General features: G+C 68.7%; 59 protein-coding genes (2 of these 59 running past the window's edge). 26 read left to right on the top strand and 33 right to left on the bottom strand.

Going from position 1 to position 56,436, the window contains the following annotated elements; genetic code table 11:
- On the top strand, window positions 1–195 hold the 3' end of the coding sequence (locus tag OG205_RS45975; protein WP_330274008.1) for an ATP-binding protein. The gene continues 1,320 nt to the left of window position 1, outside the view; the window shows 195 of its 1,515 coding nt (coding positions 1,321–1,515); its start codon lies beyond the left edge, outside the window; it ends in the stop codon at window positions 193–195.
- On the opposite strand, the gene OG205_RS45970 is transcribed toward OG205_RS45975, so the two are convergent.
- Entirely contained in the window at window positions 176–877 is a 702-nt protein-coding gene (locus OG205_RS45970) for a hypothetical protein (RefSeq protein WP_330274007.1), read from the bottom strand. The genes OG205_RS45975 and OG205_RS45970 overlap by 20 nt on opposite strands.
- 144 nt (window positions 878–1,021) lie before the next feature.
- Here OG205_RS45970 and OG205_RS45965 point away from each other — a divergent pair, with 144 nt between their 5' ends.
- Genes OG205_RS45965 through fxsT form a run of 5 tightly spaced genes read left to right on the top strand, consistent with a single transcriptional unit; the run spans window position 1,022 to window position 8,127 of the window.
- Complete coding sequence (locus tag OG205_RS45965) at window positions 1,022–2,530, top strand: NCS1 family nucleobase:cation symporter-1 (protein WP_330274006.1); 1,509 nt, start codon at window positions 1,022–1,024, stop codon at window positions 2,528–2,530.
- Window positions 2,527–3,369, top strand: a complete 843-nt coding sequence (locus tag OG205_RS45960; protein ID WP_319979120.1) for a nitrilase-related carbon-nitrogen hydrolase — start codon at window positions 2,527–2,529, stop codon at window positions 3,367–3,369. Before OG205_RS45965 ends, OG205_RS45960 begins: the two co-directional genes overlap by 4 nt.
- A complete protein-coding gene (hydA, locus tag OG205_RS45955; protein ID WP_330274005.1) occupies window positions 3,366–4,751 on the top strand; it encodes a dihydropyrimidinase in 1,386 nt (461 codons plus the stop codon). Before OG205_RS45960 ends, hydA begins: the two co-directional genes overlap by 4 nt.
- 15 nt (window positions 4,752–4,766) lie before the next feature.
- Window positions 4,767–5,759, top strand: a complete 993-nt coding sequence (locus tag OG205_RS45950) for a TIGR03842 family LLM class F420-dependent oxidoreductase (protein ID WP_330274004.1) — start codon at window positions 4,767–4,769, stop codon at window positions 5,757–5,759.
- 16 nt (window positions 5,760–5,775) lie between these two features.
- Window positions 5,776–8,127 (top strand): FxSxx-COOH system tetratricopeptide repeat protein, encoded by a 2,352-nt coding sequence (fxsT, locus tag OG205_RS45945; RefSeq protein WP_330274003.1) that lies wholly within the window; start codon window positions 5,776–5,778, stop codon window positions 8,125–8,127.
- 3 nt (window positions 8,128–8,130) lie between these two features.
- Here fxsT and OG205_RS45940 read toward each other — a convergent pair whose 3' ends face one another.
- The 9 genes from OG205_RS45940 to OG205_RS45900 form a co-directional block, all read right to left on the bottom strand.
- On the bottom strand, window positions 8,131–9,078 hold the full coding sequence (locus OG205_RS45940; RefSeq protein WP_330274002.1) for an NUDIX hydrolase: 948 nt from the start codon (window positions 9,076–9,078) through the stop codon (window positions 8,131–8,133).
- A 49-nt stretch (window positions 9,079–9,127) separates the two neighbouring features.
- On the bottom strand, window positions 9,128–10,240 hold the full coding sequence (locus OG205_RS45935) for a glycosyltransferase family 4 protein (protein ID WP_330274001.1): 1,113 nt from the start codon (window positions 10,238–10,240) through the stop codon (window positions 9,128–9,130).
- Window positions 10,237–11,139 (bottom strand): phosphatidylinositol mannoside acyltransferase, encoded by a 903-nt coding sequence (locus OG205_RS45930; RefSeq protein ID WP_330274000.1) that lies wholly within the window; start codon window positions 11,137–11,139, stop codon window positions 10,237–10,239. The genes OG205_RS45935 and OG205_RS45930 overlap by 4 nt, the downstream gene beginning before the upstream one ends.
- Entirely contained in the window at window positions 11,136–11,738 is a 603-nt protein-coding gene (gene pgsA / locus OG205_RS45925; RefSeq protein WP_093601142.1) for a phosphatidylinositol phosphate synthase, read from the bottom strand. The genes OG205_RS45930 and pgsA overlap by 4 nt, the downstream gene beginning before the upstream one ends.
- 85 nt (window positions 11,739–11,823) lie before the next feature.
- Complete coding sequence (locus OG205_RS45920; protein ID WP_330273999.1) at window positions 11,824–12,663, bottom strand: helix-turn-helix domain-containing protein; 840 nt, start codon at window positions 12,661–12,663, stop codon at window positions 11,824–11,826.
- Window positions 12,664–12,940: 277 nt separating this feature from the next.
- Window positions 12,941–13,120, bottom strand: a complete 180-nt coding sequence (locus OG205_RS45915; protein WP_330273998.1) for a hypothetical protein — start codon at window positions 13,118–13,120, stop codon at window positions 12,941–12,943.
- 56 nt (window positions 13,121–13,176) lie between these two features.
- The gene (locus tag OG205_RS45910) at window positions 13,177–13,725 is read right to left on the bottom strand and encodes an HIT family protein (RefSeq protein WP_330273997.1); all 549 of its coding nucleotides are present in this window, start codon (window positions 13,723–13,725) and stop codon (window positions 13,177–13,179) included.
- The gene (thrS, locus tag OG205_RS45905) at window positions 13,722–15,728 is read right to left on the bottom strand and encodes a threonine--tRNA ligase (RefSeq protein WP_330278378.1); all 2,007 of its coding nucleotides are present in this window, start codon (window positions 15,726–15,728) and stop codon (window positions 13,722–13,724) included. The genes OG205_RS45910 and thrS overlap by 4 nt, the downstream gene beginning before the upstream one ends.
- A gap of 76 nt (window positions 15,729–15,804) precedes the next feature.
- Window positions 15,805–16,293 (bottom strand): GNAT family N-acetyltransferase, encoded by a 489-nt coding sequence (locus tag OG205_RS45900; RefSeq protein ID WP_330273996.1) that lies wholly within the window; start codon window positions 16,291–16,293, stop codon window positions 15,805–15,807.
- Window positions 16,294–16,433: 140 nt separating this feature from the next.
- On the opposite strand from OG205_RS45900, the gene OG205_RS45895 reads away from it, so the two are divergent.
- Together OG205_RS45895 and OG205_RS45890 are read left to right on the top strand one after the other, a co-directional pair.
- On the top strand, window positions 16,434–16,748 hold the full coding sequence (locus OG205_RS45895) for a hypothetical protein (RefSeq protein ID WP_330273995.1): 315 nt from the start codon (window positions 16,434–16,436) through the stop codon (window positions 16,746–16,748).
- The gene (locus OG205_RS45890) at window positions 16,745–17,332 is read left to right on the top strand and encodes a hypothetical protein (protein ID WP_330273994.1); all 588 of its coding nucleotides are present in this window, start codon (window positions 16,745–16,747) and stop codon (window positions 17,330–17,332) included. Before OG205_RS45895 ends, OG205_RS45890 begins: the two co-directional genes overlap by 4 nt.
- A 135-nt stretch (window positions 17,333–17,467) precedes the next feature.
- Here OG205_RS45890 and OG205_RS45885 read toward each other — a convergent pair whose 3' ends face one another.
- From OG205_RS45885 to OG205_RS45860, 6 genes are all read right to left on the bottom strand, one after another.
- Window positions 17,468–19,111: an AMP-binding protein gene (locus OG205_RS45885; RefSeq protein ID WP_330273993.1), complete on the bottom strand. Its 1,644-nt coding sequence runs from the start codon at window positions 19,109–19,111 to the stop codon at window positions 17,468–17,470.
- A gap of 185 nt (window positions 19,112–19,296) precedes the next feature.
- On the bottom strand, window positions 19,297–19,995 hold the full coding sequence (locus tag OG205_RS45880) for a FadR/GntR family transcriptional regulator (protein WP_402912995.1): 699 nt from the start codon (window positions 19,993–19,995) through the stop codon (window positions 19,297–19,299).
- A gap of 2 nt (window positions 19,996–19,997) precedes the next feature.
- Window positions 19,998–20,765, bottom strand: a complete 768-nt coding sequence (locus OG205_RS45875) for a 3-oxoacyl-ACP reductase (RefSeq protein ID WP_319979105.1) — start codon at window positions 20,763–20,765, stop codon at window positions 19,998–20,000.
- Between the two features lie 28 nt (window positions 20,766–20,793).
- A complete protein-coding gene (locus OG205_RS45870; protein ID WP_330273992.1) occupies window positions 20,794–22,146 on the bottom strand; it encodes an aldehyde dehydrogenase family protein in 1,353 nt (450 codons plus the stop codon).
- Window positions 22,143–22,838 (bottom strand): gamma-glutamyl-gamma-aminobutyrate hydrolase family protein, encoded by a 696-nt coding sequence (locus OG205_RS45865; protein WP_330273991.1) that lies wholly within the window; start codon window positions 22,836–22,838, stop codon window positions 22,143–22,145. Before OG205_RS45865 ends, OG205_RS45870 begins: the two co-directional genes overlap by 4 nt.
- Window positions 22,825–24,165, bottom strand: a complete 1,341-nt coding sequence (locus tag OG205_RS45860) for a glutamine synthetase family protein (RefSeq protein WP_330273990.1) — start codon at window positions 24,163–24,165, stop codon at window positions 22,825–22,827. Before OG205_RS45860 ends, OG205_RS45865 begins: the two co-directional genes overlap by 14 nt.
- 111 nt (window positions 24,166–24,276) lie before the next feature.
- Here OG205_RS45860 and eat point away from each other — a divergent pair, with 111 nt between their 5' ends.
- The 5 genes from eat (at window position 24,277) to OG205_RS45835 (ending at window position 28,701) form a co-directional block, all read left to right on the top strand.
- The gene (gene eat, locus OG205_RS45855; RefSeq protein ID WP_330273989.1) at window positions 24,277–25,701 is read left to right on the top strand and encodes an ethanolamine permease; all 1,425 of its coding nucleotides are present in this window, start codon (window positions 24,277–24,279) and stop codon (window positions 25,699–25,701) included.
- 222 nt (window positions 25,702–25,923) lie between these two features.
- Window positions 25,924–26,751, top strand: coding sequence for an IniB N-terminal domain-containing protein (locus tag OG205_RS45850; protein ID WP_330273988.1), 828 nt, complete (start codon window positions 25,924–25,926; stop codon window positions 26,749–26,751).
- A 12-nt stretch (window positions 26,752–26,763) separates the two neighbouring features.
- A complete protein-coding gene (locus OG205_RS45845; protein WP_330273987.1) occupies window positions 26,764–27,657 on the top strand; it encodes an NAD-dependent epimerase/dehydratase family protein in 894 nt (297 codons plus the stop codon).
- Entirely contained in the window at window positions 27,650–28,513 is an 864-nt protein-coding gene (locus tag OG205_RS45840; RefSeq protein WP_319979098.1) for a 3-hydroxybutyryl-CoA dehydrogenase, read from the top strand. The genes OG205_RS45845 and OG205_RS45840 overlap by 8 nt, the downstream gene beginning before the upstream one ends.
- The gene (locus OG205_RS45835; protein ID WP_330273986.1) at window positions 28,513–28,701 is read left to right on the top strand and encodes a hypothetical protein; all 189 of its coding nucleotides are present in this window, start codon (window positions 28,513–28,515) and stop codon (window positions 28,699–28,701) included. The genes OG205_RS45840 and OG205_RS45835 overlap by 1 nt, the downstream gene beginning before the upstream one ends.
- Before the next feature lie 54 nt (window positions 28,702–28,755).
- On the opposite strand, the gene OG205_RS45830 is transcribed toward OG205_RS45835, so the two are convergent.
- The 11 genes from OG205_RS45830 to OG205_RS45780 all read right to left on the bottom strand — a co-directional run bounded on the left by OG205_RS45830 (window position 28,756) and on the right by OG205_RS45780 (window position 38,956).
- Entirely contained in the window at window positions 28,756–29,337 is a 582-nt protein-coding gene (locus tag OG205_RS45830; protein WP_330273985.1) for a GTP-binding protein, read from the bottom strand.
- The gene (locus tag OG205_RS45825; RefSeq protein WP_319979095.1) at window positions 29,318–29,683 is read right to left on the bottom strand and encodes a DUF742 domain-containing protein; all 366 of its coding nucleotides are present in this window, start codon (window positions 29,681–29,683) and stop codon (window positions 29,318–29,320) included. The genes OG205_RS45830 and OG205_RS45825 overlap by 20 nt, the downstream gene beginning before the upstream one ends.
- Entirely contained in the window at window positions 29,683–30,117 is a 435-nt protein-coding gene (locus tag OG205_RS45820) for a roadblock/LC7 domain-containing protein (RefSeq protein WP_093601109.1), read from the bottom strand. Before OG205_RS45820 ends, OG205_RS45825 begins: the two co-directional genes overlap by 1 nt.
- On the bottom strand, window positions 30,114–32,483 hold the full coding sequence (locus tag OG205_RS45815; RefSeq protein ID WP_330273984.1) for a sensor histidine kinase: 2,370 nt from the start codon (window positions 32,481–32,483) through the stop codon (window positions 30,114–30,116). Before OG205_RS45815 ends, OG205_RS45820 begins: the two co-directional genes overlap by 4 nt.
- A gap of 222 nt (window positions 32,484–32,705) precedes the next feature.
- Window positions 32,706–33,605, bottom strand: a complete 900-nt coding sequence (locus OG205_RS45810) for a superoxide dismutase (protein WP_330273983.1) — start codon at window positions 33,603–33,605, stop codon at window positions 32,706–32,708.
- 85 nt (window positions 33,606–33,690) lie between these two features.
- On the bottom strand, window positions 33,691–34,533 hold the full coding sequence (locus tag OG205_RS45805; RefSeq protein ID WP_330273982.1) for a helix-turn-helix domain-containing protein: 843 nt from the start codon (window positions 34,531–34,533) through the stop codon (window positions 33,691–33,693).
- 119 nt (window positions 34,534–34,652) lie between these two features.
- Entirely contained in the window at window positions 34,653–35,390 is a 738-nt protein-coding gene (locus OG205_RS45800; protein WP_330273981.1) for an ATP-binding protein, read from the bottom strand.
- Between the two features lie 51 nt (window positions 35,391–35,441).
- Window positions 35,442–35,765, bottom strand: a complete 324-nt coding sequence (locus tag OG205_RS45795; protein WP_330273980.1) for a hypothetical protein — start codon at window positions 35,763–35,765, stop codon at window positions 35,442–35,444.
- Between the two features lie 127 nt (window positions 35,766–35,892).
- Window positions 35,893–37,224 (bottom strand): IS607 family element RNA-guided endonuclease TnpB, encoded by a 1,332-nt coding sequence (gene tnpB / locus OG205_RS45790; RefSeq protein ID WP_330273979.1) that lies wholly within the window; start codon window positions 37,222–37,224, stop codon window positions 35,893–35,895.
- 28 nt (window positions 37,225–37,252) lie between these two features.
- Window positions 37,253–37,450, bottom strand: coding sequence for a hypothetical protein (locus OG205_RS45785; protein WP_442916704.1), 198 nt, complete (start codon window positions 37,448–37,450; stop codon window positions 37,253–37,255).
- A 66-nt stretch (window positions 37,451–37,516) separates the two neighbouring features.
- Window positions 37,517–38,956, bottom strand: a complete 1,440-nt coding sequence (locus tag OG205_RS45780) for a PucR family transcriptional regulator (protein ID WP_330273978.1) — start codon at window positions 38,954–38,956, stop codon at window positions 37,517–37,519.
- Between the two features lie 127 nt (window positions 38,957–39,083).
- Here OG205_RS45780 and uraH point away from each other — a divergent pair, with 127 nt between their 5' ends.
- The 9 genes from uraH to OG205_RS45735 all read left to right on the top strand — a co-directional run bounded on the left by uraH (window position 39,084) and on the right by OG205_RS45735 (window position 47,601).
- A complete protein-coding gene (gene uraH / locus OG205_RS45775) occupies window positions 39,084–39,398 on the top strand; it encodes a hydroxyisourate hydrolase (RefSeq protein ID WP_330273977.1) in 315 nt (104 codons plus the stop codon).
- A gap of 2 nt (window positions 39,399–39,400) precedes the next feature.
- A complete protein-coding gene (locus OG205_RS45770; RefSeq protein ID WP_330273976.1) occupies window positions 39,401–40,261 on the top strand; it encodes an FAD binding domain-containing protein in 861 nt (286 codons plus the stop codon).
- Window positions 40,252–40,713 (top strand): (2Fe-2S)-binding protein, encoded by a 462-nt coding sequence (locus OG205_RS45765; protein ID WP_093601091.1) that lies wholly within the window; start codon window positions 40,252–40,254, stop codon window positions 40,711–40,713. Before OG205_RS45770 ends, OG205_RS45765 begins: the two co-directional genes overlap by 10 nt.
- Entirely contained in the window at window positions 40,710–42,062 is a 1,353-nt protein-coding gene (locus tag OG205_RS45760; protein ID WP_330273975.1) for an 8-oxoguanine deaminase, read from the top strand. The genes OG205_RS45765 and OG205_RS45760 overlap by 4 nt, the downstream gene beginning before the upstream one ends.
- Window positions 42,059–44,245 carry a molybdopterin cofactor-binding domain-containing protein gene (locus tag OG205_RS45755; RefSeq protein ID WP_330273974.1) on the top strand — a complete coding sequence of 729 codons (2,187 nt, stop codon included), beginning with the start codon at window positions 42,059–42,061 and terminating at the stop codon, window positions 44,243–44,245. The genes OG205_RS45760 and OG205_RS45755 overlap by 4 nt, the downstream gene beginning before the upstream one ends.
- A 17-nt stretch (window positions 44,246–44,262) precedes the next feature.
- Entirely contained in the window at window positions 44,263–44,742 is a 480-nt protein-coding gene (locus tag OG205_RS45750; protein WP_442916870.1) for a nucleoside deaminase, read from the top strand.
- Between the two features lie 94 nt (window positions 44,743–44,836).
- Window positions 44,837–46,243 (top strand): NCS2 family permease, encoded by a 1,407-nt coding sequence (locus OG205_RS45745; RefSeq protein WP_330273973.1) that lies wholly within the window; start codon window positions 44,837–44,839, stop codon window positions 46,241–46,243.
- Between the two features lie 61 nt (window positions 46,244–46,304).
- Window positions 46,305–47,387, top strand: a complete 1,083-nt coding sequence (locus tag OG205_RS45740; protein ID WP_330273972.1) for an XdhC family protein — start codon at window positions 46,305–46,307, stop codon at window positions 47,385–47,387.
- Entirely contained in the window at window positions 47,272–47,601 is a 330-nt protein-coding gene (locus OG205_RS45735; protein ID WP_442916869.1) for an allophanate hydrolase-related protein, read from the top strand. The genes OG205_RS45740 and OG205_RS45735 overlap by 116 nt, the downstream gene beginning before the upstream one ends.
- Before the next feature lie 364 nt (window positions 47,602–47,965).
- Here OG205_RS45735 and OG205_RS45730 read toward each other — a convergent pair whose 3' ends face one another.
- The 5 genes from OG205_RS45730 to OG205_RS45710 all read right to left on the bottom strand — a co-directional run bounded on the left by OG205_RS45730 (window position 47,966) and on the right by OG205_RS45710 (window position 52,342).
- Window positions 47,966–48,592 (bottom strand): response regulator transcription factor, encoded by a 627-nt coding sequence (locus OG205_RS45730; protein WP_330273970.1) that lies wholly within the window; start codon window positions 48,590–48,592, stop codon window positions 47,966–47,968.
- Window positions 48,589–49,743: a sensor histidine kinase gene (locus tag OG205_RS45725; RefSeq protein WP_330273969.1), complete on the bottom strand. Its 1,155-nt coding sequence runs from the start codon at window positions 49,741–49,743 to the stop codon at window positions 48,589–48,591. The genes OG205_RS45730 and OG205_RS45725 overlap by 4 nt, the downstream gene beginning before the upstream one ends.
- A gap of 9 nt (window positions 49,744–49,752) precedes the next feature.
- On the bottom strand, window positions 49,753–50,478 hold the full coding sequence (locus OG205_RS45720) for an ABC transporter permease (protein ID WP_330273968.1): 726 nt from the start codon (window positions 50,476–50,478) through the stop codon (window positions 49,753–49,755).
- Window positions 50,462–51,355, bottom strand: a complete 894-nt coding sequence (locus OG205_RS45715; RefSeq protein WP_330273967.1) for an ABC transporter ATP-binding protein — start codon at window positions 51,353–51,355, stop codon at window positions 50,462–50,464. The genes OG205_RS45720 and OG205_RS45715 overlap by 17 nt, the downstream gene beginning before the upstream one ends.
- 78 nt (window positions 51,356–51,433) lie before the next feature.
- Window positions 51,434–52,342, bottom strand: a complete 909-nt coding sequence (locus OG205_RS45710; RefSeq protein ID WP_330273966.1) for a LysR family transcriptional regulator — start codon at window positions 52,340–52,342, stop codon at window positions 51,434–51,436.
- 71 nt (window positions 52,343–52,413) lie between these two features.
- Here OG205_RS45710 and OG205_RS45705 point away from each other — a divergent pair, with 71 nt between their 5' ends.
- Window positions 52,414–53,322 (top strand): SDR family NAD(P)-dependent oxidoreductase, encoded by a 909-nt coding sequence (locus tag OG205_RS45705; RefSeq protein WP_330273965.1) that lies wholly within the window; start codon window positions 52,414–52,416, stop codon window positions 53,320–53,322.
- Between the two features lie 3 nt (window positions 53,323–53,325).
- Complete coding sequence (locus OG205_RS45700) at window positions 53,326–54,150, top strand: SDR family NAD(P)-dependent oxidoreductase (protein ID WP_330273964.1); 825 nt, start codon at window positions 53,326–53,328, stop codon at window positions 54,148–54,150.
- Here the strand turns inward: OG205_RS45700 and OG205_RS45695 are convergent.
- Window positions 54,143–54,733, bottom strand: coding sequence for a TetR/AcrR family transcriptional regulator (locus OG205_RS45695; protein ID WP_319979071.1), 591 nt, complete (start codon window positions 54,731–54,733; stop codon window positions 54,143–54,145). The two genes, OG205_RS45700 and OG205_RS45695, sit on opposite strands and share 8 nt — an antisense overlap.
- A gap of 80 nt (window positions 54,734–54,813) precedes the next feature.
- Here OG205_RS45695 and OG205_RS45690 point away from each other — a divergent pair, with 80 nt between their 5' ends.
- Entirely contained in the window at window positions 54,814–55,140 is a 327-nt protein-coding gene (locus OG205_RS45690) for an antibiotic biosynthesis monooxygenase family protein (RefSeq protein WP_330273963.1), read from the top strand.
- A 16-nt stretch (window positions 55,141–55,156) separates the two neighbouring features.
- Window positions 55,157–56,436: the 5' portion of an ATP-binding protein gene (locus OG205_RS45685; protein WP_330273962.1), read on the top strand. Its footprint extends 1,096 nt past the window's final position; 1,280 of the gene's 2,376 nt are visible here — the first part of the coding sequence; its start codon is at window positions 55,157–55,159; its stop codon lies off the right edge, out of view.

Raw genomic sequence — 56,436 nt, 5'->3', positions numbered from 1 at the left:
GACGACGAGCGGGCGTTGGGCAACCTCTACGAGGCCTGGAAGATCGTGCGGCACAGCAACGACCCGCCGCTGATGCACGAGGCGCTGGAAGGCCTGGTGCTCGCCTTCGAGCGCAACGGCAGGCACGAGGACGCGCGGCTGGCGGCGGTGGACCGGGACGCGTTGGCACGCATGCTCACAGCCGATCCCCGATGAACCGCAACGCATCTGGCAGCACTCGGCGCCAGTAGCCGGCGTCGTGCTCGCCGTGTTCGAACGAACTCCGCGCACCGACCGCCTCCGCGAGCTCCCGCGCGGGATCGTGGAACGGATCCTCCTGCCCGCACCACATGCCGACCGGTGACTTGATCCTCTCCTTGTGCCGCAACGGTTCGTGCGCCTCCCACACCTCGCGCGACGCGAACCCGTCGATCCGCTGGGCGTCCTCCCACGACGGGAAGAGGGCCGGACTGATGGCCGCCACGGCTTTCAGCGGCTGCCGGGACGCGATGTCCAGCACCCCGAACCCTCCCATCGACACGCCCAGCGCGGCGTCGAACGGCACGGGCGGCGTCAGCGAAACCCAGTAGTCCTCGCCGCCGTTGACCACGGCGCATCGGAACGCGCACCCGTTGAGGAACTTCGGCAGCCCCAGGTCCTGCCACCACCCGACGCTACCGCCGCGGCCGTGCAGCACGAGCACCACCGGGCCGGACGCGCCCATCCACGCGCCCCACGGCGTGGGCTGAACGGGTACAGGTGCGACGTCGGGGACCACTCCGTCCGGGCCCGTCCAGCCGAGCAGACGGCGGCCGCGCGGGGTCAGCGCTCCGTACGTCCCGGCCGCTCCGACCAGGCCCGCACCACCGAGAAGGACAACTCGCCGCGAGATCCCCATGAGATCCAGTGGAACACAATGTGCGCCGATCATGACAAGCGTGGACACTCTGACACTGCCACACCTGCGGCGCCGGACCCAGGATTCCGGGATGGAATCCGCCAGGATTGAGGTTGTTTCAGCAGCGTAACAGGGGGTTGAACGATGGCAGTCGAGTCCTCACCGCCCCAGGTCACACCTGACGGCCGCGTCGAACTGAGCGACGCAGGTCCCATCAAGGACAGCAGGTTCTTCAACCCCGAGCTCGCACCCGTGCCCGTCGAGCAGCGGACATGGACGACGTACAACTTCTTCGCGCTGTGGATGGGCATGGCCCACAACATCCCCAGCTACACGCTCGCGGCGTCGTTGATCGCGATCGGCATGGACTGGGTGCAGGCGTTCCTCACGATCACCCTGGGCAACCTGATCGTGCTCGTTCCCATGCTGCTCAACAGCCACGCGGGCACGAAGTACGGCATCCCGTTCCCCGTGTTCGCCCGCGCCTTCTACGGCATCCGCGGCGCGAACCTGGTGGCGTTGCTGCGCGCGTTCATCGCCTGCGCCTGGTTCGGCATCCAGACGTGGGTCGGCGGCAAGGCGCTGCACGTGATCATCGGGCGGCTGACCGGCGACGGGTGGACCAAGGCGTCGCAGATCGGCGGCCAGCCGTGGACGTTGTGGCTGTGCTTCTTCGGGTTCTGGGTCGTGCAGATGCTGGTGATCTGGCGCGGCATGGACGCGATCCGGCGGTTCGAGAACTGGACGGCGCCGCTGGTCAGCGTCGGGTTCCTGATCCTGCTGGGCTACGTGCTGGTGAAGGCCGGCGGGTTCGGGCCGATCCTCGACGCGCCCAGCAAGCTCGGCTGGGGACCGGAGTTCTGGAAGCTCTTCTTCCCCGCGTTGATGGGCATGATCGCGTTCTGGTCGACGCTGTCGCTGAACATGCCGGACTTCACGCGGTTCGGTGGTTCGCAGAAGAAGCAGGCGATCGGGCAGCTGCTCGGCCTGCCGACCACGATGTCGTTCATCGCGATCGTCGCGATCCTGACCACGTCCGGCGCGCAGGCGCTGTACGGCGAGGCGATCTGGGACCCGGCGGATCTCGCGTCCCGCTTCGACAACACGTTCCTGGTGGTCATCGCGCTGATCTCGCTGGTGCTGGCCACGATCTCGGCGAACCTCGCGGCCAACGTCGTCAGCCCGTCCTACGACTTCTCGAACGCCTTCCCGCGGAAGATCACGTTCGCGATCGGCGGCCTGATCACCGGCGTCATCGGCATCGTGATCCAGCCGTGGCGGCTGATCTCCGATCCGAGCATCTACATCTTCGCGTGGCTCGGGTTCTACGGCGGTCTGCTGGCCTCGGTGGCCGGTGTGTTCGTCTGCGGGTACTGGGTGATCAAGAAGACGCATCTGGAGCTCACCGACCTCTACCTGGACGGCAGGGGCGCGTACTGGTTCAACGGCGGCTGGAACTGGCGGGCCGTGCTGGCGACGCTCGTGGGCTCGGTGCTCGCGGTCGGCGGCGCCCACGGCGGGCCGTTCCCGGTGGACGGGCTGATCCCGTTCCTCAAGCCGCTCTACGACTACAACTGGGTCGTCGGCTTCGCGGCCGGCTTCCTGGTCTTCCTCGCTCTGAAGGACAACACGGCAAAGGAGACGACCAGGTGAGCAACATCATCCGGGCGGCGCTCGTCCAGCAGAAGTGGACGGGCGACAAGGAGTCGATGATCGCGAACGCGGTCGAGCACATCCGCGCCGCCGCATCCCAAGGCGCACAGGTGTTGTGTCTCCAGGAGCTCTTCTACGGCCCGTACTTCTGCCAGGTGCAGGACGCGGACTTCTACTCCTACACCGAGTCCATTCCGGACGGTCCGACCACCCAGCTCATGCAGGAAGTGGCCGCGCAGAACAACATCGTGCTGATCGTGCCGATGTACGAGGTCGAGCAGCCGGGCGTCTACTACAACACCGCCGCTGTGATCGACGCGGACGGCACGTACCTCGGCAAGTACCGCAAGAACCACATCCCGCAGGTGAAGGGCTTCTGGGAGAAGTTCTACTTCAAGCCAGGCAACCTCGGGTACCCGGTGTTCGACACCGCGGTCGGCCGGATCGGCGTCTACATCTGCTACGAACGCCACTTCCCCGAGGGCTGGCGCGCTCTGGGGCTCGCGGGCGCGAAGATCGTGTTCAACCCGTCGGCGACCTCGCGTTCGCTGAGCGAGTACCTGTGGAAGCTGGAGCAGCCCGCCGCGGCCGTGGCGAACGAGTACTTCGTCGGCGCCATCAACCGCGTGGGCGTGGAACCGTTGGGTGACAACGAGTTCTACGGCCAGACATACTTCGTGTCACCGCGTGGCCAGCTCATCGGCGAGGCCGCGTCCGACACCGAGGAGGAGCTCGTCGTGCGAGACCTCGACCTGGACCTGCTGACCGAGGTCCGTGACACGTGGGCGTTCTACCGCGACCGCCGCCCCGACACCTACGAGGGCCTGGTGAACCCGTGAGCACTCTCATCCGCAACGGCCTGGTCATCAACGCGACCGGTTCGCACGCCGCCGACGTGCTGATCAGCGGCGAGCACATCGCCGCCCTGGTCACGCCGGGGTTCGAGGTGCAGGCCGACGAGGTGATCGACGCGGCCGGGAAGTACGTCATCCCCGGTGGCATCGACGCCCACACGCACATGGAGATGCCGTTCGGCGGTACCCAGTCCGCCGACACCTTCGAGACCGGCACGACCGCGGCGGCGTGGGGCGGCACCACCACGATCGTCGACTTCGCCGTGCAACCCAAGGGTTCGTCGCTGCTGTCCACTCTGGACAAGTGGCACAGCAAGGCCGATGGCAACTGCGCTGTCGACTACGGCTTCCACATGATCATCTCCGACGTGAACGATGAGTCGCTCAAGGAGATGGACTCGTGCATCGCGGCCGGCGTGAACAGCTTCAAGATGTTCATGGCCTACCCCGGCGTCTTCTACGCCACCGACGGCGAGATCCTGCGCGCCATGCAGAAGGCGCGCGAGACCGGTGCCACGGTCATGATGCACGCCGAGAACGGCATCGCGATCGACGAGCTCGTCGCGCAGGCGCTGGCCTCGGGGTTGGGCGACCCCGTTCAGCACGGCCTGACCCGGCCGCCGGAACTGGAGGGCGAGGCCACCTCGCGCGCGATCCAGCTCGCGAAGGTGACCGGTTCGCCGCTGTACATCGTGCACTTGTCGGCGTCGCAAGCGCTTGACGCCGTGACGGCCGCCCGTGACACGGGTCAGAACGTGTTCGCCGAGACGTGCCCGCAGTACCTGTACCTGTCGTTGGAGGACCTGGCGCGGCCGGGCTTCGAGGGCGCGAAGTTCGTCGCCTCGCCTCCGTTGCGGCCCAAGGAACACCAGTCGTCGTTGTGGCGCGGCCTGCGGACCAACGACCTCTCGGTGGTGAGCACCGACCACTGCCCGTTCTGCTTCAAGGACCAGAAGCAGCTCGGCGTCGGCGACTTCTCCAAGATCCCCAACGGCATGCCCGGCGTCGAGCACCGCGTCGACCTGCTGCACCAGGGCGTCGTGAAGGGCGAGATCACCCGCGAACGCTGGGTCGAGATCGTCTCGACGACTCCCGCGCGCATGTTCGGCATGTACCCGCGCAAGGGCGTGATCGCACCGGGAGCCGACGCGGACGTCGTGATCTACGACCCAACGGCTTCACAGACGATCTCCGCAGAGACGCACCACATGGCCGTGGACTACTCGGCCTACGAGGGCTTCGAGGTCACCGGCCGGGTGGAGACGGTGTTCTCCCGCGGCCGCAAGGTGATCGCGGACGGCGCGTACCACGGCTCGACGGGCCACGGCCGTTTCGTCTCCCGCGACCTCAACCAGTACCTCGTCTGAGAAAGGCGGTAACCCGTGGACTTCGGTGTAGTGCTGCAGACCGACCCGCCTGCGCGGGACGTGGTGGAAGGCCTCCGCGCGGCCGAGGACTGCGGCTTCCGCTACGGCTGGACGTTCGACTCCTGCGTGCTGTGGCAGGAACCGTTCGTCATCTACTCGCAGGTGCTCAGCGCCACCCGCGACCTGATCATCGGCCCGATGGTCACCAATCCGTCCACTCGGGACTGGTCGGTGACGGCATCGCTGTTCGCGACGCTGAACGACATGTTCGGCAACCGCACGGTCTGCGGCATCGGCCGAGGCGACTCGGCCCGCCGCGTGATCGGCCAGAAGCCCGCGTCCCTGGCCACACTGGGCGACGCGATGCACGTGATCAAGGAGCTGGCGGAGGGTCGAGAGGTCGAGCACCACGGCACAGCGGTGCAGATCCCGTGGGTGCGCAACGGAAAGCTCGAAATGTGGATGGCCGCCTACGGCCCGCGCGCGCTGAAGATGGTCGGCGAGCAGGCCGACGGCTTCATCCTGCAGACCGCGGACCCGGACATCGCCCGCTGGACCATCGGCTCCGTCCGCGAAGCGGCGGTGGCCGCCGGACGTGACCCGTCGGCCATCACGATGTGCGTGGCGGCACCGGCCTACGTGGGCACGGACCTGCCACACCAGCGCGACCAACTCCGCTGGTTCGGCGGCATGGTCGGCAACCACGTCGCGGACCTCGTCACGCGGTACGGGGACTCGGGCGTGGTGCCCAAGGCCCTGACCGACTACATCAAGGACCGCGAGGGCTACGACTACGCCCACCACGGCAAGGCGGGCAACCGTTCCACCGACTTCGTGCCGGACGCGATCGTGGACCGCTTCTGCCTCGTCGGCCCGGAATCCGCGCACATCGAACGCCTGAAGGAACTGAAGGAGATCGGCGTCGACAACTTCGCGCTCTACCTGATGCACGACGAGAAGGACAAGACGCGCGACGCCTACGGTTCGGCGATCATCTCCGCCGTTTAGGTCCATACTGTTCGTCATGTCCGACGACCTGCCCACCGTGTCCAACTCCGTGGAGGACGCGTCGGGGCAGGTCGTTCAGGTAGGCGTCCACCACGGCGACATCCACGTCCACACCCCTCAACGCCCTGCCGAGCTACCGCTGCGGACAGGCCTGATTCCGCTGCGCGCGGCCTCGTTCCAGGAACGCGCGGACCTCATCTCCGACGGCGTGACGGTTCTGTTCGGCATGGGCGGCGTGGGCAAGACACAGCTGGCGGCCGACCACGCCGAACGCAGGTGGGAGGCCGGCGACGTCCAACTCCTGGTGTGGGTGACCGCGAGTTCGCGTGAAGCCATAGTGTCCGCCTACGCCGACGCCGCAGCCAAACTCACCGGACACGTGACTCCCGATCCAGAGCAGGGCGCGCAGACCCTGCTGGAGCAGCTGGCGACCACGGCCGCGTCGTGGATGGTGGTGCTCGACGACCTGCAGACCCCCGCAGACCTGACCCGGCTGTGGCCACCGGCGAGCCCGAACGGCCAGGTCGTGGTCACGACGCGACGCCGGGACTCCGCTCTGCGGGGCCACCGCCGGAACCTCGTCGAGGTGGACGTCTTCGACGAACCCGAAGCCCTCGCCTACGTGAAGACGGTGCTGACCGACGAGCCCCGGCTGCTCGACGATGCCGAGGGCCTGGTGCGGGACCTGGGACGCCTGCCGGTGGCGCTTGCTCAGGCGGGCGCGTACTTGGTGGACAAGCACCTGTCCTGCTCCGAGTACCGAGCGCGCTTCGCCGAACGACGTCTGGCGAACGTCGTGCCGGACGGCGACGGCCTGCCCGACGAGCACCAGACCACGGTGGCGGCGACCTGGTCGCTGTCGGTGGAACTGGCGAACCGGCTGGCACCCGAGGGAGTGGCCCGCCCTTTGCTGGAGATCGCGAGCGTCTTGGACCACAACGGGATACCGGCCTCGGTGTTCACCGCCGGCGTGACTCTCGAGTTGCTGAGCGAGACGGCTGGACGCCCTGTCGACGAGTCCGACGCGCGAGACGGACTCAGCTGTCTGCACCGGCTGAGCCTGGTCACCCTGGACCTCAGCTCAGCTCCGCACGACATACGGGTGCACACCTTGGTGCAACGCGCGACCCGGGACGCGTGGCCCGACGAGCGAACCGGTTCGATTGTCAGAACCGCCGCAACGGCGGTACACCAGGTGTGGCCTGAGGTGGAGCGAGACACCGTGCTGAGTCAGGCCCTGCGCTCGAGCGTGGATGCGCTTGCCACTGTCGGCCAGTCACAGCTGTGGCAGCCGCGATGCCACAAGGTCCTGCTCCGTGCAGGCCGTAGTCGCGCTGACGCCGGTCTGGCTGCCGGAGCCACGGACTACTTCGGCTCGCTGCGCGACACCGCCACCCGGTTGTTGGGTTCCGATCACCGAGACACCCTGACCCTCCGCCACAACCACTCCTCCACGCGAGCGGACGCAGGTGACCTGGAAGGAGCGATGGCCGCGTTCGAAGAACTCCTCGCCGACAAGATCCGCGTCCTCGGGCCCGACGACCCCAGCACCTTGATCACACGCAGCAACCTGGCGCAAGTGCGAGGCGAGGCCGGGGACCATGCTGGAGCGGTCGTAGCCTTCCAAGCCCTGCTCGCCGACCGGCTCCGCATCCTCGGACCAGACGACCCAAGCACCCTTCGGACCCGTAGCAACCTCGCCACGGCGCAGGGCAAGGCCGGTGACAACACCGCGGCGGTCGCCGCTCTCCAGGACCTGCTCGCCGACCGGCTCCGGATCCTCGGAGCCGACCACCCCGACACCCTGATGACCCGCAACAACCTCGCCCGCCGGCGGGGTGCAGCGGGCGATGCGGCAGGAGAGATGGCCGCTCTTGAGGAGCTTCTCGTCGACCAGCTCCGCGTCCTCGGGCCCGACCACCCCGACACCCTGGTCACCCGCAACAACCTCGCCACAGCCCAAACGGATGTCGGTAAGTACGAAGTGGCAGTCGCCGCCCTCCGGGAGGTCCTGGCTGACCGCCTCCGCATCCTGGGACCCGACCACCCCGAAACGCTCCTCAGCCGCAACAACCTCGCCTACGCCCAGACCCGGATCGGCGACCACGAAGCGGCGGCCGCCGGCTACCGAGAAGTCCTCGCCGACCGGCTCCGCGTCCTCGGATCCGACCACCCCAGCACACTGATCACACGCGGCAACCTCGCTACCCTGCAAGGTGAGGCAGGTGACGTGGAGGAAGCAGTGGCGACCTTCAAAGAGCTACTCGCTGACCAGCGTCGCATCCATGGTCCAGATCATCCTGACACGCGGCTGACCGGAAACAATCTCGACTACTGGAAGTGGCGCCTGGACGAAGCGGGCACCTGAAGGTCAGCGGACCGTGCGGGTCTCGCCGTCCCACTCCGTGCCGAGCGTCGGCATGAGCTCGGCCAGCTGCACCGGATAGACGGTGTCCTCGGCCGCTTCCAGCTCCTGCGCGCTCCACCACCGGTATCCGGTGATGGAGGTTTCCTCGACGTCGTTGAAGCCCGAGGTGTCCACGTCGAGGCCGTCGACGGAGGCGTAGAAGAACCACTCCTCCGCGTCGAACGTCTCGCCGTCGAACGAGAAAACCGTGCGCCGACGCCAGATCGGGCCCACCAGCGACTCCGGCGCGAGCTTCAGACCGGTCTCCTCGAAGGCCTCGCGGACGGCCGTGGCGCGCAGGTCCTCGCCGTTCTCCACGCCGCCGCCGACCGTGAACCAGAAGGATTCTTGGGGGCGGGCGGGGTCGAAGCCCTGGAAGAGCAGCACACGGCCAGAGGAGTCCGTCAGGACCACGCGGGCGGAGGGACGGGGTCGCAGCATCGCGGCGTCGGACGGACTCACGGGTTCGGCGATCTCGAAGTACGACGGTTGCGGGGCGGTGCCTGCCAGGCGCAGCCAGCGGACCACTCGGCGGCGGCGCAGCAACAGGGTGTCGCGGACGGCGTCGTTGTGGACGCGGCGGGCCAGCATCACTCGTTCTTCGGCGTCGGCCAGTTCGAAGGCCAGTGCTGGGGCCAAAGTCGAGCGGTCCAGGGCTCCGAGGAGGCCGGAGAGTTCGTTCTCGGCCTGTTCGCGGTCGGCGCGCGACGCGGACTCGGCGCGGGAGGCCGCGGCGGAGAGTTCCGGCACCAGCAGCGTGCGCACCAGGACGGCGCGGCGGCCCAGAGCGGCGTCCACGGCGGCCCAGGCGGCGTCGGTGCGGACATGCAGGCGGTCCAGGCGGTTCGCGATCTTCAGGATCCAGGCGGCGAGCAGCAGAGCGACGAAAACTACGACGAGCGCGGTGGTCACGGTCGGCTCACCCCGCATGGATCAGCGTTGAACCAAGGAAAAAGCGCTGTCATGCCTCGCTCACCCTGCGGGGGTCTGCGGCGATGGCGGTCTCGTAGACGCGCAGCACCTGTGACGCGACCACGGACCAGTCGAAGGCCTGCACCCGCGCCGACGCCAGGTCGACGTACTCGGCGCGCAGCGCGGAATCCCGCAGCACCGAGCGCAGCGCGTCGGCCAGCGCGTGGGCGTCGCCGACCGGGAACAGCGCGCCCGCCTTGCCGTCGTCCAGCACGCGGCGGAACGCGTCCAGGTCCGAAGCCACCACGGCGGTGCCGGCGGACATGGCCTCGGTGAGGATGATGCCGAACGACTCGCCGCCGGTGTTCGGGGCGACGTAGGCGTCCACGGACCGCAGCATCCTGGCCTTGTCCTCGTCGCTGACCTGGCCCAGCAGGTCGACGCGGTCGGCGAAGGGGCCTTCGAACGGGTCCTCGCCGCGGCCCACGACGAGCAGGCGCAGGTCCGGGAACTCGTCGGCGATCAGGCCGAACGCCTCCCAGAGGATCGGCATGCCCTTGCGCGGCTCGTCGTAGCGGCCGACGAAGCCGATCGTGCCGCCCGCGCGCGGGTAGCCGTCCAAAGTGGACGCCGAGGCGAAGAAGTCGACGTCGACGCCGTTCGGGATCTCCACCGCGTCGCCGCCGAGGTGCTCGACCTGCACGCGCCTGGCCAGCGCGGAGACGGCGATGCGGGCGGTGACCTTCTCCAGGAACGGCTGCAGCACGGGCTGGAACGCCGACAGCATCTTGGAGCGCGGCGTCGAGGTGTGGAAGGTGGCGACGATCGGGCCGTCGGCGACCACCAAAGCCAGGAACGACAAGGAAGGCGCGGTGGGCTCGTGCAGGTGCAGGACGTCGAACGAGTGCTCGTCGATCCAGCGGCGGACCCGCGCGTACGAGACCGGGCCGAACGACAGCCGCGCCACGGACCCGTTGTACGGGATGGCGACCGCACGGCCCGCGGATGTGACGAACGACGGCAGTTCCTGCTCGTCGTCGGCGGGCGCGAAGACGTTCACGTCGTGCCCGAGGCCGATCAGGGCGCGGGCGAGATCGACGACGTGGGCCTGCACTCCTCCTGGCACGTCGAGGGAATACGGGCAGACGATCCCCACCTTCACCGCGAGAGCCTCCTGGCCAGTGCGGCGCGGCGCTTCTCCGGCAGGTCGGCGAGCCAGAGCTTCTGCAGCATGTGCCAGTCGGCCGGGTGCGCGGCGATGTCGGCGGCGAACACGTCCGCGACGGCCTGCGTGGCGGCCTGGACGGTGCTGACCTTGATCGGCGGGTGGATGCGGAAGTGCCAGCCGTCCGCGGTGAACCAGCAGCCGACCGGCAGCAGCGCGGCGCCCGTCGTCGCGGCCAGGTGCGCCGGGCCCGCGGGCATCAGGGTCTGCTCACCGAAGAACGTCACGGGCACGCCGGACGACGTCAGGTCCCGGTCACTGAGCAGGCAGACGACCTTGTTGGCGCGCAGGCGTTCGGCGAGCACTGTCGCGGGTGGACGGTCGCCGCCGTTGAGCGGCAGCACCTCGAAACCGAGGGTCTCGCGGAACTCCACGAACTTGCGGTACAGCGACTCGGGCTTCAGCCGCTCGGCGACCGTCGTGAACGTGCCGGAGTGGCCAACGAGCCAGACGCCCGCCATGTCCCAGTTGCCGCTGTGCGGCAGGGCGACGACGGCACCGGTGCCGGCCTGCAGCGCGGCGTCGAGGTTCTCCACGCCGGACACCTGCGAGTCGCACTTCTCGTAGGCGGCGCGCAGGTCCATCGACGGCAGCCGGAACGCCTCGCACCAGTACCGCGCGTACGACCGCAGCGAGTCCTGCACGAGTTCGTCGAGCTCTTCCTCGCCGGCTCGCGGCACGACCCGGCGCAGGTTGGTGCGCAACTGGTCGACGCTCTCGCCGCCGCGTTTGGCCGCGTAGTCGGCACCGGCTTGGAACAGCCCGCGCGCCCACGACTCCGGCAGCAGGCGGATCAGTCGCCACCCGGCGCTGTACCCGAGGGTCGCGAGGTTCACGCGGCCTCCCGCGCCGACTTCGCGACGGAGAAGATCCGCTGCAGCACCGTCACGACCGTCATGGCCGCGAGCAGCCACAGCGAGATGGCCATCAGGTACGGCACTCCCAGACCCTGCACCCCGGCGCCGATCAGCGCGACGATGAACCGCTCGGCCCGTTCGGCCAGGCCACCGTCAGCGCTCAGCCCGGACGCGTCGGCGCGCGCCTTGACGTACGAGATGACCTGCGAGGCGACCAGGCAGATGAACCCGGCCGCTGCCGTCCACCGGTCGCCGGTGTCGAACGCGTACCAGGTGAGCGCCGCGAACAGCGCCCCGTCCGCGATGCGGTCGCAGGTGGCGTCGAGCACGGCGCCGAACCTCGTGGGCCCCTGCGCACGGGCCATGGCGCCGTCGATCAGGTCGAGCAACACGAAGAAGGTCACCAGCGCGCAGCCCAGGAACAGCTGCCCGCGGGGAATGAACCACAGCGCGCTCGCCACGGCACCGATCGTGCCGACCACGGTCACGGCGTTGGGCGTGAGGCCACGCGCCAGCAGCCACGCCCCGATCGGATCGGTGACGCGCGAGACGGACGCGCGAGCGAAGATGTTCAGCATGGCAGGTCGCAGCCTAGCTGGGCTGCCGAAACACCTGGCTCGCGGGTGACATGGCACCCGCGAGTCCCCCTCTGCGAAACCGCCTCTAACCGAGTCGGCGGTGGTCTTCGGCAATGCGCTTCAGCAGCGCCTGCAACTCCTCCCCTCGCACCGCCAGCCGCTCCAGCCGGCCGAACAGCGCGAGGTACTCGCGCACGTCCAGCGGGTCGGTGATGGTGGCGTTGCCGGTCAGCACGCTGACCGTGACGACGCGCTCGTCGTAGATGTGGAAACCGTGCAGGGCGACCACGTTCGCGTCCGCCGACCACGGGACCACGCCGAGACGGACGTTCGGGCGGCGCTGGATCGCGGCCAGGTGCTCGATCTGTTCCGCCATCAACTCGGCCGTGCCCATCCGCCAGCGCAGCGCGCTTTCGGAGAGCACGAACACGAACTGCTTCGCCAGGTCGTCCATCCGGGCACGCCGGGTGCGCAGGGCGGCCACCGCGGCCTCCTGCTCCGAATGCGGCATCGTCCCCAGCACGGTCCGCAGGTAGGGCTCGGACTGCAACAACGCGGGTACCAGGTTGACCTGGAAGAACCTCGACGTCGCAGCCCGCGCCTCCACGCGGCTGATCGTCTGCTGGTGGCGGTGCGCTCCTCGGTGCAGCACGACGCGGCGGGTTTCCGCCTCCGCGTGCAGCGACCTGGCGAGTTCGACCAGTTCGATGCGCGTCTCTCTCGCGGCGGCCAGTTCCGCCACGAGACGCTCCACGTCCATGACGGACGGAAGCAGCATGCCGTTCTCGATCTTCGACAGCTTTGACTGGCTCATCCCGGTGGCACGGGCGGTGGCCGTGCCGGTCATCTTCGCCTCGGTGCGCAACCGGCGTAGTTCACGCGAAAGCCGCTCTCTCGCTAATCGCGAACGCTCAGGTGCGGTCATGTTCGCACCGTAACCATTCGCACACGGTGAGACGATCGGCCATAGGCGGGGACTTGACTCGCAGTTGACACCTCCAGGTGGGTGATCTCACCTACCTGGAATCGCTTTGTGCTGGTGTTACGTCTCGATCGACTGGAGAAATGTACCCGAAAGATGTAACCGAAAGCCATTCCGCTCGACGTGGAAACTGCCTTGATTGTCGAGTGCGGACAACGTGAGTGGTTTTTGTCACTCTTTTGTCCAACAATTGGTACGGCTTTCAATCACAACACCCTCGCTAAACGTCGCGTTTAGCCCGCAATACCGCCCGAACACCCAGCGCGATGGCGCCGAAAATGAGCACAAAGCCGATCAACCCCAGACCGGGGGCGTCGTCGTAGTCGGCGTACATGATCGCGCCGACTCCGAGCGCGACGAGGAGCACACAGCCCACCAAGGGCAGCAGCAGTCTAGGCATAGATCGACTATCACTCGCGATCTATCGAAAGTCAACCGATAGGCGCCGCGAAACGATCAGTCGACGGCCTTCCACCCGTCCGCCAGCAGCTGCCGGGTCTCCCCCAGCAACTGCGGCAGCACCTTGGTGTGCCCGATGACCGGCATGAAGTTCGCGTCCCCGCCCCACCGCGGCACCACGTGCTGGTGCAGGTGGGCGGCGATCCCGGCGCCGGCGACGACGCCCTGGTTCATGCCGATGTTGAACCCGTGCGGCGCCGCCACGTGCCGCGCGACCTTCATGGCCCTCTGCGTGAACGCGGCGAGCTCCGCGGTCTCGGGGGCGGTGAGCTCGGTGTAGTCCGCCACGTGCCGGTACGGCAGCACCATCAGGTGGCCCGGGTTGTACGGGTACAGGTTCAGCAACGCGAAGACCTCGGCCCCGCGCGCGATGATCAGCCCCGCCTCGTCGTCCAGGGACACGACCCGGCAGAACGGGCAGCCCTCCGGCTCGTCGCCGTGGGCCTTTCCCGCGCCCTGGACGTACGACAGGCGGTGCGGGGTCCACAGACGCTGCAACGCGTCGTGGACCCCCACACCGTCCTGCTCGGAGAACTCAGGCGTCACGAGAGCAGTTCCGCCGTGGGCGAGGCGTTCTCACGACGGCCGACCCAGTCGACGATCTGCTCGACGGCCCGCTCCACCGGCACGCCGTTGATCTGCGTGCCGTCGCGGAACCGGAACGACACCGCGTTCGCCTCGACGTCCTTGGCGCCGGCCAGGAGCATGAACGGCACCTTCTGCATGGTGTGGTTGCGGATCTTCTTCTGCATGCGGTCGTCGGACGCGTCGACGTCGACCCGGATGCCGGCCTTGCGCAGCACCTCGCGCACCGCGAACAGGTGGTCGGCGTTCTCGGACGTCACCGGGATGCCCATGACCTGCACCGGCGCGAGCCACGCCGGGAACGCGCCCGCGTAGTGCTCGGTCAGCACGCCGAAGAAGCGCTCGACCGTGCCGAACAGCGCGCGGTGGATCATGACCGGGCGCTGGCGGGAGCCGTCCGGACCGGTGTACTCCAGTTCGAACTTCTCGGGCAGCATGAAGTCGAGCTGGATCGTCGACATCTGCCAGGTGCGGCCGAGCGCGTCGCGGGCCTGCACGGAGATCTTCGGGCCGTAGAACGCGGCGCCACCGGGGTCGGGCACGAGCTCCAGGCCGGATTCCTCGGCCACCGAGGCGAGCGTCGCGGTCGCCTCCTCCCAGATGTCGTCCGGGCCGACGAACTTCTCCGGGTTCTTGGTGGAGAGCTCCAGGTAGAAGTCGTCGAGGCCGTAGTCGCGCAGCAGGTCCAGCACGAACGTCAGCAGCGACTTCAGCTCGTCGCGGACCTGGTCGCGCGCGCAGAAGATGTGCGCGTCGTCCTGCGTCATGCCGCGCACGCGGGTCAGGCCGTGCACCACGCCGGACTTCTCGTAGCGGTAGACCGAGCCGAACTCGAACATGCGCAACGGCAGTTCGCGGTAGGAACGGCCGCGCGACTTGAAGATCAGGTCGTGGAACGGGCAGTTCATCGGCTTGAGGTAGTAGTCCTGGCCGGGCTTGCGGACCGTGCCGTCCTCGTTGAACTCGGCGTCGAGGTGCATCGCCGGGTACATGCCGTCCTTGTACCAGTCCAGGTGACCGGAGACCTCGAACAGCTTGCCCTTGGTGATGTGCGGCGAGTAGACGAACTCGTAGCCCGCCTCGGTGTGCCGCTGCCGGGAGTAGTCCTCCATGGCCTTGCGGATGATGCCGCCCTTGGGGTGGAACACCGCGAGGCCGGAACCGATCTCGTCCGGGAACGAGAACAGGTCGAGCTCGACACCGAGCTTGCGGTGGTCGCGGCGCTCGGCCTCTGCCAGGCGCTCCAGGTAGAGGTCCTGCGCCTCCTGCGACTCCCACGCGGTGCCGTAGATGCGCTGCAGCTGCGGGTTGTTCTCGTTGCCGCGCCAGTACGCCGCCGCCACGCGGGTCAGCTTGAACGCCGGGATGTGCTTGGTGGTCGGCACGTGCGGGCCGCGGCACAGGTCGCCCCAGACCTGCTCACCGGAGCGCGGGTCGAGGTTGTCGTAGATCGTCAGCTCGCCGCCGCCGACCTCCATGATCTCGCTGGTGTCGACGTCGCTCTTGATGTCGACGAGCTCCAGCTTGAACGGCTCGGACGCCAGCTCGGCCTTCGCGGAGTCGATCGACTCGACCACGCGGCGCGAGAACCGCTGCGAGGACTTGATGATCTGCTTCATGCGCTTCTCGAGCGCCTGCAGGTCCTCGGGCGTGAAGGGCTTCTCGACCTGGAAGTCGTAGTAGAAGCCGTCCTTCACGGGCGGGCCGATGCCGAGCTTGGCGTCGGGGAACTGCTGCTGCACGGCCTGCGCCAGCACGTGCGCGGCGGAGTGGCGGATGACGCTGCGGCCGTCCTCGGTGTCCGCGGCGACGGCCTCGACCTCGACGTCGACCTGCGGGGTCCACGACAGGTCGCGCAGGTGGCCCTCGGCGTCCTTCACGACGACGATCGCGTCGGAACCCTTGCCCGGCAGACCGGCTTCGCGCACGGCCGTGCCCGCCGTCGTCCCAGCCGGAACCACCACGCGCGGCGGATTCTGGGCGACTGCTGGGCGCGACTCGGACACGGTGACTCCTACGATCGAAGATGCGGATTGCAGATCAGATGTTATCGGTGCTCAAGATGGACATGACGATCGCGTCGTGGAAGACGCCGTCCCAGAGCAGGGCGTCCCTCAGCCGGCCCTCCTCGCGGAAGCCGAGCTTCTTGTAGACGTGGATGGCCCGGTCGTTGAAGTCGTACACCTCCAGGTCCACCCGGTGGAGGCCGCGCTCGTTGAACGCGTGGTCCAGCACGTGCCTGATCGCGATCGATCCGTAGCCCTTGCCGAAACCGCCCCACAACGCGATCCGCATGCCCGCGGACCTGTTGTGCGGATTGATGGTGAGCACGACCTCGCCGAGGAACTTCCCGTCCTCCGTTATCGCACGGGTGTAGCGGTCCGGATCGTTCAGGGTCCGCTCGATGTAGGCCTCGTAATCCTCCAGCGTGAACGTTCCGTGGGTACCGGTGAGCCGATTGACCTCGTCGTTCGTCCCACCGGCGGCCATCTCGGCCGCGAACTCCTTGCGCAGAGGTACGAGTTCCATGCTCCGATTGAAGCCGGTGGGCGCAAGTGGATTCCTTCCACGACAGCTACGTACACGCTTCTGAGTGGTTTTTCGGATGCGTCGAAGCGCCCAGGGCGAGCACGCTGTTGTCTCCCGGCCCGCCGAATGGAGCATCGATCATGTCCGACCTGGTCGTCGAATGCCCGGTCCGCCTCACCGAGTCCAACCGGGACGAACTGCGCCTGCTCTACGCCGACCTGCGCGACCACTACGCACGGCGAGACGCCCGCAACGGCACGCGCACGACGTTGCACTTCCTGTGGACGGGCGTCCTGGACGACGAGCTCTTCGGCGCGACCTATGCCGACCAGCGGCACGTTTTCGCTGGTTCCAGGCCTGTCATGAACTCGCTGAGGCGACCTGAAGGACTTCAGGAAACGAACAGGTGGCTGTCAGCCCCAGCTCAGCAGGACGGCGCATCGTTGAGGACATGAGCGAGCAGGGACAGACGCCTCCACCGCAGGAGCCGTCCAAGAACGATCCGCGGGCGGCCCAGCCCGCGCCGGACCAGGCCACGACCCCGCTGCCGGCCGAAGCACCGGCCACGCCTGGCCAGCAGCAGACCGCTGAGCTGCCGGCCACCCCGGCGGCGCAGCAGCAGGCAGCGGACCAGCAGGCGACGACCGCGGCGCCGGCAGCCCCGCAGCAGACGGCGACGGCCGCAGAGGCCCCCGCCGCTCCGGCCGCGGCACAGGCGCCGGCGGGCCCACCGCCCCCTCCGGCAGCGACACCGACCCCTTCGGCCGCGGTACCGGCACCCCGTGGCCGGGCGAGGCGTTTCGCGGGCCACCGCGCCACCCAGCTGGTCGCCGTGGGCCTGCTGGGTCTCGTCCTCGGCGGCGGCATCGTGGGAGCCGTCGCCGCCAACCGCTTCGACGACCGCGGCGGCCCTGGTCACGTGCGGATGTACGAGCGCGGCGAGCGCGGACCCGACCGCGGCCCCGCTCGTGGCGGCGACCGCGGCGACCAGCGTGGCCCGTTCGGCGAAGGCCGTCCCGGCGACCGCTTCGAGCGGTGACCCGACCGAGCGCGTGACTCACGTCCCGATCCCCGACGCCGTGAGTCACGCGCTCCCCAATACCCGGAACGCGCGCCCCGCCGGAATTAGTCCCCCTCGTTCTGCGGCGGCGTGCGTTCCGCCCATGCCCTGGTTCTAGTGCGGTTGCGGTCCCAGCCGGATCGCCAGCAGCTGACGCCGCATCACCTTCCCGGTCGCGTTGCGCGGCAGCTGCGGCACGACCACGACCTCGCGCGGAACCTTGTGCCGCGCCAGCCGGGTGCGCACGAACTCGCGCAGCTCCCGCACGTCGATCCGGGCGCCCGCGACGGGCACGACGAACGCGCGCAACCGTTGCCCGTACTCGGGATCCGGTACGCCGAGCACCGCCGCGTCGCGCACGCGGTAGTGCGTCATGAGCAGGTTCTCGACCTCGACCGGGTACACGTTCTCGCCGCCGGACACGATCATGTCGTCCTCGCGGCCGTCGAAGTACAGCCGGCCGCTGGGGTCGAAGTGGCCGAGGTCGCCGGTCGCGACGAGTCCGTCGATGGACTCCTTCTGCGTGCCGTCCGTGTAGAGATCCACGGTCAGTGAGCCGCGCACGTAGATCTTGCCCGTCACGAACGACCGCGTGATGCGGTTGCCCTCGGCGTCGTAGATGCGCACGACGCAGTTGTGCGGTGGCAGGCCGACGCTGGACGGCGCGGCCGCGAGGTCTTCCGGTGTGGCGACGGTGGCGACGGCTACTTCCGTTGAGCCGTAGAGGTTGTAGAGCACCGGGCCGAGCAGCGCCTGGGTGCGTGCGACGAGGTCCGGCGAGATCGGCGCGCCGGAGGAGAACACGACGGCCAGGTGCGACAGGTCGAACGAGTCGATCACGTGGCGTTCGAGTTCCATGATCCGTTGCAGCATCGTCGGCACCAGGACGAGCGTCGTGCAGCGCTGGCCCTGCACCGACCACAGCGTCTTGCGCGGGTCGAAGCGGCGGTGCAGCACCGCGCGCGAGCCCAGCGACATCGCGAGCGTCAGGTGCGAGTAGCCGACGGAGTGGAAGATCGGCGCGGCGATGAACGTCGACTCGCCGGAGTGCATCGGGATGCGGTCGAGGAAGTCGGACGCGGTCAGCACCGACTTGATCTCACGGGCGGTGCCCTTGGGGGTGCCGGTGGTGCCGGACGTCAGCTGGATCACGACACCCGGTTCGCGCGGCGGTTCGAGCTCTCCGCGCGGCGCCTTGGCGACCAACTGGTCCAGTGTCGGCGTGCGGCGGTCCAGTCCGTCGCGCGACCACGCGAGCCAGCGCGGGATCGACGGCGGCAGCTGGTGGAACAGCGGCGTGAACTCCTCGTCGTGAATGACGAGCGACGCGCGTTCACGTTGCAGCAGATCCATGACGACCGGTGCGCCGAACCCCGTGTTCACCAGCAGCACGCGCACGCCGAGTTTCGCGCACGCCAGCAGCGACTCGACCGTGCCGCGGTGGTTGCGGCACATCAGCGCGACGACGTGCGTGTGCTGCACCCCCAGCGCGCGCAATCCCTGTGCGATCGCGTTGGAGCGCCGGTCCAGTTGTCTGTACGTCACCGAACCACGGTCGTCGACGATGGCGACGCCGTCCGGATTCAGCCGGACGGAACGGCGCAGCGCCGTCACGTTCGGCCCCCAGACCTGGACCTCTCTCAAAGCCTGCACGGACATCTTGACGTTCGTGAGACTCACCATGCCCGCTTCGGACAAGACACGGAGTGAGTGCACCTTGCCCATGGCGTCGCGAAACACCTTGCGCAACCCTGGCATCAACAGCTCCTTGCGCTGCAAGTCCCCGAGGTTTCGGACGGTAACCGTCCGAAAGCCCTACGCCAAGTGTTGTTCGATGCGGAATGTGCATGACAACGGGACATTTGGACTTGTAAACGTTTTCAGGTCATCTCGTTCATGTTCAGGACCTTTCCACACTGCTGCGTTCGCGCGAGTCTGACCGGTCAGACCAAGAAACCGCGCAACAACGACGCCGTTCCGTCGAGGTGTTCGGCCATGGCCTGACGGGCCGTGGCGGGATCTCCGTCCAAAATGGAGGCGATGATGCGCTCGTGCTGGGCGTTGGAGTGCGCGAGGTTCGGTTCGAGCAGCGGGATGTGGTCCAGCAGCTCGTTGGCGCGCATCCGCGACTCGGCGACGGCGGCGGTGAGGGCCGCGGACCCGGTGGCCTCGGCGATCGCCAGGTGCAGCCGCGAGTCCTTTCGCCGATATTCCACGAGCGATGAGGTGGAGGCCTCTTCCAGCCGGGCGCGCAGTCCTCGTCGTTCGGCGGGTCCCAGCGACCGTCCCGCCGCCGTCTCCGCGGCGCCCGTCTCCAGCACCTTCCGCAACGTCAGCACGTCGTGGAGGTCGCCGAACTCCTTGCCGGGAGCGGACTTCGGCAGCACCTCGTTGACGAACGTGCCGCCGTACCGCCCCCTTCGGGACTCTACGTAATGGTTCTCCTGCAACGACCTGATGGCCTCGCGCACGGTCACCCGGCTCACGCCGAGCCGGGTGGCCAGTTCCCGTTCGGACGGCAGCCGCTCGCCCGGCGCGACGACGCCGAGCCGGATGGACTGCATGAGCCGTTCGACGGTCTCCTCGAAGGCGTTGCCCGCCCGCACCGGGCGGAACAACGCCTCCTGCGCGTGCTCCATCATCGCTAGAGCGGTGTCACGTACGCGCCGGCGATGCCGCCGTCCACGAGGAAGTTCGACGCCGTCATGAACGACGAGTCGTCGGACGCCAGGAACGCGACCGCCGCGGCGATTTCCTCAGGTTCGGCGAACCGACCGAGCGGTACGTGAATCAGGCGCCGTGCGGCCCGCTCCGGGTCCTTCGCGAACAGTTCCCGCAACAGCGGCGTGTTGACCGGGCCGGGAGACAGGGCGTTGACGCGGATGCCCTCGCGGGCGAACTGCACACCGAGCTCACGTGACATCGCGAGCACGCCGCCCTTCGACGCCGTGTAGGAGATCTGCGACGTCGCCGCACCCATCGTCGCGACGAACGACGCGGTGTTGATGATCGAACCCTTGCCGTTGGCCTGCATGTGCGGAAGCGCGTACTTGCAACACAAATAAACGGAAGTGAGGTTCACCTTCTGCACGCGCTCCCACGCCTCGATGCCCGTGGTGAGGATCGAGTCGTCGTCGGGCGGCGAGATACCGGCGTTGTTGAACGCGATGTCCAGCTTGCCGTAAGTGTCCACAGTGGTCTGGAACAGCGCTTTGACCTGTTCCTCGTCGGTCACGTCGACCTGGACGAACAGTCCGCTCACCTCGTCCGCGGCGGCTTTGCCCGACGCGGGGTCGAGATCGGCGACGACGACCTTCGCGCCCTCGCTCGCGAACCTGCGCACGGTCGCGAGGCCGATACCGCTGCCGCCACCCGTCACGACGGCCACGCGGCCTTCGAGTCGCTGCACCATCTGTTGTTCTCCTCGGGTTCGCCTGGAATCAGGTAGCGATGAAGACGTTCTTGACTTCGGTGAACGAGTCGAGCGCGTCCGGGCCGAGCTCACGGCCGAGACCGGACTGCTTCACCCCGCCGAACGGCGTCCAGTAGCGGACGGACGAATGCGAGTTCACCGACAGGTTCCCGGCCTCGACGGCGCGCGAGACGCGGATCGCGCGGCCGACGTCGTTCGTCCAGATCGATCCGGACAGCCCGTACTCGGAGTCGTTCGCGATCCGGATGGCGTCGGCCTCGTCGGTGAACGGAAGCACGACGACGACCGGTCCGAAGATCTCCTCGGTGACCGTCACGTGGCCGGCGGGAGGCGTCAGAACCGTGGGCGGGAACCAGAAACCAGGTCCGTCCGGCGACGATCCGCGGAACGCGACGTGGGTGTCGTCTGGGACGTAAGACGCGACCTTGTCCAGGTGCGCCGCGGTGATGAGCGGCCCCATCTCGGTCGCCTCGTCGCCGGGCTCGCCGACCTTGACGCCCTTGACCGCGGGTTCCAGCAGTTCCATGAACCTGTCGTAGACGCTGGCCTGGACGAGGATGCGCGACCGGGCGCAGCAGTCCTGCCCTGCGTTGTCGAACACCCCGTACGGCGCCGTGGCGGCGGCCTTCTCCAGGTCGGAGTCCGCGAAGACGATGTTCGCCGACTTGCCGCCCAGCTCCAGAGTCACCCGCTTCACCTGGTTCGCGCAGCCCGCCATGATCTGCTTGCCGACCTCGGTCGAGCCGGTGAAGACGACCTTGCGCACCAACGGATGCGTGACGAACCGGTTGCCGACGACGCTGCCCTTGCCCGGCAGGACCTGGAACACGCCCTCCGGGATGCCCGCCTCCAGCGCCAGCTCGCCGAGCCGGATCGCGGTCAGCGGAGTGACCTCGGCGGGTTTCAGAACCACCGTGTTGCCGGCCGCGAGTGCGGGCGCGAAGCCCCAGCCCGCGATCGGCATCGGGAAGTTCCACGGCACGATCACGCCGACGACGCCGAGCGGTTCGTGGAACGTGACGTCGAGCCCGCCCGCGACCGGGATCTGCTTGCCGAACAGGCGCTCCGGGGCGGCCGAGTAGTACTGGAGCACGTCGCGGACGTTGCCCGCCTCCCAGCGCGCGTTGCCGATGGTGTGCCCGGAGTTCTCGACCTCCAGCCGCGCCAGTTCCTCGACGTGCGTGTCGACGATCTCCGCGAACTTCCGCAGCAGCCTGGCGCGATCGCCGGGAGCGACGTTCCGCCAGCTCTCGAACGCCTTCTGCGCCCGGCCGATCGCCGCGTCCGTGTCGCCGAGAGTGGTGTGCGGCACGGACCGCACGACCTTCTCGGTGGCGGGGTTGATGACGTCAAAGGTCACGACGCTTTACTCCTTGCGGCGGCTACGAGAGCTTCGAAAAGCCTCAGGTCTTCGATGTCCTGTTCCGGGTGCGACTGCACGCCGACGACGAACCGCGCCCCGTCCAGCTCAACGGCTTCCACGGTCCCGTCGGGTGCCTTCGCGGTGACGCGCAGCCCGTCCGCCACGCGGTCCAGCGACTGGTGGTGATGGCACTGAACGGTCGTTCGATCGCCCAGGATCGCGTGCAGCTGGGTATCGGCGGCGACCGTGATGTCGGTGTGCCCGAACACGCCGGGTGCCTCGTTGTGGCCCTCGATGTGCTGGTGCAGCGTGCCTCCGAGCGCCACGTTGAGCACCTGCATGCCGCGGCACACGCCGAGCACCGGCAGATCGAGCTTCAGCGCGGCCTCGACGAGCGCGAACTCGGCGTCGTCGCGGGCGCGGCTCGGTTCGCCGGTCCGTTCGTGCTTCTCGGCACCGTAGGCGGCGGGGTCGATGTCCGCGCCGCCCGCGATCACCAGGCCGTCGAGGAACCCGATGGTCTCGGCGTTCCAGGTGCCGACCGGCGGCAGCATGACGGGGTTGCCGCCCGCCTCGACGACGCAGTCGAGGTAGCCGCGGTAGAGCACCGCCGCTTCCACATCCCAGAGCCCGAAGCGCGTGCGCTCCAGGTACGTGCTGATGCCGATGAGCGGCTCAGAGGCGCTCAAACCCGCGCACCTTCTCCCAGTCCGTGACCGCCGCCTCGAACGCGGTCAGCTCGACCTTGGCCGCGTTCAGGTAGTGGTCGACGACGTCCTTGCCGAACGCGTCGCGCGCGATCGTGCTGCCCGCCAGCAGTTCCGCCGACTCCTTCAAAGTCGTCGGCACCGTCGGCCGGTCGGACGCGTAGGCGTTGCCGACGAACTCGTCCTCCAGTTCCAGCTTCTGCTCGACGCCGTGCAGACCGGCCGCGATCAGCGCCGCCACCGCGAGGTACGGGTTCACGTCACCGCCGGGGACCCGGTTCTCGAACCGCAGCCCGTGACCGTGGCCGACGACCCGCAGCGCGCACGTGCGGTTGTCGCGACCCCACGCCACCGCGGTCGGCGCGAACGAGCCCTTCACGAAACGCTTGTAGGAGTTGATGTTCGGGGCGAGGAAGTAGGTGAGCTCCCGCAGCCCGGCCAGCTGCCCGGCCAGGAAGTGCTTCATCAGCTGCGACATGCCGTGGCCCTCGGCGAAGACCGGCTCGCCTTCCTTGGAGCGCAAGGAAAGGTGAATGTGGCAGGAGTTGCCCTCGCGTTCGTTGTACTTCGCCATGAACGTGAGCGCTTTGCCCTGCTGTGCCGCGATCTCCTTGGAGCCGTTCTTGTAGATGGCGTGCTGGTCGCACGTGCGCAGCGCCGTCGTGTACTTGAACGCGATCTCGTGCTGGCCGGGGTTGCACTCGCCCTTGGCCGACTCGACGGTCAGGCCGGCGCCCGTCATGCCGTTGCGAATGGCGCGCAGCAACGGTTCCACGCGCGCGGTGCCGAGCAACGAGTAGTCGACGTTGTACTGGTTGGACGGCGTGAGGTTGCGGTAGCCGGCGTTCCAGGCCTGCTCGTAGCTGTCGTCGAAGAGGATGAACTCCAGCTCGGTGCCGACGTAGCAGTCCAGCCCGAGCGCGGCCAGCCGGTCGAGTTGCTTGCGCAGGACCTGGCGCGGCGAGGCGACGACCGGGTCGCCGTTCTCCCAGACGACGTCGCACATGACGAGCGCGGTGCCCTCCTGCCACGGCACGCGGCGCAGCGTCTCCATGTCCGGCTTCATCACGAAGTCGCCGTACCCGCGCTCCCAGCTCGACATCTCGAAGCCGCTGACCGGGTTCATCTCGACATCGACGGCGAGCAGGTAGTTGCAGCCCTCCGCGGAATGCCCGAGAACGTCGTCGAGGAAGTACTGGGCAGCACACCGCTTGCCCTGCAGGCGGCCCTGCATGTCCACGATCGCGACCAGGACGGTGTCGATCTCACCGGTCTCCACGGCCGCGCGCAACTCCTCGACGGTCAGCATCTCCGCGTTCCTCCAAAGGTATGTCTGCGAGCCATTGGCGGCACCATCTTGACACCACCCGGTGGCGAGCGCCACCCTCAACCACTGCTTAAAGGACTATTAGGAGTCCATATGGCCAAGCACGTCGAGTACGAGAAGGTGAGCAGCGACTACCTGGAGCACCGTCAGCTCAAGCGTGGCGCAGCGGGGTGGGTCCTGCTGGCCGGGCTGGGTGTCTCGTACGTGATCTCCGGCGACTTCGCCGGGTGGAACTTCGGCCTCGCCCAGGGCGGCTGGGGCGGGATGCTGGTCGCCACGATCCTGATGGCGACGATGTACACGTGCATGGTGTTCGGTCTCGCCGAACTGGCATCGGCGCTCCCTGTCGCGGGCGCCGGCTACGGATTCGCGAGGCGCGCGCTCGGCCCGTTGGGCGGGTACGCCACAGGTATCGCCATTCTCATCGAGTACGCCATCGCTCCCGCGGCGATCTCGGTGTTCATCGGCGACTACATCAAGGCACTCGGTCTGCTGGACGCCACGTGGCCGGTGTACCTCGCCTGCTACGTGATCTTCGTCGGTATTCACCTGTACGGCGTCGGCGAGGCGCTGCGGGTGATGTTCGTGATCACCGGTGTCGCGGTCGTGGCGCTGGTCGCGTTCGTGGCGGGCATGATCCCGAAGTTCGACTCCTCGAAGCTGTTCGACATCGGCGACGGCTCGTTCCTGCCGATGGGCGTGACAGGGGCGTGGGGCGCGATCGTGTTCGCGATCTGGTTCTTCCTCGCGGTGGAAGGCGTGCCGCTGGCCGCCGAGGAAGCACGGGATCCCAAGCGGGACATGCCTCGCGGCATCATCGGCGCCATGGTGGTGCTGCTGGTGTTCGCGGCGGCGATCCTGCTCGTGGCTCCCGGTGGCGCGGGCTCGAACGCTCTGAAGGAATCCGGGAACCCACTGCCCGAGGCGGTACGCGCGGCTTACGGCGGTGACAACTTCCTGTCGCAGCTGGTGAACTACGTCGGTCTCGCGGGTCTGGTCGCGTCGTTCTTCTCGATCATCTACGCCTACTCGCGGCAGCTGTTCGCGTTGTCCCGCGCGGGATATCTGCCGCGCTGGATGTCGAAGACCGGCAAGCGCAAGACGCCCTACCTGGCTTTGATCGTGCCCGGCACCATCGGGTTCGTTCTCGCGACCGTGATGAAGAGCGTCGACCCCGTGACCGGTGGGGCGCGGCTCATCAACATCGCGGTGTTCGGTGCCGCTCTGTCCTACGTGCTGATGATGGTGTCGCACATCGTCCTGCGTAAGACGGCACCGGATCTGCCTCGCCCGTACCGGACTCCTGGCGGTGTCGTGACCACGGGCGTGGCGCTGGTTCTGGCCGTGGCGGCCGTCATCGCGACGTTCTTCGTCGACGAGATCGCTGCCGCTGTGACGGCGGGCATCGTGCTGGTCGCCGTCGCGTACTACTGGTTCTACAGCCGGCACCACCTGGTCGCGAACGCCCCGGAGGAGGAGTTCGCGGCGATCGCCAAGGCGGAGGCCGAGCTGGACTGAGCAGGCAAGCGTTGATCCTCGGCGGCACGGGCCTCATCGGCCGTGCCGCCGCTCGGCGTCCGGGTGCCCCTAACGAGGTGCGGCATCCCCCTAACGGGTGACCGTCGGCCCCTAGGGAGGTCGGCCGCCCGAAGTCTGGGGATCACACCCGATGCCAGGGGGATGTCGATCTCAATACGGTTCCTGACGACATCCCCGAACCGCCGTAGGAGCCCCACTCCCATGATGCAGCAGGACATCCAGCCGGCCACCCCGCAGCCCGTCCAGCCCGCCACGCCCGTGGCAGCCACCCCGGCAACGCCGGCGGCCGTGCCTCAGGAGGCCCAGCCGGCCACGCTGCAGGAGTTCGCCCTGAACCTCCTGAACGACCCGGCGGCCCTGACGGCGTTCGACCTCGACCCCGAAGGCGTCCTGGGCGCCTGCGGTCTGAGCGACATCACCCCCGGTGACGTCCAGGAGATCCTCCCGCTGGTGCTCGACGCCGCCTCGGTCGCGGACGTCGACGGCCTCTCGTCCTACAGCGCCCTCACGGGCCTCGCGAACCTCGACGCCGTCAACGGCCTCGCCGGCGACCTGTCCGGCCACGGCGACGTGTCGAGCACCCTCGACGGCGTCACCGGCGTCGTCCCCGGCCTCGGCGACGTGGCCGGTCTGGGCGGCCTCACGGACCTGGGCAACGTCACGGACCTCGGCAACGTCACCGACCTGTCCGGTGTCACGGGCCTCGCCGGCACCGGCGACGTGCTCGGCACGGTGACCGGTGTGACCGGTGTGGCGGACGTCGACGGCGTCCTCGGCACCGTCACCGGCGTGACCGATGTCGTCTCCGTCGACGGCGTGCCCGGCGTGCTCGGCTCCGTCACCACCGACCTCACGACCGTCACCGACGTGGTCCACGACGTCGTGCCGGACGTCGCGCCGGTCAGCGGCGTGCACGACACCGTCCACGGCGTCGTCGACGGCACCGTCGGCACCGTGCTCGGCGGCGACGTCACCGACCTCGACCTGCTCGACGGCGTCGGCGGCCTGACCGAAGGCCTCGGCCTCTGATCTGATGCTCGAGTGAGCAGACGAGCGTTGATCCTCGGCGGCACGGGCCTCATCGGCCGTGCCGCCGCTCGGCGTCTGCGGCAGGCGGGCTGGACCGTCGACGCCCCCGGCCGTGAGGTCGATCGCGGCAATCCCGAAGCCCTGGCCGCCGCGATGGGCGACGGCGCCGACCTCCTCGTCGACACCCTCTGCTACTCGGCAGCCGACGCGCGCACGCTGGTGCCGTTGGCGCGCAAGGCCGTCTCGACCGTAATGATCTCAGCCAAGGCCGTGTACGTGGACTCTCACGGACGCCACGCGAACTCCTCCGAGCCGCCGCGCTTCGACGCCCCGGTGACCGAGGACCAGCCGACGCTCGCGCCACTCGACTCGGACCCGTTCACCCGCGAGGGATACGGGCCGAACAAGGTCGCGGCGGAACGGACGTTGCTCGACAGCGGCCTGCCGATCACCGTGCTGCGACCGTCCAAAGTGCACGGTCCGGGCAACAAGCGGCCGCTGGAGCAGTACTTCGTCGAACGGATCCTCGCCGGGAACAAGGTCGTCGTGCTGGCGTCGCGCGGCCAGGGCGTCGACCACCCGACCGCCGCCGCGAACATCGCCGCGCTGATCGAGACCGCCGCCCTGCACCCCGGCGCGCGCGTGCTGAACGCCGCCGACCCGGACGCCCCGAACGGCCTGGAGATCTCCCGGATCATCGCCCGCTCGCTCGGCCACGAATGGCACGAGATCCTGCTGGACCACGACCAGGCCGGCCGCCACCCGTGGCACCGCGGCTTCGTCCTGGACACGTCCGCCGCTCTCGCGCTCGGCTACCGGCCGGTCGGCGACTACGCGACCACGGTCCAGGAGACTCTCCGCGACCTCGTTTCGAGCAGGTCGTGGCAGGATCGGGCCTGTGAGTGACATTCAACGTGTGGGAGTCGTCGGTTCCGGCCTCATGGGCTCCGGAATCGCCGAGGTGAGTGCCCGTGCCGGCCTCGACGTCATCGTCGCCGAGGTCAACGCGGGTGCGGCCGAGGCAGCGCAGGGGCGGATCGCCACCTCGCTGGCCAGGGGCGTCAAGTCGGGCAAGCTCAGCGAGGAGGACCGCGACGCCGCTCTGGGCCGCATCCGGTTCACCACGGACATGGGCGAGTTCGCCGACCGGCAGTTCGTGGTCGAGGCGGTCGCCGAGAACGAGCAGATCAAGACGGACGTCTTCACCACGCTCGACAAGGTCGTGAAGGACGAGGACGCCATCTTCGCGTCCAACACGTCGTCCATCCCGATCATGAAGCTGGGCATGGCCACCGGCCGCCCCGAGCAGGTCATCGGCGTGCACTTCTTCAACCCGGTGCCCGTGCTCAAGCTCGTGGAGATCGTGCCGTCGCTGCTGACCGGCGCCACCACCCAGGTCCGCGCCGAGGCGTTCGTGCGCGCCACCCTGGGCAAGGAGGTCATCCGCTCGCAGGACCGCGCAGGCTTCGTGGTCAACGCGCTGCTGATCCCCTACCTGCTCTCCTCGATCCGCATGCTGGAGTCCGGCTTCGCCTCGGCCGACGACATCGACAACGGCATGGTGCTCGGCTGCGCGCACCCGATGGGTCCGCTGCGCCTCACCGACCTGATCGGCCTCGACACCACGAAGGCCATCGCCGAGTCGATGTACGACGAGTTCAAGGAGCCGCTGTACTCGCCGCCGCCGCTGCTGCTGCGCATGGTGGACGCGGGCCTGCTGGGCAAGAAGTCGGGCCGGGGTTTCCACAACTACGCGAAGTAGTGCCGGAGAGCTGGACCGTTGACGGCGACCACCTCACAGCCGACGAGGTGGTCGCCGCTTTGCGCGCGAGGTTCAGCGCCGGGCACCTCGAAACCTGGCTGACCAGCGAGTCCGGCCGGATGCTCGCCTTCGTGACCAACACCGAGCGCGCCATGGTGATGCTGCTCGACGGGGAGGGCCCCCGGTGAGCACGTCGTCCGCGAGGGGTCCTGGCCCGCGGACGCGCACCACGTGAGCGATCGCTAGACCGCGGCCAGCCGGTTCATCGAGTGCTGGATCAGCCCGACCAGCACGGCCTTCGAGGACTCGCGGTCCCGCGCGTCGCACAGCAGCACCGGGATCGCCTCGTCCAGGTCCAGGGCGTGCCGGACCTCGTCCACCGTGTACGCCTGCGATCCGTCGAAGCAGTTCACGGCGACGATGAACGGGATGTCCCGGTGCTCGAAGAAGTCGATCGAGGGGAACGACGAGTCGAGGCGCCGCGTGTCCACCAGGACCACGGCGCCGATGGCACCGGTCGCCAGTTCGTCCCACATGAACCAGAACCTGTTCTGGCCCGGCGTGCCGAACAGGTAGAGCACCACCTTGGTGTTGATGGTGATGCGACCGAAGTCGAGGGCGACGGTGGTGGTGTCCTTGCCCTCGATGCCCGCGAGGTCGTCGACGTGCACACCGGCCTCGGTGAGCAGTTCCTCGGTCCGAAGCGGCGGAATCTCCGACACCGACGCGACCATGGTGGTCTTGCCGGTGCCGAACCCGCCCGCGATGACGATCTTGACCGCGGTCGGCACGTTCAGCTGGCCATCAGATCCCACGAACACCATCCAGTACGGCCTGCAGGAGATCCCTGTCGGGAATCTTGGGGGTGGAGTTCTGCACGAGCACGTCGCCACGCTCGATGAGGTCCGACAGCAGGACCTTCACCACGACGAGCGGCACGTCGAGGTAGGCGGCGACCTCGGCGACCGAGAGCGGGCGTGCGCACAGTGCCATGATCTCGCGATGTTCGACCATCAGCGACGTCTGGTCGGACGCAAACGCGGAGGCTCGGACCTGCGTGACCAGATGAAGGTCAGGCGCGTTCGGCCGGGTGCGGCCGCGCACCATCGCGTAGGGCCGCACCAACGGTCCCGCGGCCTCGTCGTACCACCAGTCGTCGCGCCCGGTCATCAGCGCGACTCACGCGCCGAGGGCACAGTCGCCGTCTCCTGGCGCGGAGCCGACGACAGGTACGTTCCCACCCTCTTGACCAGCATGTTCATCTCGTAGGCGATCATGCCCATGTCCGCGTCCTCCTCGCCCAGCACGGCCAGGCAGGCACCGTGGCCGGCGGCCGTCACGAAAAGATACGCGTGTTCCATCTCCACGATCGTCTGCCGGACGGCGCCACCTCCGAAGTGCCGGCCGGTGCCGCGGGCGAGCGACTGGAACGCCGACGCCATCGCGGACAGGTGCTCCGAGTCGTCGCGGGACAGCCCGGCCGAACGGCCGAGCAGGAGTCCGTCCGCCGACAGCACGACCGCGTGGCGGGCGCCGACCACTCGCTGGATCAGGTCCTCCAGCAACCAGTTCAGTTCGCCGTGCTGGCTTGCGTTGTCCTTCATGACGAGGGGGCTCCTTCTGATCTCCAGTCGTCGGTCAGCCGGGCGTCACGGGTGCCGCGCTGGAACGCGGCCAGTCCGTCACGGGTCCGCTCGGCCAGCCTTTCGCCGGTCACCGGCTCGGCGGGTGGCGGCTCCTCCGAGGACTGCATGAGCTGCGGCGCGAGGTTCTGCCGCTTCTTCCTGCGGGGAAGGGGTGCCTTCCCGTCCTTGGCCGGAGGTGCCGCGGGGGTCGGTTCCTCCACCGATGCTTCTGCTGCGGACACGGCCGCGGGGGCAACTGGGCTCATATCAGGTTCTACGAGCGCCTTCAGCCCCGCGTTCAGTGCCTCCTGCACTTCGGGATTCACCTTCACGGGAAAGCTCGGGTGGTCCGCGCCGTGGCCGTGGTGCGTGTCGTGGAACGACTGCACCGGCATCTGTGTGGTCTCGGTGATGTCGCCGGCGGTGTTGTGCGGGGCGACGATGTTCGGCGGCAGCACGCACAACGCGACCGTGCCGCCGTAGGGCGAGTCGCGCAGCTCCACCTTGATGCCGCGCCGGGCGGCGAGCCTGGCGACGACGAACAGCCCCAGCCGGGACTCGCCGCGGAACGCCATCGTCTCGAAGTCGGGCGGGTTGGAGAGCTTCGCGTTGGCCTGCAGGCGTTCCTCCTGCGTCATGCCCAGGCCGTGATCCTCGATCTCGATCACGATCCCGTGCGGCACGGCGTTGGAGTGGATGATCACCTCGGAGCGCGGCGAGGAGAACGCCGTCGCGTTGTCGACGAGCTCCGCGAGCAGGTGGATGGTGTCGGCGACCGCCACGCCCACCAGCGCGCGGTCCGGCACCGGGTTGACCCTGACCCGGACGTACTGCTCGGTCTCGGCGACCGCGGACCGCAGGACGTCGCTGAGCCGCACCGGCTTGCGCCACTGCCTGCCAGGCTGCTCCCCGGCGAGGATGATCAGGTTCTCCGCGTTGCGGCGGGCACGCGTGGCCAGGTGGTCGAGCTGGAACAGCGAGTCGAGCCGCTCGGGGTGCTCCTCCTCGCGCTCCAGCTTGTCGAGGATCTTGATCTGCCGGTGCACCAGGCCCTGGTTGCGGTGCGCGATGTCGAGGAAGACCCGGTTCACGCCCTCGCGTGCCTGCGTCTCCTTCACCGCCGCCGCGACCGCCGTGTACTGGGCGGCGTTGAACGCGTCCGCGACCTGGCCGATCTCGTCGTTGCCGTAGTCGAGCGGCGGCATGTCGCGGTGGACGTCCACCTGCTCGCCGCCGCGCAGCCGCGCCACGATGTGCGGCAGCCGTTCCTGCGCGAGCCGCAGCGTGTCCTCCCGCAGCGACGCCAGCCGGGTGACCAGGGCGCGCGACACGAGCCGGTTCGAGATGCGCAACGCCAGCACGATGCCGACGACGACCGCGAGCAACGCGATCAGGCTGCCGATGAGCACCGCGGCGACCCGGCTGTTGGCCTTGTCGAGACCGAGGTCGGCGGCGTCACGGGCCTGTGTGACGGCGAGCCCGACGAGGTTGTCGTGCACCGGCGCGGCCACCCCGCGCCACTGCTCGTCGGTCACCGTCGCGTCGGAGTTGATGATCCGGCCTTCGAGATCGAGCAGCGACCGGTACTCGGTGCTGCCGCGCAACGCGTCGTACAGCGAACGCGGCTGCTCCAGCGCGAACGGGATCGTGGCGTCGAGACTCGAGTGGTACGCGCCGACCAGCCGGGCGAACTCGACGCGTTCGGCCGGGGTGAACCTGCCGTTGAGCAGCCCGCGCGAACCGATCGTGGCACCGCGCGAAAGCCAGTCGGCGGCCTGGAAGATCGTGACGGCCTGGACGTTCGCCTGGCTCGCCTCCGAGTCAGGCACGAGGCGCGCCTGCCGGGCGAGCAGCGCGACGCCCGAGTCGAGCAGGCTGTTGTAGTAGTCGTAGACGGCCTGGGGGTTCGCCGACCCCGAGTCGATGCGCGTGCGCTGCTGCGGCAACTCGTTCAGCACGGAGTTGAGCGCGTTGATCCGGTCGACGGTGTCCTGGGGCGCGCTGTCGGAGAGTTCCGCGAACGCGTCCTTCATCTTGCGCACGGCTTCGTCGGTGACGCCCTGCTGACGTTTCAACCCGGCCTTGTCGACGCCCCCGACGCCGCTGAGGACCTCCAGGGTCAGCTGGCGTTCCTTCTGCAGCCCGGCGAGCGCCTCGACGGACGGGATCGTCGCGCCCTTGACCCCGGCGGCGACCGACCGCATGTAGAAACCGTCAAAAAGGGTGTACGAGGAGAAAACGGCCCACATGACCAGCAGGACCACGCTGGGAACGACCACGACACCGGCCAGCCGGGACCGAATGGTCCGGTAGTTGGTCGGTGTGTAACCGCTCTTCTCGTTCACAGCGCTCTCACGGTCTCCTGTGTCCCACGGCTAGCGCTGCGGGTAACCCAACTAACTCCTTCGGCTGCATTTAGGTTACGGGGAGAGATCATCGTTACCCAATGACAGCGATCACACGCAGTACGCGGTCGCAGGCTACCCAGTCGAGTGACTGAAGCAACACCCAGTACGGGGGTTCTTGCCTTGTGAGAACCCCCGTACGGGCTAGTTCTGTCGCACGTTCTACGGGCGCTCCACCGCGACGACGTTGTAAGTCGTCTCGGGCGTCGGAGGCGTGCTGAACCGGGCATTCGGCAGGTAGAGGCGCTTGCCGAACGCGGCGACCGTCGTGGGAACGTCGAACCGCGCGTCCGTGCGTTCCGCCGCGAGCGTCGCGCCATCACGACTGAGCGTGTAGCGCGCGACTTTGTTCAGCCTGTTTTGCACCACGTACAACTGCCGTCCCTCACGCAACAGACCGTCACCATTGGTGAGTGTTTGACCGCTCAAATTGATCTCGGTCGATTTGCCGCTCCGGGGATCGATCCGGAAGAGCTTTCCGGTGTTGCTCTGCACGACGATCAAGCCGCCGTCGAGCCCCGTGACGATGCCGTTGAGGTTCGTCGCGCCGGGAGTGACGACGAGGTCGCCGGTCAGCGCGAGCGTCCGGTGCGGCTTGAGGTTGAGCGGTACCTCGTAGAGCACGGCCTTGCGCGAGTCGGTGAACCACGCCGACCTGTCGGTCAGCACGACGTCGTTGACGAACGTGTCCGCGGTGGCGAACTGGAACTTCGCCAGCAACGCACCCGTGCGCGTGTCGTAGACCCGTGCGTCGCCGCCCGTGCCACCCGAGACCCACAGCCGTTTGCGGTTGTCGACCTTCAGACCGAGCGACGGCGTGCCGGGCCCCTTCGCAAGCACCTTGCCCGTGCCGGTGCGCAGGTCCGCCGCGTAGATCGACCCGTCGGCCCGCGACCCGAAGTAGGCCGTGGTGCCGCTGATCGCGATGCCTTCGGGTTGCCACCCGTTGGGCAGGGAGAACTCGGTTGGGAAGTGCCTGGAACCGTCCGCGGTGGCCGGCGCCGCGGCGGTGAGCGTGACGCCCAGGACCGCCGCCAGCAGGACACCGAATCTGCGGTACATGCCGCCTCCTTGTCGGATTGGGGTGCGTCCCTGATCCTTCTCCTGCTGACGGCCGAACAGGAGTTTTCTCAGGAATCCGACATCTCTACAGGTCAGCGGCGGCCTCGGCGATGAGCTCCAGCGACTCCCCCGTCCCCAGCGCCATCTCCCGCAGGCTCGCGAACCGCAGCGCGCACTGCTCGGTCAGCCCGGGCTCCTCGACGTACTCACCCTTGATGAACGTCTCCAGGTACGCCACGTCGTTGTGCTGCCGGTGCGGGAACCCCAGCAACGTGAACGGCGACCCCATCGCCGGATACGCCCCGGCCCCGCGCGGCACGACCTGCACGGTCACCGCCTCGTGCTCGCTGACCTCCATCAGGTGCAGCAGCTGCGCCTTCATCACCCGCGGCCCGCCGATCACCTGCCGCAGCACGGCCTCCGGGAACACCGCCTGCACCGCCAGCGGATCCTTGTCGGTCAGCCGCGTCGCCCACGCCTCGCGCACCATCGCGAGCCGCGCCGTCCGCACCGGATCGTCGTCCTGCAGAACGGCGTTCGTGTAACCGGGAAGCTGGAACACCGCCGGAACGAGATCCGTCGTGAACACGCGCAACAACGTCGCCTCGAACACCAGATTCGCGAAGTCCGCCGCCGGATCGAAGTTCAGGCCGTCGCCACCGACGCGCGCACGGGCCCGTTCCGCGTACTGCGCTCGCAACACCACGGCCTGCCATTCCGGAGTCGGCACTTTGTAGACGTAACCGAGCGCCATGACGTCCACGGGCGCCGAGGGCTGCACCGCGTTCTCCATCATGGACAGCTTGGCGCTGCTGAAACCCACGCGCTGACCGGCCTCCGTGAGGCTCAGCTCGCGCTCGTCGCGCCACCCGGCCAGCTGCCGCCCGATGGCGCGTTCGAGCGTCGTGGCCCGGAAATCCTTCGGCATGACGCGAAGGATATGACCAATTCGGATTCCCGAAAGGGACGGGTCGCTGTGGACAACCCTTTACTGCCAACGATCTTCGTTAGACGGAATGCTTTGCCTTAAACGGCCGTGCGCCCTATTTACGATTGATAGCGCTTTGCGCGCGCATGAGCACGCACGAGGTCATGGAAGCGGAACGCGTAGTCCCCGACCTCCGTCAGCAACGACTTCTCCACCAGGTCGTCCAGCGCGTCCTCGACGTCGCAGTCGGCCTCGCCCGCGATCGCCGCCGCCACCGGCACGCCGAACGCGTCCGGCTCCCACGCGCACAGCCGGTAGAGCCGCGCCTGCCGTTCCGGAAGCTCCACATAGGACCGATCGAGCAACGGCCCGAGCCTCCCGTCGTCGGCGAGCGGCTCGACCCCGATCTCCTGCGCCTGCGGCAGGTTCAGCCGCGAACGGCTCGTGACGAGCACCGTGCCCGAGGCGGGCAGCAGCGGCGTCACCTGCTCGGCGGAGTCCGCGTTGTCCAGCAACAGGGTGAACTGCCGCAACGTGACGAGACTGCGGAAGACCGACGACTCGTCACCGGATTCGACGTCCAGCCCGAACGCCCGCAGCACCTGACTCAGGTCGCGCGCGGCCAGGTCGACGTAGAGCTGGTCGCCGGATCCCCGCTCCCGCAACCACTTCAGCGCCAGCGCGGTCTTCCCCACTCCGCTCGCGCCGTGCAGCACCGTCACCCCGGCCCTGATGCCCGCCAGCTCAGCGTCCCTGCCGACGAAGTGCCGCGGCGGCGCGGGCGGCCGGAACCGCGGCGGTACGTCGTTCCTGCCCCTGATGACTCCTGTGGCTCTGACAGCCAGTACGTCACTCATCAACCCGTACCTCCCCGACACGTTGAAGTTACGGGCTTTCCTCGTCTTACATCAGACGGCCATAGAGTGATCGCACGTGAGCGCGGCCCCAGTCTTCGACGTCGAAGAACGAACCTGCCGCCCGTTGACGATGATCTTGCACGTGAGCTCGCCGTGCACGCCCTCCAACCGGATGACGACCCTCCCCTTGCGCTTGCCCATGCGCTCGAACGGCAGGTCGGGGTTGCGCAGAGTCCGTTCCTCCTCACCGGGAAACGTGTAGGTGAGCCGGTCGGTCGTGCCGGTCCCCTCGACCACCACGCGGATGTTGGGCGCTGCCGCGCAGCCGGCGCTTCCGGCCAGCAGCAGGCCCACGAGTAAGGCAGCGGTCTTCATGCCCCGAACGGTAGGAAGCCGGGAGGTGCTCCGGCATCAGCCTGAAGGCTCAAGAAGCATCAGCCATCAGAGTGACAACCGTTACCTGATAGGCCGATGGACGAACATCCATCGGCCAAGGCAGCCGTCATCTTGCGATGGCGGCGTTGGCCCGCACCGGTCGGCGCGGGCCTTCCCGTGGCGATACCCCTGCCCACATGTGCGTGGGTCTGACGTGGGTTTCCATCGGGCTCGTTTCTGTCACCCGCCAACTGCGGGAAGACACCAACGCCGCGAGGTTGCGGGCGGCGTTGAGATCGCGATCGAGCGCAAGTCCGCACTCGTCGCACTGATAGCGGCGTTCGGAGAGGCGCAGTTTGGCTTTCACCGCGCCGCAACCCGAACAGGTCTTGCTGCTGGCGTACCAACGATCGGCGATGTGGACGTGCACACCGGCCCAGGCGGCCTTGTACTCGATCTGCCGCCTCAGCGTGGCCATGCCCACGCCTGCGATGTGACGAGCCAGCTTTCGGTTGCGAACCATGCCGGCGACGTGGAGATCTTCCAGAACGACCACACCGAAGGTGCGGACGAGTCTGGTCGAAAGCTTGTGCAATCCGTCCAGGCGCGCGTTGGCGACTCGCGCGTGCAGCTTGGCCGCCCGCGCCCGAGTCTTACCCCAGCGCTGCGACGGTTCTCCCGCGCGAGGCCCCCTGCGTCGAGCCAACTGGCGTTGCAACCTACGCAGCTCGCGTTGTGCGACCTCGAGGTGACGCGGGTTCGGCACGACTTCGCCGGTGGACAGCACCGCGAGCGACTTCACCCCGAGATCAACGCCCACCGTCGAATCGGGCTGGGCGGGGGCCGCGTCGTGGCGGGTGATCTCCACGGAGAACGACACGAACCAGCGCCCTGCCCTGAGCGTCACGGTGGCAGAACGGATACGAGCTGCGCCCCGCTCCACGTGGCGAGCGAGTTTGCGCGTCGATTCGTGTGTGCGGATCGTGCCGAGGATCGGCAACCGGACGTGCCTGCGGTCGCGCTTCGCCAGCCAGCTACCGCCCGTGGTGAACCGGCAGGACCGAGTTGCCTTCTTGCCTTTGAACCCGGGAAACCGCATCCGGGGGCCGCGCCGTTTTCCTGTCGCGGAAGCGTGCCAGTTCGCCAGCGCCGTCGCCAGGTTCGCGAAACCTGACGAGTACGCCTCCTTGGAGTTCTCGCTCCACCAAGGCGCCACGGCACGCTTGCACTGGTTCCAGTCTTTGCGCAGGGCGTAGGCAGACCAGTTCAACGACGGCGTCAGTTCGGCATCGCTGAGACCGTAGGTGCGCTCGGCGCTGCGCTGCGAGAGGTTCGCTTTAACCTTTGCGAGACCCCAGTTGTAGGCATAACGCTGCCCGCCGCAGTGCGATCGCAGTGCGATCTCCTGTTCGGCGTTCGGGTCCAAGGCGAACCGGTACGCCTGCAGCACCACACCCACTCACACAGTGAAACACACATGTTCGAGCTCAAACGGACAACCCGTGGTGTCTGAGGCATTGCTCGACCCGCAACCGCTCGATCTCGCGGTCCATTCCTTCTGGCAACAAAAACAACCGGTGCTCGACGCCCAGCGCGGTGCAGGCCTGGACGAGCAGCGCGTCATAGGCCTGACGGGCGCCGATCTTCTTGATCGCGGACGCCCCGGGCTCGAAGGAGGCCCGCATCCGGCGCACACGACGAAGGTCGGCCGCGATTCGTTCTATCGGCCGATGTTCGGGCACCAGCCCAAGCTACCCCGACTGCAGTGCCAGGAAGAGGTCCACGCGCGCCTCGAACTCCGCCAGGTCGGCGCCGAGCAGGTCCTCCACACGCCCCACCCGATACCGCAACGTGTTCACGTGAACGTGCAACTTCCCCGCCGCCGCGGTCCACGAACCAGAACAGTCGAGGAACACCTTCAACGTGCCCACGAGATCCGACCCGTGCTCGGCGTCGTAGTCCAGCACCGGGCCCAGGAGCCGACGTCGCAACGACGCTCGCAACTCCTCCGGCACGCCCGCGAGCAGCAGTTGGTGCAGTGCGATCTCCTCGCCCGCCACCACACACGTACGGCCGCCACGGCGTTCTCCCAGCCGACGCGCGTGCGTGGCTTCCTCTGCTGCGCCGCGCAGACCGCGAGAGGTGACCGGTGAGCTGATGCCGACGAGCACGCGGGACGAGCCGAGGCCCGGTTCCATCACGCGCATCGCCTCGCGAACGTCGTCGGGCAGCGAGTCGCCGGCCTTCGCCACCGCGTAGACCGTGTCGCCGACCGGTGTCACGAGGGCCTGGGGCAGTGCTTCCTCCAGCACCGCCGCCGCGAGTTCCGTTCGCTGGTCGGAGGTGACCGCGCTGATCACCCGCAGCTGGGCGCTCTCCAGACCGGCGGCCGCCAGCCGTGACTCCAGGTCCGCCGATCCGCTCAGCACCGCGGACACCAGGGGCGCGGCCGTGCGGTTCTCGATCTGGCGGCCCTGGGCCTCGCGCAGCCTCTCCAGCCCCACCAGCGACGCGAGTTCGGCGGCGGCCTCGGGTTGTACCGAACCGCCCACGACGAGGATCCAGCTGGTGAGCCGGTTGCCGCCGCGTTCGGAGACGGGGACCAGGGTGACGCCCCTGACCGTCTTCGGGAGGCGGTCGGCCTGCAGGAACTCCTTCACCAGCGCGACCCGCTCGCGCAGTTCGCCGCCCGCGACGACGCGGCCGGTCGTGGACAGGACCCAGCAGGAGGCGCCGAGTTCGTGGCTGCCCGCCAGCAGCAGCGCGGGCAGGCCGGAGCCTTCCGCGACGACGTTCAGCAGGCGGCGGTGGCGGGAGAGGCCGACGAGTTCCATCGAGACGCGTTCGGTGATGGTCGCGAACGAGAGGTCGACCGGCACCTCCAGCAGCGGCACGTGGTGGCGGAGGCAGGCGTCGACGAGGTCGTCGGGCAGGGCGCGGTTCTCGGTCTCGGAGGCGGCCAGGCCGGCGACGCGGGCCGAGGCGAGGGAGCGGACGAACGTCTCGGAGTCCTGCGGGCCGTGATGCCAGAGCAGGCCGGACAGCACGAGTTCCCCGCCGGACAGGTACCGGCTGGGGTCGGGCAGCTCCGTTCCGTACACGCGGGTGACGGTGCGGTCGAGCTGGTCTTCACCGGTGTGCAGGCTCAGGCGCAGTTCCGGCATCTGCAGCAACGTCCGCAGGAGCAACATGAGAGGTCACTTTCGTCCATTCGTGTTTGTAGGAAAGCACAAATTCGTTACGTGTAGGAACCTCCTGATTCATGTGTCTCGCCGTAGAGGTGTGTACCTCTAGGTCTGTGTACTGGCTCACAACCAGATGGGAGGGCGAGTGACGATCTCCACGCATGTGCTGGACGCGGGGCGAGGCAGGCCGTTCGCGGGAATCGCCGTGTCGCTGCAGCGCCGCGACGGGACCGAGGTGGCCAACGCCGAGACGAACACCGATGGCCGGATCACCGGATGGGGTGACGGCTTGGAGGCCGGGGTCTACCGGCTGGTGTTCGACACCGCGCAGGCGGCGCCGTTCTTCCCCGAGGTCGTGCTCACCTTCGACTACTCCGATCCGGCGCAGCACTACCACGTGCCGTTGCTGCTGTCGCCGTTCGCCTACTCCACCTACCGAGGTAGCTGACGATGGACTTCCTTCGACCGGAAACGCTTGCGGAGGCGTTGGAGCTCAAGGCGGAACGCCCTGACGCCGTGCCGATCGCCGGTGGCACGGACGTCATGGTGGAGCTGAACTTCGACCACCGCAGGCCCTCCGCTCTCCTGGATCTGACCCGGATTCCCGAGCTGCGGCAGTGGTCCGACGGGCTGCGGGTCGGCGCCGGCGTGCCGTACGTGCGGATCATCGACGAACTGGGCGCGCAATTGCCGGGCCTCGCCATGGCCGCACGAACGGTCGGGTCGCCGCAGATCCGCAACCGCGGCACGGTCGGCGGCAATCTCGGCGCGGCCTCCCCCGCCGGGGACACGCACCCGGTGCTGCTGGCGTCCGACGCGGTCATCGAGGTGGCCTCCGTGCGCGGCACGCGGATGATTCCGGCCGCCGAGTTCTACCTGGGGGTCAAGCGGAACGCGCTGGAGCAGGACGAACTGATCGTGGCGGTCCACCTGACGCCTGCCAAGGGGCCACAACAGTTCTCGAAGGTCGGCACGCGCAACGCCATGGTGATCGCGGTGTGCTCGTTCGGGATCTCGTTGTTCCCCGAGGAGAACCGGGTGGGCGCGGCGGTCGGGTCCGCCGCCCCGACACCGCGCCGGGCCGGTGAGGCCGAGCAGTTCCTGGCCTCGGCGCTGGACTTCCGCAACCCCAAGCCGTTGCTGGACTCGGTGAAGCGCGAGTTCGGAGAGTTGGTGTCCCAAGCCGCGTCGCCGATCGACGACGTGCGCGGGTCGGCGGCCTATCGCAAGCACGCTTTGGCAGTGATGGCTCGCAGGACGCTCGGCTGGGCCTGGCAGGAACTTCTTGATGGGGAGCGAGCATGCGCGTGAACGTGACGGTCAACGGCGAGCAGCGCCAGGCCGACGACGTGTGGGAAGGCGAGTCGCTGCTGTTCATGCTGCGCGAGCGGCTCGGACTGCCCGGCTCGAAGAACGCCTGCGAGCAGGGCGAATGCGGTTCGTGCACGGTGTACCTGGACAAGGTGCCGGTGTGTGCGTGCCTGGTCGCGGCCGGGCAGGCGCAGGACCGCGAGGTCACGACGGTCGAGGGGCTCGCGGACGGGGATGTGCTGGACCCGGTGCAGGAGGCGTTCGTCGAGGCGGGCGCGGTGCAGTGCGGGTTCTGCACGCCGGGTCTCGTGGTGCAGGCGCACGACCTGCTGGACCGGGTGCCGAACCCGTCGGATCCGGAGATCCGCGAGGCGCTGGCCGGAAACCTGTGCCGCTGCACGGGGTACGAGAAGATCCTGGACGCCGTGCGATTGGCGGCGTCGCGCCGATGATCGTCCTCGACCGCTGCGCGGTGTCCACTGTGGACGAGGCCGGGACCGAGCACCTGTCCGGGCACGTCGTGATCGACGGCGGACGCGTCGAGTCCGTCGGTTCGGGTGCGGCGCCTCGGCCCTCCGAGTCGCACACCTACGTCGACGCGTCGTCGTGCCTGGTGACGCCGGGGCTGATCAACACGCACCACCACCTCTACCAGTGGGCGACGCGCGGGCTCGCGACCGACGCCACGCTGTTCGAGTGGCTGACCACGCTGTACCCGGTGTGGCGCGGGCTGGACGACACCGTGACGCACGCGGCGGCATCCGCCGGTCTGGCCCGGCTGGCGTTGACTGGCTGCACGCTCGCCGCCGACCACCACTACGTCTTCCCGTCCGGTGGCGGCGACGTCTTCGACGCGCTGGTGTCGGCGGGGCGGCGGATCGGGATCCGCCTGGAGGCGATCCGCGGCTCGATGGACCGCGGCCAGTCGCACGGCGGGTTGCCGCCGGACAACCTGGTCGAGGAGACCGAGGCCGCGCTGATCGCGACCGAGCAGGCGATCGGTGACTACCACTCCACGGCCGACGACGCTCTCGTTCGCGTGGCCGTGGGTCCGTGCTCGCCGTTCTCGGTGTCGCGCGAACTCATGACCGGCGCCGCGGCTCTGGCTCGCCGCCACGACGTCCGGCTGCACACGCACCTCGCCGAGACCCTGGACGAGGAAGAGCAGTGCCTGGCGGAGAACGGCTGCACGCCGACCGAGTACGCCGAGCAGCTCGGCTGGCTGGGTCCGGACGTGTGGCTCGCGCACACCGTGCATCTGAACGCCGACGCGGTGAAGCGGCTGGGAGCGACCCGGACCGGTTCCGCGCACTGCCCGACGTCCAACGGGCGGCTGGGCACCGGGATCGCGCCGGTGCGCGACCTGCTGGACGCCGGCGCGCCGGTCGGCCTCGGCGTCGACGGCGCCGCGTCCAACGAGGACGGTGGGCTGGTCGTCGAGCTGCGGTCGGCGCTCTACCAGGCACGGCAGCGGGGCGGTCCGGGCGCGATGGACGCCCGCAAGGCGTTGTGGATGGGCACGATGGGCGGCGCGCAGGTGCTGGGCCGTGCGGACGCGCTGGGCTCGATCGAGCCGGGCAAGGTCGCGGACCTCGCCGTGTGGGACCTGTCCGGAATGAACTACGCGGGCATCGCGGACCCGGTGGCGGCACTGGTGCTCGGCACTCCCCCGCCGTTGAAACTGTTGATCGTCGGCGGTGAGGTCGTGGTGCGGGACGGTGTCCTGCTCACGGCGTCGACCGACGAGCTGGCGCGTGACCTGTCCGCGGCCGGCGCCAAGCTCCAGGAGGCAGCGCGATGACCCTCACTCCGGCCGAACTCACCTCCGCGGTCTCGGGTGGCATCGGGACGTCGCCGCAGCGCCCGGACGGCAACCTGAAGGTGCGCGGCGAGTTCGCCTACGCGTCCGACCTGTGGCACGAGGACATGATCTGGGGCGCGACGCTGCGTTCGCCGCACCCGTATGCCCGCATCACGTCGGTCGACCTGACCGAGGCGTTGAAGGTGCCTGGCGTGTACGCGGTGCTGACGCACTCGGACGTACCCGGTCGCAACCTGTACGGGTTGGAGCACAAGGACCAGCCGGTGCTGGCCGTGGACGTCGTGCGCTATCAGGGCGAGCCGATCGCGCTGGTCGGCGCCGACCACCCGGAGACCGCGCTGCGGGCGATGAAGAAGATCGTCGTGACCTACGACGTGCTGGAACCCGTGGTGGACATGGAGACCGCGGCCGAGGACACCCCGTTGCACCCCGGCGGGAACCTGGTGCGGCACGTGCCGATCCGGCGCGGCTCGCAGGACGTCGAGGCCGAGGTCGTGGTGACCGGGCGGTACGAGGTCGGGATGCAGGACCAGGCGTTCCTGGGGCCGGAGTCCGGGCTCGCGGTGCCGGCGACGGACGGTTCGGTCGACCTGTACATCGCGACGCAGTGGCTGCACGTCGACCGCGACCAGATCGCGGCCGCGCTGGGCCTGCCGCAGGAGCAGGTGCGGCTGACGCTGTCCGGTGTCGGCGGGGCGTTCGGTGGCCGCGAGGACCTGTCGATGCAGGTGCACGCGTGCCTGCTGGCTCTGTACACCGGCAAGCCCGTGAAGATGGTCTACAACCGCGAAGAGTCGTTCTACGGGCACGTGCACCGGCACCCGGCCGTGCTGTACTACGAGCACGGCGCCGACCACACCGGCAAGCTCGTCTACGTCCGCACTCGCATGTACCTGGACGGTGGCGCGTACGCCTCCTCCACTCCCGCTGTCGTTGCCAACGCGGCCACGCTGGGCGTCGGGCCGTACGAGGTCGACAACGTCACGATCGACGCCTACGGCCTCTACACGAACAACCCGCCGTGCGGCGCGATGCGCGGATTCGGTGCCGTGCAGGCAGGTTTCGCCTACGAGTCCCAAATGGACAAGCTGGCGGAGGCGCTGGGCATGTCCCCGGTCGACGTCCGGATCCGGAACGCGATGACCGAGGGTTCCGTGATGCCGACCGGTCAGGTCGTCGACTCGGCCGCGCCCGTCGCGCAACTGCTGAAGCTCGTGCAGGACAGGCCTCTGCCCACCGGAACCTCGTCGGACATCCGCGAACTGCCCGGTGGCGTCTCGAACACCACGCACGGCGAAGGTGTCATTCGCGGCGTCGGTTACGCGGTCGGCATCAAGAACGTCTGCTTCTCCGAGGGCTACGACGACTACTCGACCGCGCGCGTCCGGGTGTCGATGGTCAACGGCACGCTGGCCGCCGCCGTGCACACCGCCGCCTGCGAGGTCGGCCAGGGCCTGGTGACGATCATGCAGCAGATCGTGCGGACCGAGCTCGGCATCGAGCTCGTCACCGTGCTGCCGATGGACACCACCATCGGCAACGGCGGCTCGACCTCGGCCTCGCGCCAGACGTACGTCACCGGCGGCGCGGTGAAGGCCGCCTGTGCTCTGGTCCGGTCGCGTTTGGACGGTCGTACGGACATCGGCGACGAGGTGATCGACGAGACCACCGAGTGGCGTCACCGCGCGACCGAGCCTCTCGATCCTGTTACCGGACAAGGCAACGCGCACGTCCAGTACGGTTTCGCCGCCCACCGCGCCGTGGTCGACGTGGACGTCGATCTCGGCCTGGTGCGCGTCGTCTCGCTGGACTGCGCGCAGGACGTCGGCAAGGCGCTGAACCCGCAGGCCGTGGTCGGCCAGATCCAGGGCGGTTCCGCCCAGGGCCTCGGCCTCGCGGTGATGGAGGAGATCCAGACCTCCGGCGGCAAGGTGCGCAACCCGTCCTTCACCGACTACCTCATCCCCACCGTGCTCGACATGCCGCCGATGAGCATCGACGTGCTCGAGCTCGCCGATCCCCACGCCCCCTACGGGATTCGTGGCGTCGGCGAACCGCCCACCATCTCGTCGACCCCGGCGATCGTGGCGGCGATCCGCGCGGCGACCGGCCTGGCGCTCACCCGCGTCCCGGTCCGCCCGGAACACCTCACCGGTACATGACACTGCGTTTGATCATTTTGGGAGAGTTTCCTGCTGTGAACGCACATCTGCTCGCCACCATCGACCTGGCCACCCGCAACGTGGCCTCCGGCGGGGGCCCGTTCGGCGCGATGATCGTCCGCGACGGCGAGGTGATCGCCACCGGCGTGAACCAGGTGACGCCGAACCTCGACCCGACCGCCCACGCCGAGGTGGTCGCGATCCGCGCGGCCTGCCAGGCGCTCGGCGACTTCCGTTTGACCGGCTGCACGCTGATCTCCTCGTGCGAGCCGTGCCCCTTGTGCTTGTCCGCCGCGCTGTGGGCGCGCGTGGACAAGGTCGTGTACGCCGCCGACCGCGATGACGCTGCGGCGGCGGGTTTCGACGACCGGGAGTTCTACGAACTCTTCAGCAAGTCCCGCAGTGAGTGGGACCTGCCGGTGCACCAGATCTCCACAGGCGAGGACAACGCCCCGTTCACCGCGTGGACGTCTCTCGCAACTCGGATCGATTACTAGGGCCACAAGCCTGCCTAGCTGACCGGAGCTCGCAACGCACAATCGCGTTCCGGCGTTGGAACGCGCCCACCGGCATGGGAAAGGCCGTCCATCAATGACCCAGTTACGGAGCCGACCGACGACTTCGTCGCTCGACCACTTCTTCCGCATCACCGAACGCGGCAGCACGTTCGGACGTGAAGTGCGCGGCGGTATCACGACGTTCGTCGCGATGTCGTACATCGTGCTGCTGAACCCGTTGATCCTCGGCGCGTCCGCGGACATCACCGGCGCCAAGCTCACCATCGCCGAGATCACCACCGCGACCGCGCTGGCGGCCGGTGTGATGACCGTCCTCATGGGACTCGTCGGCAACGCGCCGCTGGCGATAGCCGCCGGTCTCGGCGTGAACGGTGTGGTCGCCTTCCAGATGGCGCCGACGATGACCTGGGCGCAGGCCTTCGGTCTGGTGGTGCTCGAAGGCATCTGCATCGTGATCATGGCCGCCTCCGGTGTCCGCGAGCGGATCATCAACGCGATCCCGGAGCCGTTGAAGATCGCGATCACCGTGGGCATCGGGCTCTACATCGCTTTGGTGGGACTGGTCTCCGCCGGTTTCGTGACCCGCACGCCGGACGCCGCGCACTCGACGGTGCCGGTGCGGATGGGCGTCGACGGCCACCTGAGCGGCTGGCCGATCGCGATCTTCTGCCTGGGTCTGCTGATGATGATCGTGCTGCTGGCGCGCGGTGTGCCCGGTGCCGTGCTGATCAGCATCGTGGTGGCCACGGTCGTCGCCATCGTCGTGAATGCCGTGTTCCACGTGCAGGGCTGGGGACTCGTGTCGCCCACGCTGCCGGACGCGGTGGTCAGCTCGCCGGACTTCGGGTTGTTCGGGCGGGTGGACCTGTTCGGCGGCTTCGTGTCCGCGGGTGTGATCGCGGCGACGATCTTCCTGTTCACGCTGGTGCTGTCCGGCTTCTTCGACGCCATGGGCACGATCACCTCGGTCTCCGACGAGGCGGGTCTCACCAAGGACGGCAAGGTCGAGGGCATGGGCAAGATCCTGATGGTCGACGGCGCCGGCGCGATCGCCGGTGGCGTCACGGGGTCCGCCCCGAACACCGTGTTCCTGGAGTCGGCCGCGGGCGTTGGCGAAGGCGCCCGAACCGGCCTGGCCTCGGTGGTGACCGGCGGACTGTTCCTGGTGGCACTGCTCTTCACGCCGCTGGCGACGGTCGTGCCCGCCCAGGCGGCGGCTCCGGCACTGGTGGTGATCGGCGGCCTGATGATGACCCAGATCCGCCGAATCCCTTGGCAGGAAACGGACTACACGATCCCGGTCTTCCTGACCATCGCCATCATCCCGTTCACCTACTCCATCACCAACGGCATCGGCGCGGGCCTCGTGTCCTACGTCGTGCTGCGCGTCTGCAAGGGCCGCTGGCCCGGCTGGCTGATGACCGGCCTGGCGCTGATGTTCGCCGTGTACTTCGGCGTGGATCTGATCACCGGCAAGTGACGTTCCCAGGCTCGGCCGGGCGGCCACCCGGCCGAGCCCTTCTCCTGACCTGGAGGGCTCGATGCGTGATCTGGCGCCGACTTTGCTGTCGTGGGACCGGTTCGCGGTCGCCTCGGTGGTGGCCGTGCGCGGCAGTGCGCCCCGCCCGGTCGGCGCCGCGATGGCTGTCGGCCCCTCTGGCGAGGTGATAGGCAGCGTGTCCGGCGGCTGCGTGGAGGCCGAGGTCCACGACCTGGCGTGCCAGGTGCTGGAGACCTCCGAACCGGCTTTCGCCACGTTCGGCTACTCCGACGACACGGCGTTCGCGGTCGGCCTCACCTGCGGCGGATCTCTGGACGTGCTGGTGCAGCGCGACAACCCTTCGTTGCGCGCCGCACTTCAGGCCTCGGTCGACGGGCACCCCGTGTCGGTGCGGTTCGAGGCCGAGGGGCGGACGTTCACCGAATCGTGGATGCCGCCACCGCGTCTGCTGGTGTTCGGCGCCATCGACCACGCCGCCGCCGTGGCTGAGATAGGGCGTTTCCTCGGCTATCACGTGACGGTGTGCGACGCACGACCCGTGTTCGCCACCCCCGCCCGTTTCCCCGCGGCGCACTCAGTCGTCGTCGACTGGCCGCACCGCTACCTAGCGTCCACCCACACCGACGACTCCACCGCCGTCGTGGTGCTGACCCACGACCCGAAGTTCGACATCCCGGTGCTCGTGGAGGCGCTGGCCAGGCCGCTGGCGTTCGTCGGCGCGCTGGGTTCCCGCCGCACGCACACCGAGCGCCTCGAACGACTACGCGAAGCGGGAGTCGGCGAGGCGTCGCTGGCGCGGCTCCGTTCCCCCGTCGGCCTCGACCTCGGCGGCCGCAGCCCGGCGGAGACCGCGGTGTCGATCGCGGCCGAACTCGTCGCCGTGCGGCACGGCGGCACCGGGCTCCCGTTGACGGCGCTGTCCACCCCCATCCACCGAACCCTGGAGAGTCATGGCACTGATCTTCCTCAACGGCGGCGGCATGCGGGGCGGCCCTCTGCACTCGCAACTGCAGGGCACGCCGATGGTGTGCCAGGCGCGCAGTGCGGCCAAGTACCGCTACTTCTCGGTGCGGGGGAAGTTCCCCGCGATGCACGAGTCGGGCTCGGCCTCGGTGGTAGGTGAGCTCTACGACCTGCCGCTGAAGATCCTGCGCGACCACCTCGTCCCGGCCGAACCCGCCGAACTGGAGATCGGCGTCATCGAACTGGAGGACGGCAGCGCGGCCCTCGCGACCGTCCTGCGCGACGCCATGGTCGATCCGCTACTCCGAACAGGTGACATCCGGGACATCTCGTATCTCGGCGACTGGCGGGAGTTCTTGCACAGCGAGGGGTGAGGGAATGGCATCGGGGGGTGCCATTGGCAAGGGGGAGTTGCCGCACGCGGCGGGACCAACCGAAGTGGTCCCGCCGCGGGGGAATCTCCGCTCCTCAGCCTCCGTTGAGCGCCGCGCTCACCTTCGCGAGTCGCTCCGGGTCGAACGAGAACTCGTTGTGCGGGCAGCGGTAGCTGTAGGCGCCGTCGCAGATCCAGACGCCGTCCCGCTCGCGCCAGTTCTCCGGCCGCCTCCCAGTCCGCTCCGAAGGCCAGTTCCTGCGCCTCTTCGTCCTGCAGCAACGAACTCAGGTGGCACGGCCAGAAAAGCGGCCGCTCCAGGTACTCGTCGGCCTCCGTCAGCGGATCGGCCTCATAGCCGGGGATCAACGCCCGCTCCCCTTAAGCAGTCCGCGTTCGTACGCCACCGCCACCGCCGCCGCCCGGTCCGAAACCCCGAGCTTCGCGTAGACGTGCAGCAGGTGGGTCTTCACCGTCGCCTCGCTGATGAACAGCGCCGCCGCCACCGCCCGGTTCGTGGATCCCTTGGCCACCAACGCCAGCACGTCGATCTCCCGGGTGGACAGCGGTTCCAGCGCGGGCTCCCGCACCTGCCCGAGCAGCCTCGTCGCCACCGCCGGGGACAGCACGGCATCGCCCGCGTGCGCGGCACGGATCGCGCGTTGCAGTTCGTCGCGCGGGGTGTCCTTCAGCAGGTAGCCGGTGGCGCCCGCCTTGATGGCCGGCAGGACGTCGCGGTCCGTGTCGTAGGTGGTGAGCACCAGGACGCGGCACGGGTGGGTGCGCAGGCGTTCGATCGCGGACAGGCCGTCGGAGCCCGGCATGCGCAGGTCCATCAGGACCACGTCCGGCGACATCGCCGTCACCACGGCGACCGCCTCGTCGCCCGAGGCCGCCTCGCCCACCACCTCGAAGTCCGGTGCGGCGGACAGCATTCCGCGCAGCCCGTCGCGGACGACCGGGTGGTCGTCCACGATGACCAGGCGGATCACGCCGGCACCCGCGCCGAGATCGCCGTTCCCGCGCCCGGTTCGGACTCCACGAACAGCGCGCCGGACAGGCGGTGCACGCGGTGGCGCATCGCGGGCAGGCCGAAGCCGTCCGAGGGGCCGGCGAGGTCGAAGCCCACGCCGTCGTCGCGCACGTCCAAGGTCACCACGTCCTCCATGTACGACAGGGTCAGGCCCACGCGGGACGCCGAGGCGTGCTTCGCCACGTTCGCCAGGGCTTCCTGGGCGGTGCGCAGCAAGGCGACCTCCACCTCCGGGTGCATTTCGCGCACGGCTCCGGTCAGCGTCACCGAGACCGGTACGCCGTTGTGCTTCGACCAGCCCGACGCCACGTCGTCCAGCGCCTCGTGCAGAGCCGCCGAGTCCAGGGCGGGTGGTTGCAGGGCGTGCACCGAGCGACGGGCCTCGGCCAGGTTCGAGCGCGCGAGCTCAGCGGCCACCGCCACGCGGCGTTCCCAGTCGGACTCGGTCGCCGCGGACAGCTGCGTGATGATGCCCGCCAGGCCCTGGGCCAGGGTGTCGTGGATCTCGCCGGCCATGCGGTGGCGTTCGTCCTGCACGCCCGCCTCGTGCGCCTGCACCAGCAACTGGGCGTGGAGGCCCTCGTTCTCCTCCAGGAGTTCCTTGCGCAGCCGGGACTGTTCGGTCGTCACGTGGCCGACGTACGTGAAGGTGCACGCCAGCACCACGAAGACGAGCAGCAGCAACCAGAAGGCGGCCTCTTCACCCGCCGGCGGATAGCCACCGAACAACGACAACGCCGCCAGGACCGCTGTCAGCGCCACCACGACGAACATCCAGCGACCGCGCAGAACCTCGCTCGCGTAGACGTACACCGCGTACGACACCGCACCGAACCAGTGCTCCTGCATGCCCAGCACCGCGTAGAACACGACCATGCCACCGATGAACACGGCCATGAGCCCTGGACGGTTGCGCCACCCAGGATGCAGCGTGAACCACCACGCCATCCACACGAAGCACGACGCCACGACGCCGTAGGTGAACCAGCGCTCCTGCACCGTCTGCATGGTGAAGATCGCGTACAGAATCGTCGTGACGGTCAGCACGAAGTACGGGATCACCCTGGCGATCCCGGCGAGCCTGCGCTCCCACGTGTCCAACGCGGCCATGTCCACGAGCTACTCCCAGCGGAAAGTTCTGGCCGCGACCGTACCTGCCACGAGGCTCACCAGCCCCATGATCGCGAGATGCCTCCAGTCCGGCGCGGTACCCAGCCACGCCTGCTGCAACGCCTCCACACCGGGAGGCGTGTACGACCCGATCGCCTGGATCACCGAGGGCAGCATGAACCGCGGCAGGTACACGCCGCCGAAGAACATCAGCAGCATGAACACCACCGTCGCCCAGCCACCGGCAGCCCGCGCGTTCGGGGCCAGTGCGGCGATCACCAGGCCCAGCGCGAACGTGCCCGCGCCTCCCAGCACCACGGCACACGCCAGGCCGAGTGGATGGTGAGGCAGGTCGACGCCGAAAACGACGTACCCCACCACCATAAGGAGCAGCACCGACAAGATCACCGCGACGAAGTTGACCACCATCTGGCCGGCCAGCAGCCGCGCCGGGTGCATGGGCGTGGTGGACAGCCGGCGCAGCACACCCTTCTCGCGATACGTGGCCACGACCGCGGGCAACCGTTGCAGGCCGATGAACACCAACGTGAACACGACGAGCGCCGACATGTAGCTGTCGATGAACCGCTGGCCGCCGAAGTTCGCGTCCGGTGTGCGCAACGCCGGAATCGCGCCCAGCACCAGCAACAACAGGCTGGGGAACAGGATCGCGAACAACGAGTTCAGCCGATCGCGCACGAACAGCCGCGCCTCGATCTCAATGATCTTCAACATGACGACCCCCGGTGAGTTCGACGTAGGCGTCGTCCAGTGAGACCTGGTCGACGCGGAGCTGGCGCGCCACGATCTGCCGTCGCGCCAGCAGGGAGGTCACCGCGTGCAGCAGGTCCTCCGAGCCGCTGACCACGAGCTGTTCCCCCACCGTCGTCACCCCGGTGACCTCCGGCAGCGCCTCCAGCAACGACACGTCCAAGGCGGCGGACGGCACGAACCGCACGCGAGTGGCACCGTCCACACGCGACACCAGTGCGGAGGGGGTGTCCAGCGCGACGATCCGCCCGTCGCGGAACACCGCGACCCGGTCGCAGAGCCGTTCGGCCTCCTCCATGAAGTGCGTGACCAGCAGGATCGTCACGCCGGCCGCCCGCACCTCCTCGATCACCGACCACGTGTCCCGCCGCGCCTGCGGATCGAGCCCCGTCGTCAGCTCGTCGAGGATCGCCACCCGAGGCGAGCCGATCAACGCCAGCGCGATCGACAGCCGCTGCTTCAGCCCGCCCGACAGCCGCCCGAACTCGACCCCGAGGTACGACGTCAGCCCCAGCCGCTCGGACCAGTCGGCGGGTGCCGGGTAGAACGACGAGAACAGCTCCAGCGCCTCGCTGACCCGCATCCGTTCCGGCAGCTCCGAGTCCTGCAGTTGCACCCCGATCGACGCGCGGACGTCCGCGGGTCGCTGCCCCAGCACCGCCACGTTCCCCCGGTCCGGCGTGCGCAGCCCGGCCACGCACTCGACCGTCGTCGTCTTGCCCGCCCCGTTCGGGCCCAGCACGCCGAAGATCTCCCCCTCGGCGACCTCGAACGACACCGAGTCCACCGCCACGCGGGGCCCGTACCTCTTCCCGAGGTCGCTCACTTCGATGATTGCCATGCCACCAGCGTCGGAGAACGGCGCCCAAAGATCATCGAACGACGAGCGCGACCTGGATCAACCGATCGGTTGATGCCGTCAGTCAGTCTCGAGAACGGCGGCGCGCAGAGCAGCGGCCAGGCGTGCCACCGGTTCGGGCAACGGTCCGGGCAGCCGTGCGAGCAGGACCCGGCGCTGTTCGGCGGGCCCGCCCCGCACCGGCAGGATCCGCACCCCGGCGGGGACGACCTCGCTCAGCGACGTGGGAATCGTCGTGATGCCGAGCCCCGCCGCGACCAGTTGCAGCTTGGCCAGCCAGTCCCGCGCTGTGTGCGCGACGACCGGCCGTTCGTCGAGCCCTGGCCACACCCCCATCACCCACGGATCGCCGGGCCCGGCGATCCAGCGCTGGCCTCGCAGGTCTTCGACGTCGATGAAGTCGTTGCGTGCCAACGGGTGCATGGACGGAACGGCCACGCGCAGGCTGCGTTCGACGAGGGTGTCGACCTCCAGCGCGGGAATCTCGTCGTCCGGAGCGCGGAACGGCGGCGCCGACGAGATCAAGGCGATGTCCACTGTGCCCGCACGCAGCGCGCGCACCAACGCCGGTGTGCTCCCCTCGCGCGTGACGACCGTGATCGACGGATGCGTGCGCCCCAACGCCGTCAGTGCCTGAGGGAGCAGCCACGCCCCGGCCGTCGCGAACCAGCCGAGCCTGACGGTGCTCATGTCCTCAGGCAGTCCCGCTAGCTCTCGCGCACCCGCATCGACCTGATCGACCACCACGGCCGCGCGCCGCAACACGAGCCGTCCAGCCGCGGTGAGCCGCACGCCATCATGGCGGCGCTCCAGCAACGGGACACCGGCCGACCGTTCCAAAGCGGCGATCTGCCGGGACACGGCGGACTGCGTGTACCCCAGAGCCGCGGCCGCCGCGGTCAGCGAGCCACGCTCGGCAACCTCGCGGAACACCCGCAGCGCCACCAGTGAGGCATCAGCCAGAGACATGACGTTTACGCATACCCCTCTTGACAGAATCTCGCTACCCGCATAACTGAATCGAGCCTAGCGTCGAAGACGTGATCACAACAGGATTCGGGTTCAGCAGCACCGCCGCCGAGGTCGCCGAAGGCGTCGACCTGACAGGAAAGCGCGTGATCGTGACCGGCGCGTCCTCCGGCATCGGCGTCGAGACCGCGCGGGCGCTGGCCGGCAGGGGTGCCGAGGTCACCCTCGCCGTCCGCAACACCGACGCGGGTGAGAAGACCGCTCAGGACATCGGCGGCGACGTCCGCGTCGCGAAGCTGGACCTGACCGACCTCGCCTCCGTCGACGCGTTCGTCCGCGACTGGAACGGGCCGCTGCACGTCCTGGTCGCCAACGCCGGCGTGATGGCCGTCCCCGAGCAGTACACCGACCAGGGCTGGGAGTGGCAGTTCGCCACCAACCACCTGGGCCACTTCGCGCTGGCCACCGGCCTGCACCCGGCGCTCAAGGCCGCCGGTGACGCGCGCATCGTCGTCGTCAGCTCCACCGGCCACATGCTCTCGCCGGTCGTCTTCGACGACGTCAACTACGCGTTCCGCACCTACGACGCGTGGACCGCCTACGGCCAGAGCAAAACCGCCAACGTCCTGTTCGCGGTCGAGGCGACCCGGCGCTGGGCCGGGGACGGCATCACCGCGAACGCCCTCATGCCCGGCGCCATCTTCACGAACCTGTCGGCCCACCTCGGCATCAAGGAGAGCGACGTCGACCTCAGCACGATCAAGACGCCGCAGCAGGGCGCGGCGACTTCGGTCCTGCTGGCCACGTCACCGCTGCTGAAGCGCATCGGCGGCCGCTACTTCGACGACTGCAACGAGTCACCGACCGTCGACGGCCGCGACGAGGCCCCGCCACTGCACGGTGTCGCCCGCTACGCCGTCGACCCGGACAACGCCGCCCGGCTGTGGACGTACTCCGAGACCCTCCTCGCGAAGGCCTGAGACATGACGACCGCACTGATCACCGGCGCCACCCAGGGCCTCGGCCTGGCGCTGGCCGAGGGGCTCGCCCGCCGCCTGGAGCCCACCGACACCGTCTACCTCACCGGCAGGAACATCGGGAAGATCACCTCCGCCGTCCAGTCCCTGCCGGGCGGTGGCGCGGAGGTCCGCGGCGAACTGCTGGACGTCGCGGACCCCGGTTCCGCCGCGAAGCTCGCCGCCCAGATCCACGACAGGCACGGCGGAATCGACGTCGTCTTCGGCAACGCCGTCATGCGCGTAGGCCCCGGCGACGACCCGCGCGAGATCATCGACAGCTACACCGAGGTCAACAACTTCGGCACCACCAGGCTCCTGAAAGCGTTCGCGCCGCTGCTCAACGACAACGGCAGGCTGATCGTGGTCGCCAGCTCACTCGGCACCCTGCACCACCTCGCACCGGTGCTGCACAAGCACTTCACGAAACCGTCCTCTTTGGACGAGCTGGACGCGCAGGTCGCCCGCTGGCGCGACGCGGTGAGGGACGGCCGCACGAAAGCAGGCGTCTGGCCGGGGTTCGTGAACATCCCGTCGAAGATCGGCCAGGTCGCCGCCGTGCGCGTTCTCGCGCACGAACGCCGCGAAACCGACCTCGGCCGAGGGGTTCTGATCGCCGCGGTGTGCCCGGGAATGATCAACACGCCGACGTCCGCGCTGTGGTGGGACGTCAGCACCGCGCCCACGCCGGCCGAGGCCGCGAAAGCGTTGCTGGATCTCGTTCTCAGCCCGCTCAAGCCGGAGCACTACGGCGAACTCGTCCGCCACGGCGAGGTCGTGCCGTTCAGCTGATGGGCTTGTCCAGCCCGTGCACCACCTGGTCGAGCAGCGTCCGGATGACGGCCTCGTTGTGCTCGTTGCGGCCCGGCGTGATCATCCGTGACGTCGCCTCGACCATCGCGTGCACGAGCATCGCCCGCAGCGCCGCGCGCTCCACCCCGGCCGTCCTGAAGACACCGACCAGCGGCGCCAGCAACCGTTCGTGCTCGGCCCTGATCTGCTCCCGCGACGAGTCCGGCAACGTGTGCGCGGACAGGGCCACCACCGCCCCGTGGCTGCCGTCGGTGATGATCGCGAGCTCGGTGCGCAGGTACGCCTCGATCTTCTCCGGCACGGACGAGGCGTTGTTGACCGCGTCCTCCAGCTTGTCCGCCCACTCCGGCAGCGCGTCCGTCACGATCGCGGCGACCAGTTCCTCACGCGAGCGGAAGTACTCGTAGAGGCTCGGCCGCGACAGCCCGACGCGTCTGGCGAGCGACGCGAGCGTCAGCGCCTCCGCTCCCTCGGTCGCCACGATGTCCCGCCCGGCGTCCAGCAGGGCGCGCAACCGGTTGGCGCGATGCTCCGCGACGGTGTCTGCGCTGATCCTCGGCACATCGGGATCGTATCGCGCTTGATTTCCCGACGGGGAGTTGGAATAGTTCCCGACAGAGCGTCGGGATCAGGGAGGCCAGCATGTTCATCGCGACCAACCGGATGTTCGTGAACCCGGACATGTCCGAGGAGTTCGAGCGGTACTTCCGCGGCAACATGCGCACCCACCTGCCCGGAGTCCCCGGTCTGCTGCGCAGCACGCTGCTCAAGCCGACGCAGGACGATCAGCCGTACGTCTCGGTCAACGAGTTCGAGTCGGAGGACGCCTTCCGCGCGTGGGTCGACTCCGCGGCGTTCCGCGAGGCGCACAATGGCCACCGCACGATCGCACGCCTGGTCACGGGCAACGAGCCGGAGCGGTTCACGCACGCCGAGGACATGGTTCTGCCGCGCCAGCGCACCGAGTAGGCGATACTCCCCCTGCATGGGGGACGTTCGCTTTCTGATGCTGGGACCGTTGCAGGTGATGGTCGACGGGCAGGAGATCGCGCTGCCCGCGGGCCGAAGCAGGACCATCTTCGCGGCACTGCTCGCGAACGCCGGCGAGATCGTGCCCGTCGAGGAACTGGGCAGCGCGTCGTCCACACCCCAGGCCGTCAGCAGGCTGCGGCGCGCACTGGGTGAAGCCGCCGACTGCCTGCGCACGCACGGCACCGGCTACCTCCTCCACGTCACGAACTCGGACCTGCGGGACTTCCGCTCACTGCGCGACCAGGGCCGCCACGCCGAGGCGCTCACGTTGTGGCGTGGCAAGGCCTTCGAGGACGTCGGCGGCGTGCACGACGCCGCGGCGAAGCTCGACGCGGAACGCGAGGCCGTCCAGTCGCTCGTCCCCGTACCGCGCCAACTGCCGGGGATGCTCGCCCAGTTCGCCGGCCGTGATCGCGAACTGGCCGCGCTCGCCAAGCCCGCACCGGTGACCGTCGTCAGCGGCACCGCCGGCATCGGCAAGACCGCGCTCGCCGTCCAGTGGTGCAACGAGGCGGGAGAACGCTTTCCAGACGGCCAGCTGTACGTCAACCTGCGCGGCTTCGACCCCGCCTTCGAGCCCATGCGACCTGGGCACGCCCTACGCGGTTTCCTCGGCATGCTCGGCGTTCCGGCCGCGCGGATGCCAGTCGGCCACGACGACCAGGTGGCCCTGTACCGGAAACTGGTGGCCGGCAGGAACCTCGTCGTCCTGCTCGACAACGCCAGGGACGCGGCCCAGGTCCGCCCGCTGCTGCCCGGCCACGACGGCTGCGCGGTGGTCATCACCAGCCGCGACCGCATGAAGGACCTGGACGGCGCCCGCGTGCTCGACCTCGACGTACTCACCGACACCGAGGCGGTCGCGCTGCTGACCGAACGCGTCGGCGTGAGCCCCGTGACCGCCGAACCCGGCGCGGTGACACGGCTGATCACGTTGTGCGGCGGGCTGCCGCTCGCGTTGTCGATCGTGGGCGCCCGCGCCGCGACCGATCCCCACCTCACCCTCGCCGCGCTGGCCGACGAACTCGCCAACGAGCAGAACACGCTGGACTTCCTCGACACCGGCGACCCGACCACGAGCGTGCGCGCCGCGTTCTCCCTGTCCTACAACAGGTTGAGCACGGCCGCCGCGACGTTGTTCCGGCTGCTCGGTGTCCATCCCGGACCGGACATCTCCGCCGCCGCGGCCACGAGCCTCGCCGGATTCGACGCGGGCACGGCACTGCTGGAACT

The organism is Lentzea sp. NBC_00516 (assembly GCF_036346835.1).
Taxonomy (GTDB): Bacteria; Actinomycetota; Actinomycetes; order Mycobacteriales; family Pseudonocardiaceae; genus Lentzea; species Lentzea sokolovensis.
This window is presented reverse-complemented; position numbering and strand designations above follow the sequence as displayed.

Bases quoted from the DNA above. Each gene is read 5' to 3' on its own strand.
- OG205_RS45890 (WP_330273994.1), top strand. From the start codon at position 16,745: ATGAGCGAGCAGGGACAGACGCCTCCACCGCAGGAGCCGTCCAAGAAC.
- OG205_RS45860 (WP_330273990.1), bottom strand. From the start codon at position 24,165: ATGCTGACCGTCGAGGAGTTGCGCGCGGCCGTGGAGACCGGTGAGATC.
- OG205_RS45885 (WP_330273993.1), bottom strand. From the start codon at position 19,111: ATGCCAGGGTTGCGCAAGGTGTTTCGCGACGCCATGGGCAAGGTGCAC.
- OG205_RS45895 (WP_330273995.1), top strand. From the start codon at position 16,434: ATGTCCGACCTGGTCGTCGAATGCCCGGTCCGCCTCACCGAGTCCAAC.
- OG205_RS45760 (WP_330273975.1), top strand. From the start codon at position 40,710: ATGATCGTCCTCGACCGCTGCGCGGTGTCCACTGTGGACGAGGCCGGG.
- OG205_RS45700 (WP_330273964.1), top strand. From the start codon at position 53,326: ATGACGACCGCACTGATCACCGGCGCCACCCAGGGCCTCGGCCTGGCG.
- OG205_RS45690 (WP_330273963.1), top strand. From the start codon at position 54,814: ATGTTCATCGCGACCAACCGGATGTTCGTGAACCCGGACATGTCCGAG.
- OG205_RS45880 (WP_402912995.1), bottom strand. From the start codon at position 19,995: ATGATGGAGCACGCGCAGGAGGCGTTGTTCCGCCCGGTGCGGGCGGGC.
- OG205_RS45715 (WP_330273967.1), bottom strand. From the start codon at position 51,355: ATGGCAATCATCGAAGTGAGCGACCTCGGGAAGAGGTACGGGCCCCGC.
- OG205_RS45850 (WP_330273988.1), top strand. From the start codon at position 25,924: ATGATGCAGCAGGACATCCAGCCGGCCACCCCGCAGCCCGTCCAGCCC.
- OG205_RS45785 (WP_442916704.1), bottom strand. From the start codon at position 37,450: ATGCGGGCCTCCTTCGAGCCCGGGGCGTCCGCGATCAAGAAGATCGGC.
- OG205_RS45875 (WP_319979105.1), bottom strand. From the start codon at position 20,765: ATGGTGCAGCGACTCGAAGGCCGCGTGGCCGTCGTGACGGGTGGCGGC.
- OG205_RS45965 (WP_330274006.1), top strand. From the start codon at position 1,022: ATGGCAGTCGAGTCCTCACCGCCCCAGGTCACACCTGACGGCCGCGTC.
- OG205_RS45810 (WP_330273983.1), bottom strand. From the start codon at position 33,605: ATGTACCGCAGATTCGGTGTCCTGCTGGCGGCGGTCCTGGGCGTCACG.
- OG205_RS45970 (WP_330274007.1), bottom strand. From the start codon at position 877: ATGGGGATCTCGCGGCGAGTTGTCCTTCTCGGTGGTGCGGGCCTGGTC.
- uraH (WP_330273977.1), top strand. From the start codon at position 39,084: ATGGGAGGGCGAGTGACGATCTCCACGCATGTGCTGGACGCGGGGCGA.
- OG205_RS45770 (WP_330273976.1), top strand. From the start codon at position 39,401: ATGGACTTCCTTCGACCGGAAACGCTTGCGGAGGCGTTGGAGCTCAAG.
- OG205_RS45915 (WP_330273998.1), bottom strand. From the start codon at position 13,120: ATGCCTAGACTGCTGCTGCCCTTGGTGGGCTGTGTGCTCCTCGTCGCG.
- OG205_RS45805 (WP_330273982.1), bottom strand. From the start codon at position 34,533: ATGCCGAAGGATTTCCGGGCCACGACGCTCGAACGCGCCATCGGGCGG.
- OG205_RS45745 (WP_330273973.1), top strand. From the start codon at position 44,837: ATGACCCAGTTACGGAGCCGACCGACGACTTCGTCGCTCGACCACTTC.
- OG205_RS45740 (WP_330273972.1), top strand. From the start codon at position 46,305: ATGCGTGATCTGGCGCCGACTTTGCTGTCGTGGGACCGGTTCGCGGTC.
- OG205_RS45900 (WP_330273996.1), bottom strand. From the start codon at position 16,293: ATGGAACTCGTACCTCTGCGCAAGGAGTTCGCGGCCGAGATGGCCGCC.
- OG205_RS45800 (WP_330273981.1), bottom strand. From the start codon at position 35,390: ATGAGTGACGTACTGGCTGTCAGAGCCACAGGAGTCATCAGGGGCAGG.
- OG205_RS45765 (WP_093601091.1), top strand. From the start codon at position 40,252: ATGCGCGTGAACGTGACGGTCAACGGCGAGCAGCGCCAGGCCGACGAC.
- OG205_RS45825 (WP_319979095.1), bottom strand. From the start codon at position 29,683: ATGACCGGGCGCGACGACTGGTGGTACGACGAGGCCGCGGGACCGTTG.
- eat (WP_330273989.1), top strand. From the start codon at position 24,277: ATGGCCAAGCACGTCGAGTACGAGAAGGTGAGCAGCGACTACCTGGAG.
- OG205_RS45720 (WP_330273968.1), bottom strand. From the start codon at position 50,478: ATGTTGAAGATCATTGAGATCGAGGCGCGGCTGTTCGTGCGCGATCGG.
- OG205_RS45725 (WP_330273969.1), bottom strand. From the start codon at position 49,743: ATGGCCGCGTTGGACACGTGGGAGCGCAGGCTCGCCGGGATCGCCAGG.
- pgsA (WP_093601142.1), bottom strand. From the start codon at position 11,738: ATGCTGAACATCTTCGCTCGCGCGTCCGTCTCGCGCGTCACCGATCCG.
- OG205_RS45795 (WP_330273980.1), bottom strand. From the start codon at position 35,765: ATGAAGACCGCTGCCTTACTCGTGGGCCTGCTGCTGGCCGGAAGCGCC.
- OG205_RS45830 (WP_330273985.1), bottom strand. From the start codon at position 29,337: ATGGTGTTCGTGGGATCTGATGGCCAGCTGAACGTGCCGACCGCGGTC.
- OG205_RS45820 (WP_093601109.1), bottom strand. From the start codon at position 30,117: ATGAAGGACAACGCAAGCCAGCACGGCGAACTGAACTGGTTGCTGGAG.
- fxsT (WP_330274003.1), top strand. From the start codon at position 5,776: ATGTCCGACGACCTGCCCACCGTGTCCAACTCCGTGGAGGACGCGTCG.
- OG205_RS45710 (WP_330273966.1), bottom strand. From the start codon at position 52,342: ATGTCTCTGGCTGATGCCTCACTGGTGGCGCTGCGGGTGTTCCGCGAG.
- OG205_RS45780 (WP_330273978.1), bottom strand. From the start codon at position 38,956: ATGTTGCTCCTGCGGACGTTGCTGCAGATGCCGGAACTGCGCCTGAGC.
- OG205_RS45920 (WP_330273999.1), bottom strand. From the start codon at position 12,663: ATGACCGCACCTGAGCGTTCGCGATTAGCGAGAGAGCGGCTTTCGCGT.
- OG205_RS45755 (WP_330273974.1), top strand. From the start codon at position 42,059: ATGACCCTCACTCCGGCCGAACTCACCTCCGCGGTCTCGGGTGGCATC.